This window comes from Xanthomonas sp. NCPPB 901 (genome assembly GCF_056725085.1).
The window spans coordinates 1,549,040-1,606,710 of record NZ_CM161511.1 but is presented as its reverse complement, the minus strand read 5'-3'; the positions used below and the strand labels follow the sequence as shown (position 1 = coordinate 1,606,710).

The following is a 57,671-nucleotide window of genomic DNA, read 5'->3' as shown; positions in this document are numbered from 1 at the left end:
CCGACGTGCTGCCGGAGCCGCTGCTGGCGACGCTGCACGCGCCGCTGATCCTCACCCCGGGCGAGATGCGCTCGGGCTGGCGCCGCGCCCGGGTCAACTCGGCGAGCTACGCACTGGGCTGGCGCGTGTTCGACTACTCCGGCCACCAGGTGATCTTCCATGCCGGCGCGGTACAGGGCTACCGCGGCCTGATCGCGCTGGTGCCGGAACGCGACTTTGCCGTGGCGATTCTGTGGAACGGCGAAAGCGGCCTGCCCTCGGGCCTGCTGCCGACCGTGCTCGACCGCGCGATCGGCCTGCCGGCGCAGCGCTGGCTGGACGTGGACACCGACTTCGGCAGCGACAACCTGATGGCCGAGCGCCCGGACCCGAAGGACAAGAAGGGCGCGTCCTCGTCCAAGTCGGTGGCCTCGCCGCACTGAGCGCGCGCGCCGGCGGCATCCTCGCAGAAGGCGGCGCAAGCCGCCTTTCTGCTGTCTGCGCCGCTGACCTGCGCTGCGCAGCCCCCACCCTGCGCCGTCGCTGGGACGCCGCCCTGTCGCAGTTGCGACAACGCAGCGATACGGCGCGCGATCGCGTCACCCGATGCTGCTGCAACGGCCGACGTCATGCCGCGCCGCGCGATCAGTGATTGCGTCGCCCCGACGACAGCGGCTGTCCGAGCGCCCCGCGTGAAGCACGGCGCTGGCGCGCCGTCGCCTCCACGATCGCGTGCAGGGGCGCCCACCGCGTCCTCTCGGCGGCGTCCACGATCCCGCAACGCTGGGCACGGCACCCCGCGTCGCCGCAGGCGGCCGCCAGCGTGCCGGCAGCCCGGTGCACTGTCGCACGCGTGCGCTGGGCCGCGCGCATGCGCAGATCGCGCCTGCAGGGCACCGCCAATGACGACGAGACGTGTCCCGTAGGAGGGCTTCAGCCGCCACGGGCATTACCGGGAATGTCCGTCGCGGCTGAAGCCACCTGGGCCAGCATCCGCGCCAAATCCCCCTTGGCCAACACCTACGCGCGCCTGCGCGCGGCCGGCAAGCCGGCCAAGGTCGCCATCGTCGCCTGCATGCACAAGTTCCTGCGCTGGCTCAATGCCATCGCGCGCGATCAGGCCCCGTACGCTCCTCCGGTTATCGCTGGGGCATGACAGTTGGCTCCTACGGAAAAGCTGCATCCGGCTCGAGTGTCGCGAAAGCAGGTGGTTGGAGCATCCCCGTGGTCCACGCAATGCGCGGAAAGAGCGATGAGGTGTCGACCGTCCCGGCACGACGCGCTGGCGCGTTGCGCACGCCCCCCCCCTTGGCCGGGTCAACGGATGCCAGGCGCGTCGCGGTTGCCGCAGCGGCCCCGATCCCGGTGATCGGTCGATCCACGTCTGGGTCGGTTCATTGAACGCGATGCGCCGCCCTTGGCTGCCGCCTACCGTCGTGTCGTGACCCAAGTATCGCTGTCGCGTAAGTCATTCGCCGAAGCCGACTGTCGGCTCCTCCCGGTACTCACGTGGCTGCCGAGGCAGCACCTGCATGCCAGGGAGATCCGGTGGACGCGTGGCCCTCCCCGCAGGCGCCGGCCGCGGCACGGAGCTGACGCGGCGAGCCGCGCCCGTTGCCGATGCGATAAGCACAGGCGCGATGTCCACCTCGCGACCTGGCAAGCAGGGCACGGAGGACCATGTGCGTGGATCGAGAAGACGGATGCCGAGGGATCGTCGGGCGGAGGCACTCTCGCGTCGGGACTGAAGTCCCTCCCACAACGCAGGCTGCGAGCGCGCACGGCAGGACGCCGCAAATAAAAAACTCCCTCCCCGCTGGGCACCGGGGAGAGAGTCTAGGAACAGCGATCGGGATGGATCAGATCAGCGGCGCGGGCGTGGCCGGCAGCGCGACCGGAGCGGCCTTCTTCTTGCGAGCGGCCGGCTTCTTCTTCGCCACGGTCTTCTTGGCGGTGGCCTTCTTCGCGGCCGGCTTCTTCGCAGCCGCCTTCTTCACCGTCTTCTTCGCCGCGGTCTTCTTGGTCGCAGCCTTCTTCGCGGTCTTCTTCACCGCCTTCTTGGCGACGGCCTTCTTCGCGGTCTTCTTGGTGGCGGCCTTCTTCGCGGTCTTCTTCACCGCCTTCTTGGCAACGGCCTTCTTGACCGCCTTCTTCACCTTGGCGACCTTCTTGGCCACCTTCTTGGCGACCTTCTTGACCGCCTTCTTTACCGAAACCTTCTTCGCTGCCGGCTTCTTGGCGGCAGTCTTCTTGACCGCCTTCTTAGCGGCCGGCTTTTTCGCAGCTTTTTTCGTGGCCATGGGATGGCTCCTCGTCAGTGAACTATGGATTGAAAATGCCCAGTTAAAGCAACCTCGCGGCGATGCTCCGCCTGCGGGAACCGCCGGCGCGCGCTGCGGGCCGGATCGGATACAGAAACACCCGTACCGGATGTCGATACGGGTGCGATGCCAGGGGAGACGTTGCGTTTCTCGGAGGGAAGCGACTCCAACTCCACCATCTTCGGGTTCCTGGCGGATGTCCAAGTTGTGCTTCGCGTTTTGATGTCGATCCGATTCACTCGCTTGCGCAGCAACGTCTGCTGGGCGAAACCTAATCACGGTTTTTTTTACTGTCAACACTTCCGCGCAATTTTTTTTCGACTGGTGCGCGCCGCGCGACCGCGGCATGCCGCGCCGACCGCCGTGCCGGCAGCGCCGATCGCCGCTGCCGGCGTCGCGGGGAAAACGACGCATGCAAAAAAAGCAGGGAAATTTCCGCGTTTTCTGTAACGACGCGGTGCCGCCCTCGCGCTGCGGACAGGCATCGGCGGCGCGTCGACGGGAACGTCAGGCGTGCGCGCCAGCCTGTCCGCTAGCTGAAAAAAAATTTCGCGGCCGCGTGCGGTTCCGGCATCGCGCAAGTGCAAATGCGCAAAAGTGCGCAAACTTTTTCGCGTCGTGCGGCGGCCACTAGGCGTGCGATGCATCGCGTAGCGCGTCGCCGAGACGCGGCGCATCGCGCCATCGCGACACCACCTGCACATGTGCCGCCGACACAGCGCAACGCGGACGACACCCCTCGCCCGCCTCCACGTCATGCCTTCCTCGACGTGGTCGCGTGGCGCGTCGACCGGCGCAGGTCGCACCGATCGTCGACTGGCGCCGGCACGCACCTCGCCGTCGCGCATCGGCGACGTGCGCGGTGCGCGCCACATCGCCTCTCCCGCTCCTCGCCGACCCGCACCGTGCGTGCATCCCGACCCGCTCCTGCGCCGCGCCAGGAGACAGGCACCGAGCGCTGCGCAGCTCGCGCGCAGCGACCGCCGCAGCGCGTGGCGAACACGTTGCCCCCGCGCTGCTGGCCGGCACCGACCTCACGCGGTCTTCGCATTGGCGTGCGCCGCGACGTCGGCGACGGGTTGCCGGGATGGCGATGCGGAGAATGGCGAGCCGACCCGCCGACGACGCGGCGACCGCGGCGCGCGACGCCCAAAAAGAAACCGGCCGCACTGGGCGGCCGGTTCGGGTGTCGCGACGGGCGGTCGGCTCAGTGGCCGTCCTCCTCGAGCAGTTCGGCGTACTCGTCCGGCGACAGCAGTTCGTTCAACTGCTCGGCGTCGTCCGCTTCCAGCACCAGGATCCAGCCTTCGCCGTAGGCGTCCTCGTTGATCGTCTCCGGCTTGTCGCTCAGCGCGGTGTTGACCTCGACCACCTTGCCGCTCAGCGGGCTGTACACGTCCGAGGCGGCCTTGACCGACTCCACCACCGCCACGCCGTTGCCGGCTTCGACGTGATCGCCGACATTCGGCAGCTCGACGTAGACCAGGTCGCCGAGCAGGCCCTGGGCGTGGTCGGAGATGCCGATGGTCACGCGACCGTTGCCCTCGACGCGGGCCCACTCGTGGGACTTGAGGAATTTGAGGTCGCCAGGGATCTCGCTCATGGGGCTGCTCCGGAAGAAGACGGTATCGAGGATGGGGGTCTAGTGTAGCGAACCGCGAGCTTAGGGAAGAAGTCGCGCGCGGCGGACGGAACTCAGCCGAGCACGCCGGGCTGGACCTGGCCTTCGCGCACGAACGGGAACTTGACCACCCGCACCGGCACTTCCTTGCCGCGGATGTCCACGCGCACCGCGCCCGGCTCGCCGGCCGGCACCCGCGCGAAGGCGATCGCCTTGCCCAGCGTCGGCGAGAAGGTGCCGGACAGGATCTCGCCGTCGCCGTTCGCGGTCAGCACCTTCTGCCCGTGGCGCAGCACGCCCTTCTCGTCCATCACCAGGCCGATCATCTGCCGCGGCGCGCCGCCGGCCTTCTGCGCCTCGAGCACGGCGCGGCCGATGAAGTCGCGGCCCTCGTCGAGGGTCACGGTCCAGGCCAGCGCGGCTTCGTAGGGCGACACGGTGTCGTCCATGTCCTGGCCGTACAGATTCATGCCCGCCTCCAGGCGCAGCGTGTCGCGCGCGCCCAGGCCGGCCGGCTTGACCCCGGCGCCGCTCAACGCCTCCCAGAACGCCGGCGCCTGCTGTTGCGGCAGCACGATCTCGAAGCCGTCCTCGCCGGTGTAGCCGGTGCGCGCGACGAACAGCGGCACGCCGTCGACCGAGGTCGCCTCGAGCGCGGCGAAACGGCCGAGCTTCTGCGCCGCGGCACGGTCCTGCTCGCGCAGCAAGCCGATCGCCTTGGCGCGCGCGTTCGGTCCCTGCACCGCGATCATCGCGTAGTCGTCGCGCTCGCGCACCTGCACCCCGAACGCCTGCGCCTGCTCGCCGATCCAGGCCAGGTCCTTGGCGCGGGTGGCGGCGTTGACCACCAGGCGGAAGAACGCATCGGACATGTAATAGACGATCAGATCGTCGATCACCCCGCCCTGCGGGTTGAGCATGCAGGTGTACAGCGCCTTGCCCGGCACCTTCAGCTTGTCCACCGAATTGGCCAGCAGGTGGCGCAGGAACGCGCGGACCTGCTCGCCGTGCAGGTCGACCACGGTCATGTGGCTGACGTCGAACATGCCGGCGTCGCGGCGCACCTGGTGGTGCTCGTCGATCTGCGAGCCGTAGTGGATCGGCATGTCCCAGCCGCCGAAGTCGACCATCTTGGCGCCGAGGGCGCGGTGGCTGTCGTTGAGGATGGTCTTCTGGGTCATGGCGCGGGTCCGTGAGAAAAGTCCCCTATTATCGCTGGCAGGGAGCCGGGATTGGGGAATCGGGAATGGGGAATCGTAAGACCGGCTGTCCTGGATCCGAAGGACTGGCGCTCGATCGCCGCTACCGTAGGAGCGGCTTCAGCCGCGACCCGCAGAAGGGCCGGGGATTGGGGAATCGGGATTTGGGATTCGCAAGAGCGGCCGTCCTGAGCCGAAGGACTCGCACTTGATCGCCGCTGCTGTAGGAGTCAACTGTCATGCCCCAGCGATAACCGGAGGAGCGTACGGTGCCTGATCGCGCGCGATGGCATTGAGCCAGCGCAGGAACTTGTGCATGCAGGCGACGATGGCGACCTTGGCCGGCTTGCCGGCCGCGCGCAAGCGCGCGTAGGTGTTGGCCAAGGGGGATTTGGCGCGGATGCTGGCCCAGGTGGCCATGTACAGCACGCCTCGCACGTCGGCACGGCCGCCTTTGATGCGACGTTGGCCTTTCCAGCAGCCGCTGTCGTGATTGAACGGGGCCAGCCCGACCAGGGCGGCGAGCTTGCGTGGCGGCAGCGTGCCCAGCTCTGGCAACCGCGCGGCCAGCACTGCGCGCAGGATCGTGCCGAGCCCAGGTACCTTGGGCAAGCTCGAGCAGGTCTTGCCCTGCTGCTCGATCTCCTGCGTCAATGTCTGGATCTGCTGGTTCAGCAGGGCGATCACCTCTCGGCAGCGGTGTTGCACCTTGGCGCTGGTGATGTGTTCCAGGCGCCGCCGATGGGCATCGCGCTGGCCCACCAGGGTGGCACGCAGGTCCAACAGTTCGCGAAGAGACTGCTGGTGCTCGGGCACCACGGTCGTGGGCGTGGTCGGGATGTGCTGGGCGGCGATGGCCAGCAGGCGCGCGTCCAGGGCGTCGGTCTTGGCCTGCAGGCCCAAGGCTTGGGCTAGCTTGCGCGGACGATCGGCGGCCATCCGCACTGCCGGCAGGGCCGCCTCTCGGAGCACCCGCAGCACGGCATGTTCGTAGCCGCCACTGGCTTCCAGCAAGATCCGCTCGCAGCCCAGCTCCACCAGGCGTTGGGCCAGCACACGCTGCCCCTGTGGCGTATTGGGTTGGGTCCAGGCCTGCTCGTCCGGCAGGACATGAATGACCAGTTCGGCCTTGGATACATCGATCCCGACATAGCGCCGCATAGACGTTCTCCGCAGTAGACTCAGGAACGAGAGCACTCCTGCCGATGCCCATGCTTGTGGAGTTCGAGCTCGCGACTCGGGCAACTGTTCGGGCTGATGAGGCAGGAGATACGGGGTGCGGCGGCGCTGACTCCTACTCGTGCTTGCTGGCACTGCGGCTAAACGGCCTGCCGCACTCCGCTCTCACCTACAACGATAGACCCTCATTTGACACAAGCGGCTTCAGCCGCGACCCGCAGAAGGGCCGGGGATTGGGGAATCGGGATTTGGGATTCGCAAGAGCGGCCGTCCTGAGCCGAAGGACTCGCGCTTGATCGCCGCTCCTACGCGCAGGAAGATTGGGAAGGCAGAGGTGCCGCGCACTCGCGGCACCAATCCCGAATCCCCAATCCCGGCTTTCAAGCCGCCTGGACCAGCAGCGTCATGCCGTCCACGCCGACGATGCGCACCGCACTGCCGGCCGGCAGGTCGGGGCCGCCGACGACCCAGAAGGCGTCGTCGACCTTGGCGCGGCCGCGGCCGCCCTGGATCGGCTGGTCCAGGGTCACCACGCGGCCGATCAGTTGCTCGGCACGGCGGTTGAGCAGCGGTTGGTCGCTGGTCCGGCCGCGGTTGCGGAACCAGGTGCGGTACACCTGGATCGAGACGAAGCTCAGTACCACGAACGCGCCGACCTGCAGCAGCAGGGAGATGTCCGGCAGCACCAGCACGGCGAGGAACACCGCCGCGGCGGCGAAGCCCATCCACAGCATGAAGGCGCCCGGCGCCAGCGCTTCGGCCGCGAACAGCAGCAAGGTCAGGGCACCCCAGGCCACTACCTCAACGCGCATGGCTCAGACTCCGGTGCGCGGCGGCACGCGCGGCACTGCCGGCGGGGTGGCCTGCTTGTTCAACGCCTCGCGCGCCAGTTCGGCGATGCCGGCGATCGAGCCGATGATGCCGCTGGACTCCATCGGCATCAGCACGAACTTCTGGTTCGGCGCGGTGGCCAGTTCCTTGAACGCCTCCACGTATTTCTGCGCGATGAAGTAGTTGATGGCCTGCACGTCGCCTTCGGCGATCGCCTTGGACACCATCGCCGTCGCCCGCGCTTCGGCCTCGGCCAGGCGCTCGCGCGCCTCGGCGTCGCGGAACGCGGCCTCCTTGCGGCCTTCGGCCTCCAGCACCGCCGCCTGCTTCTCGCCGTCGGCGCGCAGGATTTCGGACTGCCGCGAGCCCTCCGCCTCGAGGATCTGCGCGCGCTTCTCGCGCTCGGCCTTCATCTGCCGGGCCATCGCATCGACCAGGTCGCGCGGCGGCTGGATGTCGCGGATCTCGATGCGGGTGACCTTGATGCCCCACGGATTGGTGGCATGGTCGACCACGTTCAACAGTTGCGCATTGATGGTCTCGCGCTGGCTCAGCGACTCGTCCAGGTCCATCGAGCCGATCACGGTGCGGATGTTGGTCTGCACCAGGGCGATGGTGGCGATCTCCAGATTCGACACTTCATACGCGGCCTTGGCGGCATCCAGCACCTGGAAGAACACCACCCCGTCCACGCGCACCACCGCGTTGTCCTTGGTGATGACGTCCTGGCTGGGCACGTCCAGCACCTGCTCCATCATGTTGACCTTGCGGCCCACGCCATAGACCCACGGAATCAAAAAGTGCAGGCCCGGCGACAGGGTGTGGGTGTAGCGACCGAAGCGCTCCACCGTCCACTGGAATCCCTGCGGCACCATGCGCACGGTCTTGAACAGCACCACCACGCCGAAGAACAGGATCACCAGCGTGAGAAAGAAGGTGGACGGCATCAGGTTGCTCCATTAACCAGAAAAGGAATCGAATCCGCAGTATAGCGAGCGTTCGCGCAGGCGCCGGTCACCAGCGGATGCGGCCGAGCAGCATGTCCTTGAACATCACCCAGTCGCCGGCGAACGAGTACAGCGGGTGCCTGAAGGTGGCGGGGCGGTTCTTCTCGAACACGAAATGGCCGATCCAGGCGCAGCCGTAGCCGCAGACCGGCGCCGCCCACAGCCAGCGCGGCTGGCCGGTGCACAGCGCCAACAGCAGACTCGCCAGCACGCCGAGACTGCCGACGAAATGCAGCCGCCGCGACAGCGGATGGCGGTGCTCGCTCAGATAGAACGGGTAGAACTCGCGAAAGCTGGCGAAACGGCGCATGCGATGGCCCTCCCGAGGCGACGCAGGCGTCCAGCATACGCCGGGAACGTGGGCGTCCGCTCGCAGCCCGCAGCCATGGCACGCGGGTGCAGACGTTGGGGGTACTCATGCAGGAGAGGGCAGCGCCGCACCAGGCATGTCCGCGATGCAGCAAGCGTCTGCGGGAACGGCCTCAGGCCTGCCGCGGCGCAACGATGACGCGTCTCGCGGCTTCAGGGCACCGCCCATCACGCTGGGACGTGTCCTGTGGGAATCGACCGCCATGCGGCCACGACGCACGACGTGGCGTGCTTCCGATGACGCAATGCGTCGGGACTGAAGTCCCTCCCACAGTGCACAGGCCGAGTTCGCCGCAAGTCCCTATGGGAGCTGCCTCAGCCCTGCCGCGGTGCGAAGAAGACATGTCTCGCGGCCGCAAGGCACCGCCCATCACGCCGGGACGAGTCCTGCGGGGGCTCAACTGTCATGCGGCCACGACGCGCAATGTGGCGCGCTTTCCGATGACGCAATGCGTCGGGACTGAAGTCCCTCCCACAGGACACCCACCGCGTTCGCCGCGAGCGCCTGTGGGAGCGGCCTCAGGCCTGCCGCGGCGCGAACATGATCACGGCCATGCCGGCCAGGCACAGGCCGGCGCCGAGCAGGTCCCAGCGCGTGGGGCGCATGCCCTGCACGGTCCACAGCCACAGCAGCGCAACAGCGACATAGACGCCGCCGTAGGCCGCATAGACGCGGCCGCTGGCGGCCGGGTGCAGGGTCAGCAGCCAGACGAAGGCCGCCAGGCTGCCTGCGGCCGGCAACAGCAGCCAGGCGCTGCGCTGTTCGCGCAGCCAGAGATAAGGAAGGTAGCAACCGACGATTTCCGCGACCGCGGTCAGCGCGAACAGCAGCAGGGTCTTCATCCGGCCGCGGCGCGTTCTTCGTCCTTGGCGCGCTGCCAGTACGCCTCCTGCTGCGCCAGGCCCAGGCCATCCAGCGCGCCACCGTCCTGCTGCGCCAACCGCTCCATCGCGCGGAAGCGGCGCTCGAACTTGTGGTTGGCGTGGCGCAGCGCGGCGCCGACGTCGACCTTGGCGTGCCGCGCCAGGTTGGCGCAGACGAACAGCAGGTCGCCGATCTCGTCCTGCAACCGCGCCGGATCCGCCGCGGCGCCATGCGCCAGTTCCGCGCGCACTTCCTCCAGCTCTTCCTGCACCTTGTCCAGCACCGGCGCCGGGCCGGGCCAGTCGAAGCCGACCCGCGCCGCGCGCGACTGCAGCTTCAGTGCGCGCTGCCATTCCGGCAGGCCGCGCGCGATGCCGGCCAGTGCCGAGCCGTCGCGCTCGCCGGCGGCAGCGCGCTCGGCGCGCTTGATCTCTTCCCACTTCAGCGTCTGCTGCTGGGCATCGGCCACCTGGCTGTCGCCGAACACGTGCGGGTGGCGCCGCACCATCTTGTCGCAGATCGCCGCGACCACGTCGTCGAAGCCGAATGCGCCCTGCTCGCGCGCCATCTGCGCATGGAACACCACCTGCAGCAGCAGATCGCCGAGTTCGTCCTTCAGCCCGGCCAGGTCCTGGCGATCGATCGCATCGGCCACTTCGTAGGCCTCTTCGATCGTGTAGGCGGCGATGCTGGCGAAGTCCTGCTCCAGGTCCCACGGGCAGCCCTGCGCGGGATCGCGCAGGCGCGCCATGATGTCGAGCAGGGCGGGAAGGTCGTAGCGGGCTGGAGTCACGGGCAGGGTCCGATGCGACGGCACCGTCGCCGCCTGCCGCCTAGTGTGGCAGAGCGCGCGCCGTGCGGCGCGCGCTCGCGGCGCGGCTCAGCCCAGCCAGTCGCGCCAGGGCAGCGCCGCATCGCCCAGCGCCACGAAATCGCCGTTGAGCAGCGATTCGCGGCGGTTGTAGCGGAACGGCTTGCCGGTGGCGGCGGCCAGCAGCGCGCCGCCGGCGGCCTGCAGCACGCACTGCCCGGCGGCGGTGTCCCACTCGGAGGTCGGGCCGAAGCGCGGGTACACGTCCAGGTCGCCGTCGGCGATCCGGCAGAACTTCAGCGAGGAGCCCTGTGCGACCAGTTCGATCTCGCCCATGCGCTGCAGCAGCGCATCGGTGCGCGCATCGCGGTGCGAGCGGCTCGCCGCCACCCGCAGCGGCGCGGTGGCCGGCCGCCGCGTGTTCAATGCGGTATCGCGGAAGCCTTCGCGGCGGTACGCCTGCTCGCCGCGCACCGCGTGCCAGACGCGGCCGTCCACCGGCGCCTGGACCACGCCGAACACCGGCGCGCCCTGGTGGATCAGCGCGATGTTCACGCTGAACTCGCCGTTGCGCTTGACGAATTCGCGGGTGCCATCGAGCGGGTCCACCAGCCAGTAGGTGGTCCAGTGCTCGCGCACCTCCCACGGGATCTGCGCCGATTCCTCGGACAGCACCGGCAGGTCCGGGGTCAGCCGTTCCAGGCCCTCGACGATGATCTGGTGCGCGGCCAGATCGGCCTGGGTCAACGGGCTGGTGTCGGCCTTGTGCTCCACCTCGAAGCCGGTGGCGTAGACCGACATGATCGCCGCGGCGGCATCGATGGCGATGGCGATCACGGTTTCGCGCAAATCACTGGTCAGACGGATCATTCGGCGCGACCCAGCCACTCGCGGGCAATGAACAGCGCCGCCAGCGAACGCCCCTCGGAGAAATCCTCACGCAACATCAGTTGATCCAATTCAGCCAGTTTCCAGGGCACCACTTCCAATTCCTCCGGCTCGTCGCCGGCTAGTCGTTCGGGATAAAGATCTTGCGCCAGCACCAGCCACGACTGGTGACTCATGTAGGTCGGCGCCAGGGTCATCGCGCGCAGCACGCGCAGCTGCCGCGCGCCGTAGCCGGCCTCTTCCTTGAGTTCGCGGTCGGCCGCCTGCAGCGGGGTCTCGCCGGCATCGATGCGGCCCTTGACCAGGCCCAACTCGTAGCGGTGCACGCCGGCGGCGTATTCGCGCACCAGCAACACGGTCTGCGCATCCAGCATCGGCACCACCACCACCGCGCCATGGCCCGGTGCCTTGAGCCGGTGGAACACGCGGCGTTCGCCGTTGCTGAACTCCAGGTCCAGCTCCTCGACCCGGCGCTCGGTGGCCGATTCGCTGCGCTCGCGCACCGCATGGATGATCGGTAACGGACGGGTCACGCCGGCACCCTGCGGCGCCGGGCGGCGTCGGTCGATAGAATGCGCGGAGCGAAGAACCTGTTCATGAGCGCGAAATGCTATCAGACCTGACCGCAGCACAGATGGCCGACGCGTGGCGCCAGCGCGACCTGGCCGTGCTTTGGCACCCGTGCACGCAGATGCGCGAGCACCCCGACACCCTGCCCCTGCTGCCGATCGCCCGCGGCGAAGGCGCCTGGCTGATCGACCACGGCGGCCGCCGCTACCTGGATGCGGTCAGCAGTTGGTGGACCAACCTGTTCGGCCACGGCGAGCCGCGCATCGCCGCGGCCATCGCCGCCCAGGCCACCCAGCTGGAACAAGTGATGCTGGCCGGTTTCAGCCACGAACCGGCGGTGCTGCTGGCCGAACAGCTGCTGGCGCTGGCGCCGCGCCAGGAGGGCCGCGCGCCGCTGGCCAAGGTGTTCTATGCCGACAACGGCTCGGCCGGCGTGGAAGTGGCGCTGAAGATGGCCTTCCACTATTTCCAGAACCGCGGCGAGCCGGGACGCACCCGCTTCGTCGCGCTGGAGAACGGCTACCACGGCGAGACCATCGGGGCGCTGGCGGTCGGCGACATCCCGCTGTACCGGCGGGTGTACGCGCCGCTGCTGGCCGAGGCGCTGTTCGCGCCCTCGCCCGATGCCTACCAGGCCGCACCCGGGCAGAGCGCGCGCGAACGCGCCGATGCCGCCGCCGATGCGCTGGCCGACCTGTTCGACCGCCATCCCGGCGAGATCTGCGCGGTGATCCTGGAACCGCGCCTGCAGTGCGCCGGCGGCATGCGCATGCACGACCCGGCCTATCTGCGCCGGGCGCGCGAACTGTGCGACGCCAACGGCGCGTTCCTGATCGCCGACGAGATCGCCACCGGCTTCGGCCGCACCGGCACCCTGTTCGCCTGCGAGCAGGCCGGGGTGATGCCGGACCTGCTGTGCCTGTCCAAGGGCCTGACCGGCGGCTTCCTGCCGCTGTCGGCGGTGCTGGCCACCCAGCACCTGTACGACGCCTTCCTAGACGACAGCCGCGAGCGCGCGTTCCTGCATTCGCACAGCTACACCGGCAACCCGCTGGCCTGCGCGGCGGCGCTGGCATCGCTGCGGATCCTGCAGGAGGACGACGTGATCGCGCGCAACCGCAGCACCGCCGAGACCATGCGCGCGCTGTCGGCGCCGTTCGCCGAGCATCCGCACGTGGCCGACGTGCGCCAGGCCGGCATGGTGGTGGCCTTCGAACTCACCCGCGACGGCGACAAGCGCACGCCCTTCCCCGCCTCCGCGCGCGTCGGCCTGCACGCCTATCGCGCCGCGCTGCAACGCGGGGTGGTGCTGCGCCCGCTCGGCGACGTGCTGTACTGGATGCCGCCGTACTGCGTGGACGCCGCGCAGCTGGCGCTGCTGGCCGAGACCACGCTGGCGGCGATCGACGAGGCGGTGGCATGCGCCTGACCCGCTGCCATGTGGACCTGCCGCTGCACGCCGGCGCCGAGGTGACGCTGCCGGAGGACGTCGCCAACCACCTGCTGCGCGTGCTGCGGCTGCGCGAAGGCGATCCGTGCGTGCTGTTCAACGGCGACGGCTGCGATTACGACGCCGAACTGCTGCAGGCCGGCAAGCGCAACGCCAACGTACGCATCGCCGCGGCGCGACCGACGGACAACGAGTCGCCGCTGGCGATCACCCTGCTGCAGGGCGTGGCGCGCGGGGAGAAGATGGACCTGATCCTGCAGAAGGCCACCGAGCTCGGCGTCGCCGCGATCGTGCCGGTGTGGGCCGAACGCACCGAAGTGAAGCTGGATGCGGCGCGGGTGGACAAGCGCGTGGCGCACTGGCGCAGCGTGGTGATCTCGGCCTGCGAACAGTCCGGCCGCGCGCGCGTGCCGCAACTGAGCGCGCCGCTGGCGCTGGCCGAGGCCGCGGCGGCGGTGGCCGCCACGACGCTGAAACTCACCCTCGATCCGCAGGGCGAACAGCGGCTGCGCACGCTGCAGCTCGACGGCGGCGCAGCGGCCATCGCGATCGGCCCGGAAGGCGGCTGGTCGCCGCGCGACCGCGCCACGCTGCAGGCGGCCGGCTTCGTCGGCCTGCGCCTGGGCCCGCGCATCCTGCGCACCGAAACCGCCGGCCTGGCCGCGATCGCAGCACTGCAGGCGCATCACGGCGACCTGTAGGTCCGCGCACGCGATCAGGGAAACGGCGACGCGATGCCCGAAGCGCCGCGGGCGTTGGCGCGCCACGGGAGGCGACGCGATGCCCCCTGGACATCGGTCGGCGCGCTTCCTACTTATATGTATGTATCGGAACGGATGCAGCTACCCGCTGCGACTGCGCCCCAGCCTGTAGGGCACCTCTAATAACCTGCTTCTGCCACGCATGACGTAGTCGCGTAGGAGCGGCTTCAGCCGCGACAGGCTTACCGGGAACGCCCGTCGCGGCTGAAGCCGCTCCTACAGGGCGCGTCACGGAGTGTTTGGAGGTGCGGTTAAGCCGCGACCCAGGGGCGCGCCTGAAGCCGTCCCCACAGGACAGGTCCCGTCGTATCAGCAGTGCCCTGTAGACGCGCTGGCGGCGACACAGGCGCCGTTGGCATGCCCTAGACACACACAAGCCTGCGCGATGCGCTCGGCGCGCATGCCAGCCGCCGGACGCGCCCGGTGTCGGCGAAGCCGCGCCCGGCGCCTCAGTGGCGCTGCTGCAGGAACCAGTTCGCCGCGCCGATCACCCCGAGCTGGCCATGCTCGACCAGCTTCACCGGGATCTGTTCCAGCGCCGGACGCATCGCACCCTTGTTCAAGTAGCGCTCGACGAACGGACTGGCGGACAGGAAGGCACCGATCTGCGGCAGGAAGCCGCCGGCCAGATAGATGCCGCCCTGCACGCCGTACAGCAGGGCCATGTCGCCGACCACGCTGCCGAGCAGGCCGCAGAACGCGGACAGCGCCTCGTGCGCCAGCGGATCGTTGTCGGCCAGCGCGGCCGCGGTAATGTCGCTCGGTACGGCAAGCGCGGGCGTGGCGCCACGCAGTTCGCACAACACGCGATAGAGATTGAGCAGGCCCGGGCCGGACAGGAAATGCTCCATCGGCACATAGGAACGGTCGCGCAGCAGCCGCTGCGCCAAGGCCATTTCCAGGTCGTTGCCGATCGGTAGCGCGGCGTGGCCGGCCTCGGTGGCCAGCACCACGGCGCCGCCGTGGGTCGGGATCCATACCGCGGCGCCGAGGCCGGTGCCCGGGCCGATCACCAGCGCCGGCCCGCGCTGCGCCGTGCGCGGCCCGGTCAGATGCAGCACTTCGCTGGCGTCCATCGACGCCGCGGCATACGCCACCGCCTCGAAATCGTTGACCAGATGCAGCGCCTTCAGGCCCAGCCGTTCGCGGATCTCCGGCGGCGACAGCGTCCACGGCAGATTGGTGGTGATGACGCGTCCATCCTCGAGCGCATAACCGGCGCTGGCGATCACGCCGCGGGTCGGCTTCGGCCCCTGCACCTGAGCAAGGAACTCGCCGATGATTTCGGCCAGGCCGGGATAGTCGGCACAGCGATACTTGCGATAGTCCAGCACGTCGACCGACGGCGCCGGGCCAGCGCCTGCAGCGCGTGCGACCAGGCCGATCCGGACATGGGTTCCGCCGACATCGGCAGCAATGAAGGGCTCGGCGCGCGGCACGGCCGCTGCCACTGATGAACTGCTTGCGGACACGTCTTCTCCCGTTGCGCCAGAGCAGGCGCACGCCGATTCGGCCTATTGATCGAGTGTCGGACCACCTTGACAACGTTGTCAAGATGAATTTCACCAGTTTGTCGTTTTGTCTTCACCAGGCCGACGTCATGGGGCGGATCGCCTTGCAGCGCGTATGGTCGACCACAAAGACACATTGCATGGGTGAACACCCGTCGCAAAATTTCGCCGCATCGCACAAATTTTTGCCACACGTCGATTAACCCGGCAGCCCTTGCCGCGGCGGGGCCTCCCGACCTCGGCGCGGATCCCGCCACCGCCCCGGGCGATGTTTTCTTTTGTAGACAAGCACCTAGCGCAGGCCTCCGACAGGCCGCGAAAGCCTCCGGAAAGCTACCCCGGCCAGGCTCGATTGCAATCGTCAAAATCGTGTGAAACGGGTGTTGACAACGCTGTCAGCGCTACGACAGACTCGGCTCACACAAGTTTTACAACTTCAAGACATGCCACGTTCAGGGGATTCAGACACAGCGACGCTTCGCCGCTCCTCCCGCGCCAAGTGGCAGGACGCGCGCTGACGCTGCGGCCGGCATCCCCCGAACCGACGAGACCACGCCCGATGCCGGGCACGGGCGCAGCCGCACCCGGATCAGGCAACACGGTGCACTGCTTCATTGCTGGACTTGGTTGTTACCTGCAGGAACACAGGAAGAACCGGCGCCCTCGATGCCGCCGGTTGGCTACTTCCGCGTCAGCGACCGGACGACGCGCATCGAGATGCGATCCGCGCAGCGCCACCAGGCGCGGCGCCATCCACCAGGCCGGGCAGCGGCCAGCACGCCGGAACATCGGTTGGCACCTCATGCCCAAGTACTCACCCAGAGGTTTAGCCAATGAATAGCCGCACCACTACCTTAGCCATCAGCATCATGGCCGCGCTGTACCTGTCCGGTAACGCCGCCGCGCAGGAAGCGCCCGCTTCCGCCAGCGCGGATTCCAAGAACGTCCAGCAGCTCGATGCCATCACCGTCACCGGCTACCGCGCCTCGCTGGAGAAGAGCCAGTCGGTGAAGCGCTCGGCCAACTCCATCGTCGATGCGATCAGCGCCGAGGACATCGGCAAGTTCCCGGACACCAACGCCGCCGAGTCGCTGGCGCACCTGCCGGGCATCAGCGTGGACCGCCAGTTCGGCGAAGGCGAGAAGGTCAGCATCAACGGCACCGACCCGGCGCTGAACCGCGTGCTGCTCAACGGCCAGACCATCGCCTCGGGCGACTGGGGCGGCAACCCGACCGACACCAGCGGCCGCACCTTCAACTACACCCTGCTGTCGCCGGAAATCATCGGCCTGATGGAGGTCTACAAGACCCCGGAAGCGCGCATCGACGAAGGCTCGATCGGCGGCACCGTTATCGTGCACACCCGCAAGCCGCTGGACCTGCCGAAGAACACCATCCGCGGCTCCATCGGCTACAACTACAACGACCGTTCGGAAGAAGGCAATCCGCGCGGCTCGGCGCTGTGGAGCTGGAAGAACGACGACGAGACCTTCGGTGCGTTGATCTCCGCCACCCACGACAAGCAGGACCTGTCGCGCGCCGGCATCGAGTTCTTCGGCTACAACACCGGCGCCGGCATCCCGCCGACCGCGCGCATCTCCGGCGACGGTGGTAACGTCGCCACCGCCAAGATTCCGGTGGGCATCAACAGTGCCTTCTTCCAGCAGACCCGCGAGCGCAACGGCCTGCAGGGCGCGCTGCAGTGGAAGCCGAACGATCAGAACGAGTTCAACCTGACCGGCATCTACATCAAGGGCAAGTACAACAACTTCAGCGAATCGCGCTACGTCTGTCCGGGTTGCGGCGACCAGGACAAGATCACCAGCGCCACGGTGCAGAACGGCTACATCACCCAGGCCACGGTCACCGACGGCGCCGGCAACGGCAAGCAGCCGTACGCGCAGCTGGACACCAACTACCGCGAAAGCACCGTCACCACCAAGAGCCTGAACCTGCGCCACGACTTCTACGGCGACAAGTGGGTGTTCACCACCCAGGCCGGCGCCACCGAGGCCACCGGCGGCAAGAGCCCCGAGTACCTGATGAAGTTCCTGCTGAAGGACGGCGGCTACAACTTCGGTTACGACGGCAGCCACACCGACGTCAACTACGACAACGGCAGCGCCGCCAACTGGGGCCTGGTCGGCTCGCCGGCCGGCCTGGCGCCCGGCTCCACCGCCGCCTCGGCGATGCAGGCCGGCGGCATCTACTACGCCAAGAGCACGGACAAGGAGAAGTACTTCCAGTTCGACGCCGCGCGCGACCTGGACTGGGGTCCGCTGAACAAGCTGCAGCTCGGCTACAAGTACATCAACCACGACAACGGCGTCGACGCCCGCGGCAACCGCATCAACACCACCAACGCGGTGTCGCTGACCGACTTCAGCCCGGGCACCACCCCGAGCGGCCTGTACGACGGCCTGGGCGCCAGCGGCGACCTGACCAACTGGTCGACCGCCAACCTCAACTCGGTGATCAGCTACCTGCGCGGCCAGCCGCAAGGTCCGTACAAGATCGACTACGGCTCCTCGTTCGACGTCAAGGAAATCACCAGCGACCTGTACGCGCAGCTGAACTTCGAGTCCGGCGCGTGGCGCGGCAACCTGGGTGTGCGCTACGTGGACACCAAGGACAAGTCGCTGTACTGGCAGAGCAATGACGGCGGCGCCACCTACAACCAGACCCAGGTGACCAAGCAGTACTACAAGCCGCTGCCGAGCTTCAACCTGGCCTACGATCTGGACACCGACAAGGTGCTGCGCTTCTCCGTGGCCAAGGTGATGGCGCGTCCGCGCTACGGCGACCTGGCCGGCTCGTTCACCATCAACAGCAGCAACGGCAACCTGACCGCCAGCGGCGGCAACCCGGACCTGAAGCCCTACGAGTCGACCAACTACGATCTGGCCGCCGAGTGGTACTTCGCCCCGTCCAGCATGCTGTCGGCGGAACTGTTCTACCGCGACATCAGCTCGTACATCGTCACCACCACCACGCAGCAGCAGCTGACCGATGCGGTGTCCGGGGTGAGCGGCCTGTACACGGTGAGCTCGCCGGTCAATGCCTCCGACGCCAAGGTCAAGGGCGCCTCGCTGAACTACCAGCAGGCGTTCGGCTACGGCTTCGGCCTGCAGGCGAACTACACCTACGCCACCGCCGACGCCAGCACCGGCCTGAACCTGCCGTACCTGTCGAAGAACACCTACAACGTGATCCCCTACTGGGAAAACGGTCCGTGGATGGTGCGCGTGAACTACAGCTACCGCTCCAAGTACTTCACCCAGGTCGGCCGCCTGAACTCGCAGGTGTTCACCGACGAGTACAAGCAGCTGGATCTGACCGCCTCGTACGAGATCAACGACTGGATGAGCGTGAGCTTCAGCGCGACCAACCTGCTCGACTCGACCTACTACTGGTACAACGAGGTCAAGTACGCGCCGATCGGCATGTACAAGAACGGCCGCGGCTACCAGGCGCAGCTGAACTTCAAGTTCTGATGTAACACCGGCGCGCCACCGTCCCTCCACGGTGGCGCGCTGTTTCGTGTCCGGCGCGGCGGCGCCGGCATCGTCTTCCGCAACAAGGAGTGCCGTTCCATGACGACCGAGACCCGCCCCCGTGCGGACCGATCCCGCCACGCCGGAGCCGCACGCCAGACCCTGGCCAGCGCACTGGCCCTCATGCTCGCGCTGACGGCCCTGCCCGCCGGCGCCGCGGACGCGCCGTCGCCGACGGCGCCCACCGCCACCACCCTCAGTCCCGAACAGATCGACCAGCAGTGGCTGCAGGCCACCGCCAAGTACGCGCCCGAACGCGCGCGCCTGGTGCGCGAAGCCAACGACGGCGCGCGCGGCGGACCGTTCCGGCCCGACTGGACCTCGCTCAAGCAGTACCGCTCGCCGTCCTGGTACGACAACGCCAAGTTCGGCATCTTCATCCACTGGGGCGTGTTCTCGGTGCCGGCCTTCGGCAACGAGTGGTACTCGCGCAACATGTACCAGCAGGGCAGCAAGGACTACCTGCATCACCGCGAGACCTACGGCCCGCAGTCGCGCTTCGGCTACAAGGACCTGATCCCGCTGTTCACCGCGCCCAAGTTCGATCCGCAGGCCTGGGCCGCGCTGTTCCGCGACGCCGGCGCCCGCTACGTGGTGCCGGTGGCCGAGCACCATGACGGCTTCGCGATGTACGACTCGCAACTGTCGGACTGGACCGCGACCAAGATGGGCCCGCGCCGCGACGTGATCGGCGAGTTGTCCAAGGCGATCCGCGCGCAGGGCCTGCATTTCGGCCTGTCCTCGCACCGCGCCGAGCACGACTGGTTCTTCGACGGCGGCCGCCAGTTCGACTCCGACGTCAACGACCCGCGTTACGCCGGCCTGTACGGCCCGGCGCAGGTCCGCCTGCCGGGCAAGGACGACGCCGACGTGCACAACGACTGGACTCCGGTCTCGCAGGCCTGGCTGGACGACTGGCTGGCGCGCACCACCGAATTGATCGACCGCTACGACCCGGACCTGATCTATTTCGACTGGTGGATCGCGCACCCGACCTTCCGCGGCACGCTGCCGACCATGCTCTCGTACTACTACAACCACGGCGCGGCCAAGGGCGGCGTGGTGGTGAACTACAAGCTCGGCGCCTTCCCCGAAGGGGCCGGCACGCTGGATATCGAGCGCGGCCAGCTCACCGGCATCCATCCCACCCACTGGCAGACCGACACCTCGGTCAGCAACGCCTCGTGGGGCTATGTCGAGAACGACACCTACAAGACCCCGACCTTCATCATCCACATGCTGGTGGACGTGGTCAGCAAGAACGGCAACCTGATGCTCAACATCGGGCCGCGCGCCGACGGCTCGATCCCGGACACCGAGCGCGCGATCCTGCTGTCGATCGGCAAGTGGCTCAAGACCAACGGCGAGGCGATCTATGACAGCACGCCGTGGCGCAGCTACGGCGAAGGCCCCACCGAAGTGGTCGGCGGCACCTTCCAGGACACCAAGACCAAGCCGTACACGCCCGAGGACTTCCGCTTCACCACCGGCCACGGCGCGCTGTACGCGATCGAGCTGGGCTGGCCGGCCGACGGCAAGGCGGTGATCCGCTCGCTGAAGCCGGCCGACGGCGTGCGCAGCGTCACCCTGCTCGCCGACGGCAAGCCGGTGCCGTTCGAGCAACGCGCCGACGGCCTGCACCTGCGCCTGCCGGCCAAGCCGGTGGGCGAACACGCCTACGTGTTCCGCATCGCCCTGTCTTCCCCCACCCCGCCAACGGATCCCTCCCGATGATGAAGCGTTTCGCAGGGCTGCTGTTCGCCCTCGCCCTGGCCTGCGGGCCGGCCATGGCCAAGAACCCGACCGCGCTGTTCTATCTGATGAACACGCAGAAATCGACCAACTCGTTCCTGGCCCACCTCGACAAGATCGACGTGGTGGTGCCGACCTGGTACGGCGTGGACCAGAGCGGCCTGGTCAACGGCACCCCGAACCTGTACCTGTACGAGATCGCCAAGCAGCACAAGCTGCGGGTGATGCCGATCCTGTCGATGACCACCGGCCGCGAGGGCTTCCACAAGCTGCTGCACGACGAGGACGCCAAGCAACGCATGATCGCGGCGCTGCTGATCCACGGCCGCAAGCACGGCTATGAAGGCTTCCAGTTCGATTTCGAGAACATCGCCTGGACCGACCGCGACGCCTACTCGCTGATGGTCAAGCAGACCGCCGAGGCGCTGCACAAGGCCGGCTTCAAGCTGTCGGTGGCGGTGGTGCCGAACGCGCCGGGCTATGCCGAAGGCGGCGCGTTCTCCAAGTGGATGTGGGAGTACTGGCGCGGCGCCTACGACCTCAAGGCGCTGAGCGCCTCGGCCGACCTGATCAGCCTGATGACCTACGACCAGCACACCCGCTGGACCACGCCCGGCCCGGTGGACGGCATGGTGTGGATGAAGAAGCACCTGGACTACGCGCTGACCCAGGTGCCGAAGGACAAGCTGTCGCTGGGCATCGCCACCTACGGCTACCGCTGGTACACCGGCAATCCGGTCAAGCCCGACGGCACCGAGGCGTCGAACATCGCCGCCGACTACATCGACGCCGACGAGTCGTTCCCGCTGGCGGTGGAGCAGAACGCCACCGTGCAATGGGACCCGGTGGAACAGGAGTCGTGGTTCTATTTCTACCGCGACGACATGCGCGAATGGGTGTTCCGCCCGGACGCGCGCAGCTTCCGCGCCCGCTACGACCTGGTCAAGCAGTACGGCCTGGAAGGCTTCAGCTGCTGGGTGCTGGGCGCCGAGGATCCCAAGGTCTGGGACGAACTGCCGACCGCGGCGCGCTGACCGGCCGTCGCACGCGCGATGCGGACGGATGCATGCGGCGCGCGGCGAACGCGCCGCGCTCACCTCAGGCTACCCCACAGCCTCTACGATATGCATCTCGATCGCTTGAGGTAGACCGATGACTGCAGTGGGTGCACACCCCCGATTGCCGCACCGCCCGATGCCCGCCGCCGCGCGCATCGCGGCGGCTTCCCGCAACGCCTGGCTGGGGTTGTCCCTGCTCGCCTGTGGCAGTTTGCTCGGCGGCTGCGACCGCGCGCCGCCGCCCGCTCCGACAGCGGCGGCCAAGCCCGCCGCAGCGCCGCCGCCGGCCCCGAAACACGATGACGACGACGACAAGACGCCGCTGCCGCTGATCCCGGCGCCGGCCAAGGCCGAGCGCGACGGCGGCACCCTGACCATCGGCACCGGCGCCGTGCTGTCGGTGCCGACCGACGACCCCGGCGCGCAGCGCGTGGCCCAGCAACTGTCGCAACTGCTGAGCAAGACCCGCGGACTGTCGCTGGAGGTGCGCGCGGAGACCATCCCCGCCGACGGCAGCATCCGCCTGCAGCTCAATCCCAATACCGAGGTGGCGCAGGCCGAGGGCTACACGCTGGACGTGGACCCGCGCACCATGCTGATCCAGGCGCGCGAGGAGCGCGGCCTGTTCTACGGCGCGATCAGCGCCTGGCAGTTGATGACGCCCGATGCCGGCAAGGGCGAGGTCGACGTGCCGCAGGTGCATATCCGCGACTGGCCGCGCTTCGGCTGGCGCGGCGTGCTGCTCGACGTGGCGCGGCACTTCCATGGCCCGGACACGGTCAAGCGCCTGCTCGACGCGATGGCCCAGCACAAGCTCAACGTGCTGCACCTGCACCTGACCGACGACCAGGGCTGGCGCATCGAGATCAAGCGCTATCCCAAGCTCACCGAGATCGGCGCCTGGCGCACCCCGCCCGGCGCCGGCACCCACGGCCTGCCCGATCGCTACGGCGGCTTCTACACCCAGGACCAGATCCGCGACCTGGTGGCCTATGCCGCCGAACGCCACATCACCATCGTGCCGGAGCTGGACATGCCCGGCCACGCGCAGGCGGCGGTGGCGGCGTATCCGGAACTGGTCGGGGTGACCCGGCAGCGGCCCAAGGTGTCGGTGGACTGGGGCGTCAATCCGTACCTGTTCAACACCAACGACAAGAGCATGACCTTCATCCGCGGCGTGCTGGACGAAGTGCTGCAACTGTTCCCCTCGCCGTACATCCACATCGGTGGCGACGAAGCGGTCAAGGACCAGTGGGAACACTCGCCGGCGGTGCGCGCGCAGATGCGCAAGCTCGGCATCAAGGATGCGCATGCGTTGCAGGGCTGGTTCAACCAGCAACTGGCCGACTACCTGACCCAGCACCAGCGGCGCCTGATCGGCTGGGACGAGATCCTGGAAGGCGGCCTGCCGGCCAGCGCCTCGGTGATGTCCTGGCGCGGCGTGGACGGCGCCGTGGCCGCCGCCAAGCAGGGCCACGACGTGGTGCTGGCGCCGGCCGGCTGGATGTACCTGGACAACCTGCAGAGCGCACGCAACGACGAGCCCAACGGCCGCCTGGCGACGCTGCCGCTGCAGAAGGTCTACGGCTTCGATCCGGTGCCGGCCGCGCTCAACGCCGAGGAGAGCAAGCACGTGCTCGGCGTGCAGGCGGCGCTGTGGAGCGAGTACATCCCCTCCGCCTGGCATATCGACCATGCGCTGTTCCCGCGGCTGAGCGCGGTGGCCGAAGCCGGCTGGTCGCCGATGGCCGCGCGCGACTGGAACGGCTTCCTGCAGCGCCTGCCGGCGCAGCTGGACCGCTACCGCCTGCAGGGCATCGCCTACGGCGACGGCGCCTTCGCCCCGGACATCGCCGTGCAGGGCGGCGACAACGCCGCGCTGGACAGCGGCAAGGCCACCGTGGTGCTGGACAACCAAGCCAAGTTCGGCAGCTTCCGCTACACCACCGACGGCAGCGAGCCCAAGGCCGATTCGCCGCGCTATACCGCGCCGTTCGCGGTAACCCTGCCGGTGACCGTGCGCGCGGCCACCTACGCCGACGACGGCCGCCTGCTGGCCGCGCCGCGCAGCCGCATCCTCGACCGCGCCAACCTGCTCAGCCGCGACACCCAGGGCCTGGGCTCGTGCGCCGGCGGCGAGCTGGGCCTGCGCGTGCCGTTGCTGCCGGACCTGGCCGACCAGGACACGCCGGTGTTCAACATCGACCTGTTCACCAGCTGCTGGCGCTACGCCGACGCGCGCCTGGACGGCATCGACCGCATCCGCATCGACGCCGCGCGCCTGGCGCGCAATTACGGGCTGGCGCACGACCAGGCCAAGGTCAAGCGCTACCCGGCGCACAGCCCGCGCGGCGAGTTCGAAGTGCGCCTGGGCGACTGCAAGGGCAAGCTGCTGGCGCGGCTGCCGCTGCCGCGCGGCAAGACCCTGGGCGACCAGTTCGCGCTGGAAGCGCGGCTGCCCAAGCAGACCGGCGTGCACGACCTGTGCCTGCGCTCCACCGCGCCCATCGCCGGGCCGTACTACGCCATCGGCGCCGTCCATTTGATCGACACCGCTGCGCAGGCGCCCCCCGACGCCGCGCACTGACCACGGAGACCCTCGCATGACCCAGCCGCCCCGCCGCCCCCGTTCCGCACTGCGTACGCCCCTTCCTGCCCGCCTCGGGCTGCTGCTGGCGCTGGCCTTGCCGGCGCTGGGACAGGCGGCGGCGCCGGCGACGCTGTCGCTGCAACAGGGCTGGCAGGTGCGGCTGGCGCCGGGCGATGCCAACGCCAAGGCGCACCCGAAGGCGGCGCAATGGCTGCCGGCGCAGGTGCCGGGCACGGTGCAGACCGACCTGATCGCCGCCGGGGTGGTGCCCGATCCGTTCTACCGCGACAACGAAGCGCAGATCCAGTGGGCCGGACTGAGCGACTGGCAGTACCAGACCCACTTCCGGGCGGACGCGGCGCTGCTGGCGCGCACCCACGTGGAACTGGTGTTCGACGGTCTGGACACCTTCGCCGAGGTCTACCTCAACGGCAAGAAGCTGCTCGCCGCCGACAACATGTTCCGGCAGTGGCGGGTGGACGCCAAGCCGCTGCTCAAGCGCGGCGACAATCTGCTGGAAGTGCGCATCGCCTCGCCGATCAAGAAGATCCAGCCGTGGCTGTCCAGGCAGCCGTATGCGCTGCCCGGTGCCTACGACTCGGCGTTCGGCGACGAGCCGGTGGCGCGGCACAGCTCCACCTACGTGCGCAAGGCGCCGTACAACTTCGGCTGGGACTGGGGCCCGCGCATCGTCACCGCCGGCATCTGGCAGGGCGTGCGCCTGGAGGCCTGGGACGACCTGCGCGTGGACGGCCTGCGCATCGCCCAGCAGCGCGTCGACGCCGACGCGGCGCAGCTGCTGGCGCAACTGCAGGTGCAGGCCAGCCGCAGCGGCGACGTGCAGTTGGACCTCGAGGTCCTCGGCCCCGATGGCCAGCGCGTCGGCCAGTTCACCCAGCGCACGGTCGTCGACCCCGGCGCCAACACCCTGACCGTGCCGGTACGCATCGCCAAGCCGCAGCGCTGGTTCCCGGCCGGCTACGGCCGCCAGGACCTGTACACGTTCAAGGCGCAGCTGCGCGATGCCGCCGGCGAACGCCTGGACGCGCAGCGCGTCACCGGCCTGCGCAGCGTCGAACTGCGCCGCGAGAAGGACCAATGGGGCAAGAGTTTCGCCCTGGTGGTCAACGGCATCCCGGTGTTCGCCAAGGGCGCCAACCTGATCCCGTTCGACAGCTTCCCCACCCACGTCGATGCCGCGCGCATGCGCGGCTTCCTGCAGTCCGCACGCGACGCCAACATGAACATGCTGCGCATGTGGGGCGGCGGCCATTACCAGCCGGACAGCTTCTACGAGGACGCCGACCGTCTGGGCATCATGATCTGGCAGGACTTCATGTTCGGCGGCGCCATCCCGCCCTACGACGTGGCCTTCCGCGAGAACACCCGTGCCGAGGCCGAGGAACAGGTCAGGCGCCTGGGCGACCATCCCAGCATCGTCCTCTGGTGCGGCAACAACGAAGTGCAGACCGGTTGGGAGAACTGGGGCGATCGCATCACCTTCAAGCAGTCGATCGATCCGGAAGAGCGCGAGCGCATCGTGCGCGGCATGACCACGCTGTTCGGCACGGTGTTGCGCGAAGCGGTGCAGAAGTACGACAGCGACACCCCGTACTGGGCAACCTCGCCGGGCACCGATTTCGACGGCGCCGCCGACCAGCCCGACGACGGCGACATGCACTACTGGAAGGTCTGGGGCGGCCCGGCGCTGCCGGTCACCGAGTACCTCAACGTGACCCCGCGCTTCATGTCCGAGTACGGCCTGCAGTCGTTCCCGGAGATGCGCACCATCCGCGCCTTCGCCGAACCCGGCGACCTGCGCCCGGAATCGCCGGTGATGCGCGCGCACCAGAAGTTCGACAAGGGCAACGGCAACCAGCGCCTGCTGCTGTACATCCGCCGCGCCTTCGGCGAGCCCAAGGATTTCCCCAGCTTCGTCTACCTGAGCCAGATCATGCAGGCCGAGGGCATCGCCCTGGCCGCCGAGCACCTGCGCGCGTCGCGGCCGCAAGCGATGGGCTCGCTGTACTGGCAGCTCAACGACGTCTGGCCCGGCGCCTCGTGGTCGAGCCTGGACTACTTCGGCCGCTGGAAGGCGCTGCAGTACCACGCGCGCCGCTTCTATGCGCCGGAACTGATCGCCGCGTTGCGCAACGACCAGGGCCAGACCACGGTGTCGCTGGTCTCCGACCGCACCACGCCGCTGGCCGCGCGCTGGCGCATGCGGGTCATGGACCTGTCCGGCAAGGTGCTGAGCAAGACCGAGAAGCCGGTGACCCTGGCGCCGCTGTCCAGCGTGCGCGTGGCCAGCTTCAGCGATGCGCAGTTGCTGCGCCGCGCCGATCCGCGCCGCAGCGTGGCGGTGTTCGAATTGCTCGACGGCGAGCGCGTGCTGTCGCGCAACCTGGTGTACTTCGACGCGGCCAAGCGCCTGCAATGGCCGCAGGCCGACATCCGCACCGAGTTGCGCGCCGACGGCGACGGCTACGCACTGACCCTGAGCAGCGCCACGCTCGCCGCGCAGGTATGGCTGGACTTCGGCGACCTCGACGTGACCCTGTCCGACAACGCCTTCGACCTGCTGCCGGGCGAACCGCTGACCGTGCGCGTGCACAGCAACGCCAGGCTGGAGCACCTGCGCGCGGCGCTGCAGGTGCGCGACCTGGGCGGCACCCTGGCCGGCGCTCCGGCCGAACCGGTGGAGGCGAAGTGATGGGCAGGGAGATGTCGCGTGCGGGCGTCACCTTGTGGGAGGGACTTCAGTCCCGACGTGGCATTACCGGTAAAGCGTCGGGACTGAAGTCCCTCCCACAAAGGCGCATCTACCTGGCGCTGTGCGCGATCGGCCTGCTCGCCGCCCCGCTCGCCCACGCCGACGAGGCCGAGGACCGCGCCGCCGCGCTGGTGGCGAAGATGACCCGCGCCGAGAAGATCGCGCAGGCGATGAACGACGCGCCGGCGATTCCGCGCCTGGGCGTGCCGGCCTACGAGTGGTGGAGCGAGGGCCTGCACGGCATCGCCCGCAACGGCGAGGCCACGGTGTTCCCGCAGGCGATCGGCCTGGCCGCGACCTGGAACCCCGAGCTGCTGCACGACGTCGGCACCGTCACCTCCACCGAGGCGCGGGCCAAGTTCAACCTCGCCGGCGGCCCCGGCAAGGACCATCCGCGCTACGCCGGGCTGACCATCTGGTCGCCCAACATCAACATCTTCCGCGATCCGCGCTGGGGCCGCGGCATGGAGACCTACGGCGAGGATCCCTACCTCACCGGGCGGCTGGCGGTCGGCTTCATCCGCGGCCTGCAGGGCGACGATCCGGCGCACCCGCGCACCATCGCCACGCCCAAGCACCTGGCCGTGCACAGCGGGCCGGAACCGGGCCGCCACGGCTTCGACGTGGACGTGTCGCCGCACGATTTCGAGGCCACCTACTCACCGGCGTTCCGCGCCGCCATCGTCGACGGCCAGGCCGGCTCGGTGATGTGCGCGTACAACGCCCTGCACGGCACGCCCGCCTGCGCCGCCGACTGGCTGATCAACGGCCGCGTGCGCGGCGACTGGGGCTTCAAGGGTTTCGTCGTATCCGATTGCGATGCGATCGACGACATGACCCAGTTCCATTACTACCGCGCCGACAACGCCGGGTCTTCCGCGGCCGCGCTCAAGGCCGGGCACGACCTGAACTGCGGCTTCGCCTACCGCGACCTCGGCCTGGCCTTCGACCGCGGCGAGGCCGACGAGGCCCTGCTCGACCGCTCGCTGGTGCGCCTGTTCGCCGCGCGCTACCGGCTCGGCGAACTGCAGCCGCCGCGCCACGATCCGTATGCGCGGCTGGGCGCCAAGGACATCGACAACGCCGCGCACCGCGCGCTGGCGCTGCAGGCCGCGCAGCAGTCACTGGTGCTGCTGAAGAACGCCGACGCCACCCTGCCGCTGCGCCCGGGCCTGCGCCTGGCCGTGCTCGGCCCCAATGCCGACGCGCTGGCCGCGCTGGAAGCCAACTACCAGGGCACCTCGGTGCAGCCGGTGACGCCGCTGCAGGGCCTGCGCACGCGCTTCGGCGCCGCCCAGGTCGCCTATGCGCAGGGCGCGCCACTGGCCGCGGGCGTGCCCGGCATGATCCCCGAGACCGCGCTGCGCAGCGACGGCAAGCCCGGGCTGCGGGGCGAATACTTCGACAACCCGGACCTGGCCGGGAGGCCGCGCGTGCAGCGCCAGGACCGTGTGGTCGGCTTCAACTGGGACCACGTGGCGCCGGCCAAGGGCGTGGACAAGGACCGCTACTCGGTGCGCTGGAGCGGCGAACTGCTGCCGCCCGGCCCGGGCGACTACACCCTGGCGGTGCGGGTGGCGCGCTGCTTCGACTGCGCCGGCCACGACCCGGTGCGCCTGTACGTCGACGACCAGCTGGTGATCGCCGGCAACGCCGAAGACAAGCACCTGCCGGCCGGCATGCACAACGCCGATGGCCGCAACGTCGAGGCCGTGCTGCACTTCGACGACGCGCGACCGCGCCGCATCCGCCTGGAACTGGAGCATCGCGGCCAGGACCAGGGCCTGCGCCTGGAGTGGCTGGCGCCGCCGGCGCTGCAACTGGCCGAAGCCGAACGCGCGGTGGCGCAGGCCGACGCGGTGGTGGCCTTCGTCGGCCTCTCGCCGGACGTGGAAGGCGAGGAACTGCGCATCGACGTGCCCGGCTTCGATGGCGGCGACCGCAACGACCTGGCCCTGCCGGCGGCGCAGCAGGCCTTGCTGGAGCGGGCCAAGGCCAGCGGCAAGCCGCTGGTCGTGGTGCTGATGAGCGGCAGCGCAGTGGCGTTGAACTGGGCCAAGCAGCACGCCGACGCGATCATCGCCGCCTGGTATCCGGGCCAGTCCGGCGGCACCGCGATCGCCCAGGCGCTGGCCGGCGACATCAATCCCGGCGGGCGCCTGCCGGTGACCTTCTACCGCTCGACCAAGGACCTGCCGCCCTACGTCAGCTACGACATGAAGGGCCGCACCTACCGCTACTTCAAGGGCGAGCCGCTGTTCCCGTTCGGCTACGGCCTCAGCTACACCCGGTTCGCCTACGACGCGCCGCGGCTGTCGGCCGCGACGCTGCAGGCCGGCCAGCCGCTGCAGGTGAGCACCACCGTGCGCAATACCGGCGCACGCGCCGGCGACGAGGTGGTGCAGGTGTACCTGCAGTACCCGCAGCGCGCGCAGTCGCCGCTGCGCAGCCTGGTCGGCTTCCAGCGGGTGCATCTGCAGCCGGGCGAGGCGCGCACGCTGCGCTTCGCGCTGGAGGCGCGCCAGCTCAGCGACGTCGACCGCAGCGGCCAGCGCGCGGTCGAGGCCGGCGACTACCGGCTGTTCGTCGGCGGCGGCCAGCCCGGCACCGGTGCCGCCGGCGAAGACGTCGCCTTCTCGATCAGCGGGCGCATGGCCCTGCCGAAGTGAGCGACAGGGCCGCCTGCGGCCCTCTGTCTACGAAATGCGCCAGCGTCTGCGGCGGTGCAGCGTAACTGCCCGCCGCCCTCCCGTTGCCGCGCCCCCTCGCGCCCGCATCGCGGCGCCGTCTGAATTTATTTTTCACAACCTCTTGACAGTCTTCCGGGACAGCGGTATCGATAACACGTCGGTGCCACGCATCGACGATGCCAGACGCGCCGAACGCCGCAGCAACTGTGGCGTTTTCCAGGGCAGTTCCAGGGGTGATGTGCCATGTCATGCAGTCGTCGCAGCCAGGATCGATGCCTCGCCGGAGTTCCGGCGCCCTGCCTGTCGTCCGCGCGCCGCGCGGGCACGCACGGGGGCCGCTGCGCATGACACGTCGCTACAAGCTGAGCGCGCTGCGTTCGCGCTCCAAGTGCATCGCCGGCTACTCGCCGCCACGCCACTGATCGCCGTTTAACGGTCCGCCCAGCCGGCAGACGCCACGCGTCGGTCGCCGTTCGCTTGTCTTGTCCTGTTCGCACGCCGCCCGGCGTGCGGTCCGAGCGCGCGCGCCTTCCGTCCACCGTGTCTGCCTTCCAGGAACGCAGCGGCGCGTCGCCTTCGGCGCGTGCCCGCATCGATCACGATCAGCGAGGTGACACGTGGCAACCCATCCGTATTGCAAGCGCAAGGCGCTGTGCGCCGCCATTCTGGCCATCACCGGCCTCGCCGCCACCGCACCTGCGCTGGCCGGCACCGTGCTGGGCGAACTCAAGGAGCGCAGCAGCGGCAAGCCCGCCGCGCACGCCAAGGTCGCCATCGCCGGCACCGCGCTCAGCGCCGTCACCGACGCGCAGGGCCGCTTCGTCATCGCCGACGTGCCGGCCGGGCAGTACGCGCTGCAACTGGACTATCCCGGCTTCAGCGCCCCGGAAACCACCGTGCAGGTCGCCGACAGCGGCGCCGCCACGGTGTCGATCGCGCTGGACGAGGCCAAGCAGTTGCAGACGATCAGCGTGGCGGTCAACCGCTACGACGCCAGCACGTTGAAGATGAACGCGTCGAACACGGTGGACGTGCTGTCGGCCAACGATCTCGAGCACACCGCCGTGCACAATGTCGCCGAGGCGCTGGGTTTGATCGCCGGCATCAACATCACCTACAGCGGCTCGGGCTACTTCGGCGGCGTCGACGGCGCCGCCCGCGGCGAAGGCATGTTCGCCTCGGTGCGCGGCCTGCCCTCCGAATACAACGTCAACCTGATCGACGGCGTCACCGTCGCCCAGGGCATGCCGTACAGCCGCAGCGTGCAGTTGAGCCTGCTGCCGCCGTCGGGCCTGCAGACCATCGTCGCCAACAAGACCTCCACCGCCGACATGGACGGCGACGCGATCGGCGGCACCCTGGATTTCCGCACGCCCACCGCCTACGACTTCAAGGACGCCAGCAGCGGCAGCATCACCGCCAGCGGCCGCGTCGAAAGCCGCGCCCGCGACTACGGCGGCGACGGCCTCGGCGGTGGCCTGGCCGGCGATTTCCAGCGCAAGTTCGGCGACGAGCAGCAGTTCGGCTTCTACGCCAGCGCCTACTACGACTACCGCACCTCGACCAACAGCGAGGTCGCCGCCGCCACCAGCGCGCTCAACGACGGCTCCTGGCGCTTCCTGCACGCCAATGCCGACGGCAGCAACGCCGCCGGCTACGCGCCGCAGGACAACCTGACCAGCACCGGCATGAACGTCGGCGTGGTCGCCGGCTGGGAGCGCCGCTACGGCGGCAACGCCGCCTTCGACTGGAACGTGGACGAGACCCTGTCGGTGTATGCGCGCGCCACCTATGCCTACGCCAAGACCGACCAGGGCACCACCTTCGTGCAGTTGCTGCCGCAGGACGTCAGCTTCGTGCCGAGCGCCACGCCGGGCGTGTATTCGCCCAACATCAACCGCATCGCCGCACGCTTCTGGTACGAGACCAACCCGGAAATCGCCGACCTGGCCACCTTCCAGGTGGGCGCGCGCAAGACCGCCGGCAACTGGACGCTGTCGCCGAACCTGTTCTACAGCTTCGGCGACAACGACCGCCCCGACCACATCGAGATCGACGGGCGCGAGGACAAGTTCAGCCAGGCCAACTTCGCCTACTCCGGCAGCAGCCTGATGCGCTACGGCAGCGGCGCCTTCCCCTACCCGCAGCTGACCCCGGCGCTGCTGGCGCAGGTCAACAACATCCCCTCGCTGTACGCCAGCAGCTACGGCGAATCGACCAAGATCTACTCCGGGCAGAAGAAGGGCGGCGCCAAGTTCGACGCGCGCTACGACTTCGCCGACGGCGCGCTGACCGCGCTGCAGTTCGGCGTGAAGTACAGCAAGAGCAGCCGCCACTACAGCAACCGCGACTGGTGGACCGGGCCGGTGCCCGACGCCAGCACGCTGGGCGACCTGGGCATCTTCAACGGCGGCTACGCGGCGATCTTCCCCGGCAAGTACCACTGGGCCACGCCGCGGGTCAGCGAAGGCGCGGTGGCGCAGGTCATCGCCAACCACCTCACCGACGACGACCTGGACACCTGCGGCAGCGCGTTCTACGTCAACAACTGGAACTGCAACACGATGCGCGGCACCGAGGCGGTCAGCGCCGCCTACGCGATGGCGACCTTCTCCTTCGGCAGCCTGGAAGTGGTGCCCGGGGTGCGCTTCGAGCACACCAGCATCCACAACACCTTCTGGACCACGCCCACCGACAGCGACGGCAACCAGCAGGTCGGCTACTTCGCCGCCAACAGCACGCACTACGACCAGCCGCTGCCGAGCGTGTTCCTGACCTGGCGCCCGGACAGCGCCACCACCTACCGCGCGGCGCTGTGGACCAGCTATACGCGGCCGGCATTCGTGCAGTTGGGCGGCGGCAGCCAGATCAGCGTCTCCAACGCCGTGCCGCCGATCACCACCATCACCCAGGGCAATCCGGACCTGAAGGCGATCACCTCGACCAACCTGGACCTCTCCGGCGAGTGGGCGACCGACCATGGCGGGTTCTTCTCCGTGGCCGGCTTCTACAAGCGTCTGCACCACTACATCTACGACGCCGGCTCCGGCCAGGCCAATTCGGGCACCAGCGGCAGCGGCACGGTGTTCTACCAGATGCCGACCAACGGCGGCGACGGCCGCGTTTACGGCGTGGAGGTCAGCGCGCGGCAGCGCTTCCAGGACCTGCCGGCGCCGTTCGACGGGCTGGGCGTCAGTGCCAACGCCACGCGCCAGCATGCGCATGCCGATCTGGGCATGGTCGGCTTCGAAGACGAGCAGATGCAGTCGGCGCCGAATGCGATGGCCAATCTGGAGCTGTTCTACGAGCATTCGAAGTTCTCGGTGAACCTGAGCTACCACTTCAGCAGTTCCTATCTGCTGAACTACGACTTCCTGCACCAGAACGCGCCGTGGGACGACCTGTGGGCGCGGCCGACGCGGCGGGTGGACCTGCACGCGGGCTATCGGTTCGACAACGGGGTGAATGTGGATCTGTCGATCTCCAATCTCACCAAGGAATACAGCTACTGGGGACATGTGGGCCGGCACAATCTGGCGGTGTCGGACATCGTCGACGCCGGCATGATGACGTTGTTGACCGTCAAGTACGCGTTCTAGGGCGCGGCGGCGTGCGCACTGGGATGCCATCGCGGAGAGGTGCCAGGATCTCTGTGGGAGCTTCTTCGGTCCCGACAGGCCTTGCCGACTCCGCGTGGATCAGGCCTTTTGTGGGAGGGACTTCAGTCCCGACGGGCTTTACCGATGCTGCCTGGATCAGGTTGCATCGGCAGCCCACCCGATCAACGCACGTAGCGGCTGTCGTAGGAGCGGCTTCAGCCGCGACAGGCTCTACCGACAAAGCCTGGACTATGGCTCTTGTAGGAGGAACTTCAGTCCCGACGGGCTTTACCGGTGCTGCCTGCATCAGGCTGCATCGGCGGCCCACTCGAGCAATGCGCGCCTTGGCTGTTGTAGGAGCGGCTTCAGCCGCGACAGGCCTTACCGACTTCGACTGCACCACGCTTTTTGTGGGAGGGACTTCAGTCCCGACGGGCTTTACCGGTGTCACCTGGGTTAGCCATCAAAAGCAACAGCTTTCGCCTGGCGGCGAGTCACTTTTCTTTGCTTGTGCAAAGAAAAGTAACCAAAAGAAGCCGCTTCACAGCAGCCGAATGGCTGATCAAGCACACCCCGCCTTCGCGCCCGCTGCGCGGGTTCGTTCCGCTGGCGGGATTTTCGGACGGGGCTTGTCTGCTTCGCAGCCAAGTCCGGGGCAGTCGCCTCACGGCGCCAGCCCGCCCGCCGGGGCGAAGCAGTGCTTCGCCTTTTCCCGGCGAGCCCTGCCCCGGCCGAAAACGGCGCACATCCTTGTGCGCCGCCCCCCTGCGGGGGGTTTTACCCGCCAGCTCCGCCGCTGCGGAGGGGGCCCGGGAAAGGCAACAGCTGAAGAGCAACAGCAACAGCAACAGCAACCACAGCAACAGCCACGTCCCAGTTGGAGCAAGCAATGAAGCGCCGCGCGTTCTGCCGGTTCGGTTTGCTGGCGCCGCTCGGATTGGCAGCGATGCCGATATTGCGCGCAGCTACGCCAAGGCTAGCTCCCATCCCTGATGGCAAACCCCATACGTTCGGCTTCGCGCAGGGGCGTTTCACGCTGGACGGGCAACCGTGGCAGATCCGGAGTGGGGAGCTGCATCCGCTGCGGATCGCAAAGGCGGATTGGCTGCATCGCATCCGCATGGCCAAGGCGATGGGGCTGAATACCATCGCGCTGTACCTGATGTGGAATGCGCTGGAAACGGCACCCGGGCAGTTCGACCTGGACAGCGGCGAGCGCGATTTCGTCGGGTTCATCCGGCTATGCCAGCAAGAGGGACTGTGGGTGTATCTGCGGCCGGGGCCGTACGTGTGCGCGGAGTGGACGCTGGGCGGGTTGCCGCCATATCTGCTGCGCACGCCGGACATCCGCCTGCGCGATCGCCACGATGCGCGCTACATGGCCGCGGTGGAACGCTACATCGGGGCGATCGCGCCGCGTATCGCGCCGTTGATGGCCAGCGCCGGCGGGCCGGTGCTGATGCTGCAGATCGAAAACGAATACTCGATGCACGGCAGCGACGTCGGCTATCTGCAGGCGCTGGCCGCGCTGTGGCGGGCACATGGCATCGACGGGCCGTTCTCGCTGGCCGAAGGGCTCAAGGATCTGCGTCGACGCCAGGCCATGCTGCCCGGCGCGGCGCTGGGACTGGATGGTCCCGACCTGCTCGATCTGCAGGCGGCCACGGCCTTCGCCGGGCAGGCGCCGGTGTGGGTGTCCGAGGGCTACCCGGGCTGGCTGACGCATTGGGGCGAGCCGCAGTTCGCGCGCCGCGACTACGCGCCGCTGCTGCGCCGCATCGCCGCCGCCGGCTATTCGTTCAACCTGTACGTGGTGCACGGCGGTACCAATTTCGGCCTCAGCGCCGGTGCCAATGCCGAAGACGACGGCTCGCAATTCCAGCCGGCGCTGACCAGCTACGACTACGGCGCGCCGATCGACGAGGCCGGCCGCGCCACGCCGGCGTACTTCGCGCTGCGCAAGATCATCGCTGCGCAGGCGGAAACGCCACCGCCGCCGCCACCGGCCGCACCGCGCCGCGCGCACTTCGACGCGGTGCAGGCCGAGCCCGTGGCCGCACTGTGGGACAACCTCGGTCCCGCGCTGCAGACCGAGACCCCCAGCGACAACCAGCGCCTGCTCGGCCAGGACCAGGGACTGGTGCTGTATCGGCGGCGGATCGCGCCGGGCCGGACGCTGCACCTCGGGCAGGTCCACGACTACGCGGTGGTGCATCTGGACGGGCGCGAGCTGGGCCATGTGTCGCGGATGCGGCATCCGCGCCTGCACAGCGCGCCGCACCTGCGCCTGTCCGATGCGCAGAAGCAAACGCGCGAGCTGGACGTGCTGGTCGACAGCTTCGGCCACATCAACTTCGGCCCGGCGCTGGGCGATCGCAAGGGGCTGCTCGGTCCGGTGCGGCTCGATGGCCAGGACCTGCACGGCTGGGAGGTACGCGGGCTGGCGCTGGACACGGACCCGACGCCGTCGCTGCGCAAGCTGCAGACGCCGCCGCAGCGCCCGGGCCTGTTCTTCGCCACCGCGTTCACCCTGGACCGGCCCGGCGACGTGCACCTGGACATGCGCGACTGGCGCAAGGGCTATCTGTGGGTCAACGGGCGCCTGCTCGGCCGCTATTGGGACATCGGCCCGCAGCAGTGCCTGTACTGCCCGGGCGCCTGGCTGCGCGCCGGCGCCAACCAAGTGCTGGTGCTCGATCTGCACCGCCTGCAGCCGGGCCTGGTGCGCTGCGCCGACGGCCTGGTGCCCGCGCCTGCAACGCAGGCCTTCGTTCCCCCTCCCTCCCCGCAGGATCGTGCATGCACATGACGTCGCTCGCCGCCCCCGTCGCGCCCTCCCCGTCCGCCACGGACCAGGGCGCGCCGCCGCGCACGCTGGGGTTCTGGAGCGCGCTGTCGGCCAACCTGCTCAACATGATCGGGATCGGCCCGTTCATCACCATCCCGCTGGCGCTGTCGGCGCTGGCCGGGCCGGCGGTGCTGCTAGGCTGGGTGGTCGGCGCGCTGCTGTGCCTGTGCGACGGCCTGGTGTGGGCCGAACTGGGCGCGGCGATTCCGCGTTCGGGCGGGCCGTACCACTACCTGCGCGAGGCCTACGGCCGCGACCGCGCCGGGCGCCTGTTCGGCTTCCTGTACCTGTGGCAGACGCTGCTGACCGCACCGCTGTCGGTGGCCGCGGCGGCGGTCGGCTGCGCGCAATACCTGGCCTACCTGATGCCGGGGCTGAGCCACACCGCGCTCACCGGCATCGCCATGGCGCTGTGCCTGTTCAACACCGCGCTGCTGTACCGGCAGGTGCGCTCGGTGCAGTTGCTGTCGCTGCTGGTCAGCGCGGTGGTGATCGCCGCCTGCGTGTGGATCGTGCTTAGCGGCGCGCTGCATTTCGACATGGCGCTGGCGCGCGAGTTCCTGCAGGCGCGGCCGGCCTCGCCGCACGGCTTCTGGCTGGGCTTCGGTGCGGTGGCGCTGATCGCGGTGTACGACTACGGCGGCTACAACAACGTGTGCATGCTCGGCGGCGAGATCCGCAAGCCGCGCCGCACGATTCCGCGTGCGGTGCTGTGGTCGATTCCGATCGTGGCGGTGCTGTACCTGGGCTTGAACGTGACCGTGCTGGGCGTGCTGCCGTGGCGGCAGGCGGCGCAGTCCAAGGCGGTGGTGGCCGACTTCATGCAGGTCATCTACGGCCCCGCCGGCAGCACCGTGGCGGTGGCGCTGATCGTGCTCGCCAGTTGGGGCTCGGCGCTGGTGGTGCTGCTGGGCTATTCGCGGGTGCCGTATGCGGCGGCGGCGGCCGGCCAGTTCTTCGGCGTGTTCGCGCGGCTGCACCCGCGCGGGCGCTTCCCCACCGTGTCGCTGCTGTTCGTCGGCATCACCTCGGCGCTGGCCTGCCCGCTATCGCTGGACGACCTGATCGCCACGCTGATGATCATCCAGATCCTGTTCCAGTTCCTGGCGCAATGCCTGGCGGTGGTGCTGCTGCGGCGGCGGCCGCGGCGTCGCGCCAGCTTCGCCATGCCGCTGTATCCGTGGCCGCTGCTGATCAGCGTCTGCGGCTGGCTGGCGCTGCTGGCCACCAGCCCGCTGCCGCGGCTGCTGGCGGCGGTGCTGGCGCTGTGCGCGGGCACCGCGCTCTATCTCATCCAGGCCAAACGCGAGGCAGCATGGCCCTTCCAGCAATGAAAACACACGACGTCGCGGTGGTCGGCGAGGTCTATCTCGACCACATCTTCAGCGGCTTCACCACCTGGCCCGGGCCGGGCGAGGAAGCGATGGCGCGGCACTACCACCGCGATCTCGGCGGCGGCACCGTCAACACCGCCTGCGGCCTGGCCCGGCTCGGGCGCAAGGTCACGCTGATCGGCGCGATCGGCGCCGGCGACCGCGCCTGGTTCGCGCAGCGCCTGGGCGATTTCGGCGTCGGCACCGAGGGCCTGGTCGACCATCCCGCCGGGACCGGCGTCACCGCCAGCGTGTCGCTGCGCGAGGACCGTTCGTTCTTCACCTACCCCGGCGCCAATGCCGAGCTGGAACCGCTGCTGCGCAGCGCCGCCGCGCTGGAGGCGATGCGCGCCGCGCGCCACGTGCACTTCGCCCTGCCGCTGCCGGCGGCGCTGGCGCGCACGCTGCTGCCGGCATTGCGCGCGGCCGGTTGCAGCACCTCGCTGGACGTGGGCTTCAACCCGGCGTGGCTGGGCGATCCGGACAACCACGCCACCTGCCGCGCGGTCGATCATTTCCTGCCCAACCAGAAGGAGGCGGCACTGGCCGGCTGCACGGGCGACGACACCGCGTCCTGCGCCGCCTGGGCGCAGGCGCTGGGCCTGGCGCAGGTGACGATCAAGCTCGGCGGCGCCGGCGCCTGCGTGGTGGATGCGGCCGGCGCGCGGCTGGTCGCCGCGCCCGTGGTCGCCGTGCAGGACACCACCGGCGCCGGCGACGCCTTCGATGCCGGCTTCATCGACGCGCTGCTCGACCACGCTTCCCTCGATGCCTGCGCGCAGCGCGGCTGCCTGTGCGGCGCCGCCTGCTGCACCGCGCTCGGCGCGCTCGACGGCCTTCCCGATCCCCCACGTCTCAGGAGTCTCCATGAGCAGTTCTTTCCCCAACCGTAAAATCGCCTTGATCGGCGGCGGCGGCGTGCGCGCGCCGCTGGTGGTGTACGGCGTCAACGATGCCGCCGAAGCGCTCGGCGCGCGCGAGATCGTGCTCTACGATCCGGACCAGGATCGGCTGGCGTTGATGGTCGCGCTGGGCCGCGCGGTGGTCGCCGAGTTCGGCGGCGAGCTGCAGGTCAACGCGGCCAGCTCGGCGGAAGCGGCGATCGACGGCGCGCACTTCGTGCTCAACAGCATCCGCATCGGCGGCATCCATCAGCGCGCCACCGACGAGCACACCATCATCCGCCACGGCTACGCCGGGCAGGAAACCACCGGCCCCGGCGGCGTCGCCAAGGCGCTGCGCACGGTGCCGGTGGCGATCGAGCAGGCGCGGATGGTGGAGCGGCTCAGCCCCGACGCCTGGCTGGTCAGCTTCACCAACCCGGCCGGGCTGATCACCCAGGCCATCAGCCGCCACACCCGCGCGCGCGTGGTCGGCATCTGCGACACGCCGGTGGAACTGTTCCACAACATCGCCCGCGCGATCGGCGAGCCGCTCGCGGACGTGGACTGCGAGTACGTCGGCCTCAACCACCTGGGCTGGATCCGCGCGGTGCGCGTGCGCGGCGAGGACGTGCTCGACCGCATCCTGGCCGACGATGCGATCCTGCGCCAGTTGTACCTGGCGCCGCTGTTCGACTTCGACATGCTGCGCACGCTGCGGCTGATTCCCACCGAGTACCTGTACTTCTACTACGAGCGTAGTCGTGCCCTGGAGAACCAGCGCGCCAGCGGCGCCAGCCGCGGCAGCGAGATCGAACAGCTCAACCACACCCTGATCGCCGACCTGCGCAGCCGCCTCAACGCCGGCGACGGCAGCGGCGCGGTGCAGACCTACGCCGCCTACCTGCAGCAGCGCTCCGGCTCGTACATGCGGCTGGAGGCCGAGGCCGGCTCGGCCTTCGCCGACGACCTCGCGCCGCAGCCGGACCCGTTCCGCGCCAGCACCGGCTACCACCGCATCGCCGTGGACGTGATGAGCGCGCTGACCGGCGCGCTGCCGGGGCGGCATGTGGTCAACGTGCGCAACCAGGGCTGCATGCCGGAACTGGCCGACGACGACATCGTCGAGATCTCCTCCACCATCGAGCGCGACCGCATCACCCCGCTGCCGGCACGGCCGATGCCCGAGGCGATCCAGGGCCTGGTGCGCACGGTCAAGGCCTACGAGCACGCCGCCATCGACGCCGCGCTCAGCGGCAGCCACCTGGAGGCCTGCAAGGCGATGCTGATCCACCCGGCCATCGGCGAATGGAGCCCGTCGCGGCGGCTGCTGGAGGCCCTGTTCGGCCATGCCGGCAACGGCGACGACGACAGCGAGTGCGTGTGCTCGGGACCGATGCACTGGCACGGCGCGCACCACCCCCACTGAGCCGGGCGGTTGTGCGGTCGCAGGATGCATCGGACGGCCACACGTTGTAAGGTCGTCGCAAATTGGTCCGTTATAGGTACCATCAGCCTATCCTCCCGGCCACGGCCGGCGCCTCCGGGTGCCGGCCCTGCGCGGGGAGCGTTCGTCGATTCCACGGAGCGTTCCAGGCCATGCCCACCCGCCGCGACATCCTCCACTTCCTCGGCGCCAGCGCCGGCGCCGCGCTGCTGAGCGGGGCATTGCCGGCCGCCGCCGCGGCATCGGCCTCCGCCGCCCTGCCCAGCAAGCGGCCGCCGCCGGGCAAGCGCCGCTTCGTCAGCACCGCGGTCGAGCGCCAGTTGCGCACGGTCAAGGCCGGCATCGGCGACCCGCGCCTGGCCTGGCTGTTCGAGAACTGCTACCCCAACACCCTCGACACCACGGTCGAGACCGGCACCCGCAACGGCAAGCCGGATACCTTCGTCATCACCGGCGACATCGAGGCGATGTGGCTGCGCGACTCCTCCGCGCAGGTGCACCCCTATGTGCCGCTGGCCAAGCGCGACCCGGCGCTGCGGCGCATGTTCCATGGGCTGATCCAGCGCCAGGCCGCCTGCATCCGCCTGGATCCCTACGCCAACGCCTTCCTGCCCGACGGCACCAGCCAGCGCCTGAAGTGGTCGGTGGCCGACATCACCGAGATGAAGCTCGGCGTCGGCGAGCGCAAGTGGGAAGTGGATTCGCTGTGCTATCCGATCCGCCTGGCGCACGAGTACTGGCGCGCCAGCGGCGATGCCGCGCCGTTCGACGACGACTGGCGCGAGGCCATGCACGTGGTGGTGCGCACCTTCCGCGAACAGCAGCGCCTGCATGGCCGCGGCCCGTACAGTTTCCAGCGGCCCTCGCCGCTGGCCACCGAGACCCTGGTGCTGGACGGCTACGGGCAACCGACCCGGCCCAACGGCATGATCCACTCGATGTTCCGCCCGTCCGACGATGCCTGCCTGTATCCGCTGTTCGTCCCCGCCAACCTGTTCGCGGTGACCTCGCTGCGGCAACTGGCGACGATGAGCGAGGCACTGCACCACGACGCCGCCTTCGCCGGCGAGTGCCGCGCTCTGGCCGACCAGGTCGAGACCGCCACCCGTCAGTTCGGGCAGATGCGCGACGCCGACGGCCAACCGTTCTGGGCCTATGAAGTGGACGGCTACGGCAACCAGTTGTTCATCGACGACGCCAACGCCCCCGGCCTGCTGAGCCTGGCCTACCTGGGCTGCTGCGATCGCCGCGATCCGCTGTTCCTGCGCACCCGGCAACTGGCCTGGAGCGAGCGCAACCCGTACTTCTATCGCGGCCGCGCCGCCGAAGGCGTGGGCAGCCCGCACAGCGGCCTGGGCACGATCTGGCCGATGTCGCTGATGCAGTACGCCCTGGCCAGCGACGACGACGCGCAGATCCGCCAATGCCTGCAGTGGTTGAAGACCACCGACGCCGGCACCGGCTTCATGCACGAAGCCTTCGACAAGGACAACCCGAGCACCTTCACCCGCGACTGGTTCGCCTGGGCCAACACCTTGTTCGGCGAGCTGATCATCGATCTGCATCAGCGCAAGCCGCAGTTGCTGAAGGCCTGACGCCATCACTGTATTTGTGGGAGGGACGTCAGTCCCGACGCTTCTTCGGTAAGGCCCGTCGGGACTGAAGTCCCTCCCACAACAGCAAACACCCCCCACCGCACCGCCGCACACCCCGAGGACAGCACCATGGCCACACGACGCGGTTTCCTGCAGGGCGCCATCGCCCTGGCCCTGTTCGGCAGCAGCGGCATCGCGCGCCTGGCGCAGGCACGCGCCGGCAACTACGCGCTGCCGGCCGATGCGCGCGCCAAGGCCGACCTCACCCGCAACGTCGACGTGTTCATCGGCACCGGCGGCCATGGCCACACCTTCCCCGGCGCCACGCTGCCGTTCGGCATGGTGCAACTGAGCCCGGATACCTACAACGCCGACTGGGACGCGTGCTCCGGCTACCACGCCGACGACGGCTCGATCATGGGCTTCTCGCACACCCACCTGTCCGGCACCGGCGTCGGCGACATGCTCGATTTCCTGGTGGTGCCGGCCGTGGGCGAGGTGAAGCTGCAGCCCGGCACGCGCGAGAACCCCGACGCCGGCTACCGCTCGCGCTACGACCACGCCGACGAAGCCGCCTCGCCCGGCTACTACCGCGTGCGCCTGAAGGACAGCGGCGTGCATGCCGAGCTGACCGCCACCGCGCGCGCCGGCCTGCACCGCTACCACTTCCCCAAGGGCAAGCCGGCGCACCTGCTGCTGGACCTGTGCCACGGCATGCAGGACAAGCCCGACATCCCCACCCGCGTCGAGGACGCCAGCCTGCGCCTGGTCGATGCGCAGACCGTCACCGGCGGCCGCCGCGTCTACCAGTGGGCCAAGGGCCGCTACATCTACTTCGCGATGCGCCTGTCGCGGCCCTTCGCCAGCGCGCAGCTGTACACCGACGACCAGCCGCTGGCCGCGGGCGCGCGCAGCGCCGACGGCAACCGGCTGAAACTGGCCCTGCACTACCCCGATGCCGCGCAGGCGCCGCTGCTGGTCAAGGTCGGCATTTCCGCGGTCAGCGCCGAGAACGCCCTGGCCAACCTCGACGCGGAACTGCCCGACTTCGACTTCGCGCGCGTGCATGCCGCCGCCGTGGCCGAATGGGAGAAGGAACTGGGGCGGGTGCGCATCGACAGCGACGACGACGCGCAGCGCCGCATCTTCTATTCCGCGCTGTACCACAGCCTGATCGCGCCGACCCTGTTCAGCGACACCGATGGCCGCTACCGCGGCATGGACCTGCAGGTGCACCAGGCGCCGGCCGGCTACCACAACTACAGCACCTACTCGCTGTGGGACACCTACCGCGCCCTGCATCCCTTGCTGACCCTGGTGCAGCCCGAGCGCGTGCCCGACCTGGTGCAATGTCTGGTGCGCGGCGCCCACGAATCGCCGCAAGGCGTCGCGATCTGGCCGCTGCAGGGCGTGGAAACCGACTGCATGATCGGCTACCACTCCGCCGTGGTGCTGGCCGAAGCGCATGCCAAGGGCTTCACCGGCATCGACTGGAAGGCGGCGTACCCGGCCTGGCGGAAGCGCGCGATGGACGACGACGTGCACGGCCTGGGGTTGTACCGGTCGATGGGCTACATCCCCTGCGACAAGGTCGACGAATCAGTCAGCCGCACCCTGGAATTCGCCTACGACGACTGGGCGGTGGCGCACTTGGCGCAGGCGGTGGGCGCCGACGACGATGCCAAGCGCCTGCGCGAACGCTCGCGGCAGTACCGCAACGTGTTCAACCGCCAGAGCCGTTTCGTGCAGCCGCGGCTGAGCGACGGCCAGTGGGCCACCCCGTTCGATCCGCGCGCGATGGGCCACAGCGCGCAGTGGCGCGACTTCACCGAATCCAACGCCTGGCAGGCCACCTTCCTCAACCAGCACGACCTGTACGGCTACATGGAGCTGTTCGGCGGACGCGACAATTTCGTCGCCAAGCTCGACGAACTGTTCACCACCAGCTCCGAGCTGCCGGCGGACGCACCGCCGGACATCGACGGCATGGTCGGCCAGTACGCGCACGGCAACGAACCCAGCCACCACGTCGCCTACCTCTACGCCTACGCCGGGCAGCCGTACAAGACCCAGGCGATGGTGCGGCGGCTGCTGCGCGAGCAATACCACGACGCACCCAACGGCCTGTCCGGCAACGAGGACTGCGGGCAGATGAGCGCCTGGTTCGTGCTCAGCGCACTGGGCCTGTACGCGGTCGACCCGGTCAGCGCCAACTACGTGCTGGGCAGCCCGCTGTTCAAGCGCGCCGAACTGGACGTGGGCCACGGCCGCACCCTGCGCATCGTCGCCCACGGCAACAGCCCGGCCAACGTCTACATCCAACGCGTCCGCTGGAACGGCAAGCCCTACACCCGAAGCTGGCTGCGCCATGCCGATCTGGCCGCCGGCGGCACGCTGGAGCTGGAGATGGGGCCCAAGCCCAACACCGCGTTCGGTGCGGGCAAGGACGATTTGCCGCCCTCGTTTGTTTGAAGGCCGGGAATGGGGATTGGGGAATCGGGATTGGTTGAGTCCCCACATCCGCGTTTGTGCGTGACCCGATGCAATACGGCGCGCGCTCCTGTTGTCCTACTGTCGCAATCGCACCGTTTTTTTCGAGAATCCCCCATGCCGCGTACGACCCTCGCCGCTCTCGCCCTCGCCCTGGCGTTCGCCCTGCCCGCCACCCACGTGCGCGCTGCCGACAGCAGCGCCGCCTGGCCCGCCTTCGCCACCCAGGGCGATCACTTCATCCGCGACGGCAAGCCGTACCAGGTCATTTCCGGCGCCATCCACTTCCAGCGCATCCCCCGCGCCTACTGGAAGGACCGCCTGCAGAAAGCGCGCGCGATGGGCCTGAACACGGTGGAGACCTACGTGTTCTGGAACCTGGTGGAACCGCGGCCGGGCCAGTTCGACTTCAGCGGCAACAACGACATCGCCGCCTTCGTCGACGAAGCCGCCGCGCAAGGCCTCAACGTGATCCTACGGCCCGGCCCGTACGTGTGCGCCGAGTGGGAAGCCGGCGGCTATCCGGCGTGGCTGTTCGCCGAACCTGGCATGCGCGTACGCAGCCAGGACCCGCGCTTCCTTGCCGCCAGCCAAGCCTACCTGGACGCACTCGCCGCCCAGGTCAAACCGCAACTCAACGGCAACGGCGGCCCCATCGTCGCCGTGCAGGTGGAGAACGAATACGGCTCCTACGGCGACGACCACGCCTACATGCGCCTCAACCGCGACATGTTCGTCCACGCCGGCTTCGACAAAGCACTGCTGTTCACCGCCGACGGCCCCGACGTGCTCGCCAACGGCACCCTGCCCGACACCCTGGCCGTGGTGAACTTCGCTCCCGGCGACGCCAAGAACGCCTTCGAGACCCTGGCCAAGTTCCGCCCCGGGCAACCGCAGATGGTCGGCGAATACTGGGCCGGCTGGTTCGACCAGTGGGGCAGCAAGCACGCCGTGACCGACGGCGCCAAGCAGGCCAGCGAATTCGAATGGATCCTGCGTCAGGGCCATTCCGCCAACATCTACATGTTCGTCGGCGGCACCAGCTTCGGCTTCATGAATGGCGCCAACTTCCAGAAGAACCCCAGCGACCACTACGCCCCGCAGACCACCAGCTACGACTACGACGCCGTGCTCGACGAAGCCGGCCGCCCCACCCCCAAGTTCACCCTGTTCCGCGACGCCATCCAGCGCGTCACCGGTACGACGCCGCCGGCCCTGCCCAAGCCGATCCCCTTCGCCGAACTGCCGGCCACGCCGCTGCGCGAATCCGCGTCGCTCTGGGACAACCTGCCCGCCCCGGCCGCCACCACCGACACCCCGCAGCCGATGGAGCGCTACGGCCAGGCCTACGGCTACATCCTCTACCGCACCACCGTCACCGGTCCACGCAAGGGCAGCCTGTACCTGGGCGAGGTACGCGACTACGCCCGCGTCTACGTCGACCGCACACTGGCCGGCAGCGCCGAGCGCCGCCTGCAGCAAGTGGCGGTGGACGTGGACATCCCCGCCGGGACCCACACCCTCGACGTCCTGGTGGAGAACACCGGCCGCATCAACTACGGTGCCCACCTGCCCGACGGCCACGCCGGCCTGGTCGACCCCGTACTGCTCGACGGCAAGCCCCTCACCGGCTGGCAGACCTTCCCCCTGCCGATGGACGACCCGAGCAAGCTCACCGGCTGGACCACGGCCAAGATCGATGGCCCCGCCTTCCACCGCGGCACGGTAAAGATCGGCACGCCTGCCGATACGTTCCTGGACATGCGCGCGTTCGGCAAAGGCTTCGCCTGGGCCAACGGCCACAATTTGGGCCGGCACTGGAATATCGGACCGCAGCGGGCGTTGTATTTTCCGGCGCCGTGGCAGCGGAAGGGGGATAACAGTGTGATTGTGTTTGATTTGGATAGTTCGGCGGATGCGAGCGTGCGTGGGATTAAGGGGCAGGTTTGGAGTACCCCCAGTAACTGACCTAACCGCGGAGCGTGCCGTCCGGTAAATCCGGATGGCGTGGGGTCAAACAACTTGTCTACAAATTAAGGCCGCCGGCGGTTACGCCGAGCGGCCTTTAACTTGTGACGACCGTCAAAAAGTAGTAGCGTTTGCCTTGTGAGGGATGCACTGGGGAATGGCTGTGGGGTTAGACGCAAAATTAGGCGACAACTAACCTGGCAAAAGACTGGATTTGGGACACCATGCTGCTTCGAAAGGTAGCAATATGGGCGCGCTACACACCTGTTTTTTTACACACAACTTTGTCGCCAAATAGTAGTTAGGCACCATGACACATAGCTTCGACTTCGTGGGACTTGATGAGAAGCTTTTCCTTCTTCGGCACATTATTGCTGGGAACAAGGAGTTCTCACGCAGGGAGCAGCAATATCAAGGAACACAGACAACTCCTTCTAGTGACTGGGATGGATACGCCACTAGAATGCGCTATCTCATCAGCAATGACCTCATTGAGATAGCTGCGAAATTCCGTGTAATGCAAGACACCGCAACACAGCTGGTGTCCCGCGAGTATCTGCATGATCTTGATCGTGCCTGCATTGGAAGCAAGGGCATTGGGAGTGTACTTGGCGGCGAGGTTAACCTCTCTCTACGTGAATCATGTAACAAGATCATCCATGCGAAGAACTTCTCTCTTGTATTTCAAAATGCCAGAAGCACAGTTCCGCGCTACTTGTACTCCTATTGGAATGGGATCTGCCAACTGTCCGGCGCTCAAGGCAAGAACGACTGGAGAGTCGCGCTTGACGTCTATAGATGGTCGGACGCCATGGGCAGTTTCCTTCAAGACCTTTCCGGCAACATGGACTGGTAAGCAGAATGGCGCCTAACAAGTCTTCAAGCCGACGCCGTTTCGCGGCGCGGCTTAATTCAGGCGTGACCTCACTCAAGTATCCAGTAGAAATCTACGACTATGAACTCGGGTATCGAATTTTCATTGGGACGAAGCTACGAAAGGTTCCACAAGAAGTGGGGCTTGCCGAGCAGTAAGGCACTTTGGATCAACATTTGGGCACGGCACCTTTCAGATTGCACTCCAGATGAGATCACCGCCGTAACCGATTACTGTGAGTCCGAGATGAGCCGCGCCCCTGTGCTGCCCGAGTTCTTCCAACTTGTAGAGCGCCTTAGAAACAATCAATCTCTTTCAGAACCACTTGTCTCGCTTGTCGAGAGGATGGCATTTCTAATTCTCACGTCTGACGAATTCTGTGACGCTAATGATTCTGATATATCAGACGCGTGTCTAATAGCTGGCGCAGCAGCGCACTTGAGATCGTACCGCGGCATTAGCGCGAGCTCCGAAGGGATTATTGAAGAGCTTTCTGGTCGAGCCAAAATGTTCGGCACTGAAGCCAGTATCTGGCAAAAGGACGCCGCGCGTGACAAAGGATACTGGCGCTTCTACTTCGGCGGACCGTCGGGTGAAGACTAACAGTCCATTCAAGCCGACGCCGCCTCGCGGCAAGGATTAATTCAGGTTAGGCTTCTTATGGAGCATCAATGAACGTAGAACTTGTTGTCTACGATCCCAACGAGGATCGTGAGATCTCCTTCGGAGCATACCAGTTCACGCACACCGGCTGCGCACGCATGATCGAAAAGTATGTCCAGCCAGCCGATGAGTACTTACTTCGCTGCCCCTGCGGACTAGAGATTCACTTTCCAAGATTTGGCCCCGCCGTCGACGCGATTATGGCAACCGTCATAGAGGAGCAACCCAGAGACTTGGAGCCGGATTCGTTCAACTCAAATCTAGCTAAGACTATCCACGTCCGTATCCGTAGCGCGGGCTAACCATTCATTCAATCGAACTTACTTCATTAAGGCAACACATAGCATAAAAATCCCGCTGTATTTTCGTCCTCACTGCACAATTCGGCTTAGTTCAGGCCTTATACCTCAATCGGAGCGTCACCCTTGAAATTTCTGCAGTTCGACCTAGGAAATCGTAAGAGCGGCGAAATCGTCGAAGTAACTCTGACAAATGGCGCAAATGTGCGTCTGATGAGCAGCTCCGATTTCTCCAGCTACAAGAATGGTAGAGCCCATCGCTTTATCGGCGGTCTCGCGAAGCAATCCCCCATCCGGCTTCAGATTCCAACATCCGGGCACTGGTACGTCGCGGTGGATATGCAAGGACTTCGTGGCAGCACTCGCGCCTCAGTCAAGATCTTACCAGGCCCACTTCCGGAAATCAGAGAAGCACCTCTTGCATCTGTTCCGAGCCTAATTAGAGACCTTCCGCCGCAAGTTGCGGCAAGCGCTGAGGTTTATGACGTCTTCATTTCCCACGCATCTGAAGACAAAGACTCTATCGTCAGATCGCTAGCCAGCGCTCTTATCGGCAAAGGACTGAAAGTCTGGTACGACGAGTTCACTCTTAGGATCGGCGACAGCCTCAGGCAAAAAATCGACAAGGGTTTGGCCAGTAGCCGCGTCGGCCTTGTTGTTCTCTCACCATCCTTCATTTCAAAGGGCTGGACCAACTACGAGCTAGATGGAATCGTCACTCGTACCATATCTGGCGAACAAATACTTCTTCCAATTTGGCACGACATTACCAAGCAACAGGTTATTGACTTCAGCCCTTCACTGGCGGACAAGCTTGCTCGAAGTACTGCCACTCACACTGTGGAAGAAATCGCTACTGAGATCGCCGAGCTTCTAGAGAGCAAGAGCAATTGAGGCATAACAATTCATTCAAGCCGATACCGCTTTGCGGCGCGACTTAGTTCAAGCGCCATCTCCCGGATAGTTCAGGCGGCCATATTCACTTAAAAACTCATCTATCTTGTTACGGAAAACAGGGGGTCAGAGTACACTTCCCTCCAAGATGCTGCGCCAAAAACGAGGTTAGGTTGACCTCTTAAGTAAACCTAATCAGTTACGCGCTCCAAGCTAAGGTCAAGTACTTCGCAGGCATCATGCCCGCGTGCCGCCCGCGTAAAGCATCCGCTCAAAGATAAGTGAACCTGACCCCGCCAGTCACACACGATCTTATCGCCGAATAGTAGTTAGGTCGCTTTTTATTGCTTCACTTCACACGGAGAGTAGAGCATGAGCAATAGTACGTATAACCTTATCCGAAACGCTATCGCAAATAAGCAAATCGTAGTGGCCACATACCAGGGCCACGTCCGAGAAATGTGCCCTCATGTGATCGGACGTAAGAACGGGAGAGAGCAAGCCCTGTTCTATCAATTCGGCGGTACGAGCAGCAGCGGCCCAATCATCCCAGACGCACCTAAGAATTGGCGCTGCATCCCCATAGAAGGCTTGTCTGCTATCACTATCAAAGATGGGCCGTGGATAACGGCAGCCAATCATTCCCGCCCTCAAACGTGCGTGGACGAGATTGACCTAGAAGTTGACCTCTAGTCAGCGGCCTAACAATTCATTCAAGCCGACGCCGCTTCGCGGCGCGGCTTAATTCAGGTGTTAGGTATCATGGACCCACTCAGCGCAGCCACAGCTTTCGCGAGCAATGGGGGCAGGTCAACTTTTAAGTGAACCCGACCGGAAAACAGGGGTCAGAGTGCACTTCCATCTTCAGTGCACTTCCATCTTCTTGTACTACCGATCTGACCTTCGGTGGCCGCCCGATTCGTGCAGGGCCGGCTCGACGGCCAAGCTGGCGTTCAGTTGCCTCGCGGAAATGGTCGTTGCCCAGCGCATGTTGACGCTTCAAGTTGAGGCGGATGGCCACCGTCTCGTCCGGGTCGATCGCATCCAGCACGAAGCGGCGATAGTGGTCTGCGCGCTAGTCAGCTTCGTGCGTTCGAACAACCGTTCCCAGCGGGCAACGTCCAGACTCTCCGCAGGGAAAGTGCACCCTGACCCTGGTTTTCTTGGCCCTCCACCCAACCCTGACCTCTGCAATGTCCCTCGTCTTGCCGTCCTACTGTGGCATCCTCTTTGGCTTAATCACTTCTCGCCCGGATGAGGTCAGAGACTATATTTCCAAAAAAGGAGGCGGGGCCGATGGCTAACAGCTCATTAAGCCAAGGCCGCTTAGCGACGCCGCCTAGTTTAAGCGTTAAACTCTTGGAGCCGTCATGGAAGGCCATAGACTGAACCGCAGCGCCCCAGCAACGGACGGGTTGCTCAAGGCAAGACTGTCTCTTGGGCATATAATAAGTGACACTGATCCGCTTTCAGCTCAAGATTATGAACTGATTGGAACGTTTATTCAGACCTACTGCATCGCAGATCTTGAATCGCGACGCGTGGTCAATTGCCTCACCCACATTAGACTCGGCGAACCCACAGCCTTTGCTTTAAAACTCATCGAAAAGGACGTACTAGATCATCTTGTAGCTAGCGCTGACAGTTGCACTTGGAATATTGATCTAGCAAAAGGAATTTTGAAAGCCGCAGAGATCTTCGTACAGCATCGCCAAATTCGTCATATCTTCGCTCACTGGGCAGGCCGCAGGGTTCCTGGCCATGACGCTTTTATCTTCTTCACCGCAAGCCTGGACAAGCAAAAGACACCGGTAGACGCGACATTTTTTGAGAAGAGCGATGATGCGAACATAAAGTACGCCTTGATGCCAATATCCAACCTTGTCGAAGAGCAGAACAAACTCAAGGGACATGCTCAGTATCTGGCAACAATAGCTGCGGAGCTAGAGAGCAAGGCCCCACAGATTGCTGAACAATTTGCTCAAGATATCGCGACCGGAAAGCTTCAGCTTAGACCTTATAGAGTTTCTGGCGGCCGCACCTAGAAATTTTTCAAGCAGAGGCGTTTGCATAGCCGGAGTCAATTCACTTTAGAAAACTTCACTCGCCGAAAGCAGTTGACATCCTCAAAAACCAGTAGCACCATCCTCTCCAAGGAGCGTAGAAACTCCTCACGTAGCGGCACCCACCTCCGTCAAACCGGTGGGTTTTTTGTGCCTGTTCGCAGGCACACTCCGAGGCGCTCTCTGCGTCGGGAGGGCGGCGAATACAACACCCTTCGGGGAAATAAGCCCGCCGGCTACGTGCGGTTTCTAACCTCCCGACATCCCGTCGCCGTTCGGCGCGGGTTTCTGTCTGCCAAGGAGGCTGTGCCATGCGTCAACCGTCACCCCGCCCCGCCGCTCCCTGCAAGCGCAAGTCGCACAAGCATCGCCATTGCCCGCAGTGGACGATCGTCGAGTCGTCGCTCATCCCCATGCTGACACCCGAACAGGTCGCCGCCGCCAACGCCGCCGATCTTGCCCGCGCCTCGCGACCTCCCCGCCGCCCACGCCCGCCACAGCAGTGCACCGTCGGCTGCGGCCACTCCGCCAACGGCAAGCGCACGCCCGCACTGCGCCTGGGCGGCCGCTGGATGGAAGAACTGGGCTTCACCATTGGCAGTACGCTGCGCGTGCAGGTGCGCGACGGCGAACTGGTGGTGAGCGTGGCCAGCAAGGGCTGATACGGCCGTTGCCAACGGAAAACTGGGGCAGCGTGCACTTCCCTCTTCTGCTTCTACTGCCGCTCTGACCTTCCGCGGCCGCCCCCTACGTGCAGGGCCAGTTCGACGGCCAAGCTAGCCTTCAACCGCCTCTCGAAAACGGTCTTTTTCGAGTGCGCGTTTGCCGCTGCAAATTGAGGCGAATGGCTGCAGTCTCGTCCGGGTCGATCGCATCCAGCACGAAGCGGCGATAGTAGTCTGCGCGCTGGCCGGCCGGCGACGGCAGGGTTCAGGCTGGACTTCCCTCTGTAAACTTGTCGACAGCCCGGCCATTCACGTGACCGCCCTAGGGCCGTCGCCCTAACGCACCACACTCACATGGCAGCCACCGCATGATCGCGCTCCTGCTCCCCCTGATGGTGCTCGCCGCCCTCGGCTTCGTCCTCAGCCTCATCGTCCACGTGATGGCGCTTGCCGGCTATGTGCCGCCAGGCGGCGAGGCCGTCTTCGCCATGCATTTCGGCGTCTTCATCGTCTGGTTGCCGACCGTGCTGCTTTCCCTGCGGCTCAAGCACACCCTGAAATCCCGCCATAGCTGGAAGCGCTCGCTGGCGGGATCTCCCCGCTGGATGCGCTACGCCACCTACGGCCTGTTCGCCTACGCCATCGTGAACTTCTTGATCGTCGCGCACCTGACGAGCGACCAACCGAAAGTGCAAGGCGTGACACCCACCCTGCTGCGCGGATTCTCTGGGCACTGGATGTTCTTCTATGGCATGGCTTTCTCGATGCTGTACTCCCTCTACCGCAAGCCTTGGCTGCTCAGCGTTGCCAAGTGCCCGTCGGGTCACCACGTGGACCACGCGGATCGTTTCTGCTCGTCCTGCGGCGCCGCACTTCCGCAGCGCGATGCAGGCGTTTGATTACGCGCCCGGGCCAGCAGCCTCCAAGCGATGACACCAGGGAATCGCACCGCGTACCGTCGCGCACCTGATCTCGCCAGCCCCTAGACTTCGACCAGCACATCTGCATCCGGACAGGACATCCATGCACCTCACACCCCAACAGTTGAACAAACTCTATCCCTACCTCTTCGGGTTCTGGACCGCGATCGGGCTTTTGGCGCTGGCGTTCTTCAACTTCAACAAGAATGCGCCGCTAAAGCGGCGCGTACTCATTGTTGGCAGCATCGCGACGAATGTACTGATGCTGGTCTTCTTCTGGGCGACCGGCGCCCCGCCCCTGTTTCTCGTCTTTGCGGCCGCCGTCGTGGGCTACGGACTCTGGCAGAGCATTCACTTGACGCGCTTCTGCGACGCCTGTGCTGCGCTCAACGCGCCACAAGGCCATCGGCAGGCGCGCACGGAATGCCGGAAGTGCGGCGCTGCGCTCGCGAAACCATGACGACACACCGTGCGACTCCAATGACGATCCTGAAAGCCGCCATCTGTGTCGCCCTGCTGTCGCCGATCGCCGCTCTGGCCAGTGCGCCGAATCCCAAGCTCCCGAAGAACGCGAGCGCGGCCATCGCTGCCGTCCACCGGGCAGCGGCGCACCGCGATCTGCAGGCGCTTCGCAGGCTGATGGTGCAGGAGTTCGTCCGGAGCTTCGATGGGGACGGCGATGCCGACCAGGCCATCCAGAGCTGGCGCACGTCGCCATCCGAGTTGCGCACGCTTGCCCGGCTCACGGCGCACGCATGCGGGTATGTCGACAAGAACCTGATTCAATGCCCGACGCACGCCGGTATCGATTACCGCGAAGGCTTCTCCAAGACGGATCAGGGCTGGCGCATGGTCTACTTCGTGGCGGGCGACTAGCCCGTCAGGCCGAGCCGGCGCGGTTCCGTGGCGGGACTTACGCAACCACCAGGTACGCACGATGCCGCCATCCCCACTTTGCGAAGGCGAAACCCCATCAATTGGATGGCACGGTCATTTCCGACCAAGCAGAGAATCTATGCGCGCTATATTTCTATCCAAGCGCTCACCCTCTCCATTGGGCAACAGGTCTCTGCGAACCAACTGCTCGTAGTTCGAGGCGCAGGCACCATTCAAGCAAGACCCTTCAATGACCGCCGATCCAGCACCACACTCCGCACCCATCCGACACGCGACGATTCCCCAGGCATATGCGGATGTCTCATCCCCAGCAACGGCCTCAAAGGGACCCAGTTCTGCCTCGGACGACTGATTCGACAGCAGATCCGCAAGTTCGAACATCGCTTCGGAATCTCGCCTCTCGACCGCCGCCTGCACCAGATCGGCAACACTCTCCCTTGCCTCGCCCGCATATCTCACATGAAGTCTTATTTTTGCAGCCAGATTCCCTGAAGCCGCAGATGCCTTCAACCATTCCTTTTGCGCATCCAGCGGAATGGGAGAACCACCTTCAACCAACGCGCAGTCGTCTGCAATGCGCCTGGCAGTTGCCTTCATGGCGGCTGCAGCCTTGCCCGCCTGAAGTGCCATGGCATCCACACCGGAGAGATACTGCTGCCGAGACATGCTGACGGAGAAGCAGCGATCGTACATCCGGGATAGCTCCAATTGAGCCGCTGCATCCCCACGCAACGCCTTATCCTTTACTGCTTCAAACCTGGACAGATATTCCGCCGATCGCGATCTGGCGACACCAGATTCGACATGGATACTGTCGCTTGGCGTTTCCCTGGGTTCGACTGCAGAGGGAATTGACACCTCATCGCCGCTGAGATCGCCAACCCGTTTCTCGCCTCCGACAACGCCAAGCACCATCAGCCCTGCGATGAGGGCGACAATGACCAGAGAAACGGGAAGGTACTTTTTCACGCCACCCCCAGATATAGCGCGTAACGGCAGGAAAACTGAGGATGGCGCTAAGCGCTGCCGTCACCAGACATCCGTGACGCATGAGCCCCGTTGCGCGTGAAGCCTACCACCACGAGCAGCGTTCCATGCTGCTCGTCGACCAAGGTACCGCCATCGAAGATCGCCAGGGCCGCGCAACGGCGTTGGCAACCTCTTGCCTCGGCCCTGTCTTCTTTCGTCCGCGCGATTCAGATGGACAAGCACAACTTCCCAAAATGCTTCCCCGCCGCCTGATGCGCAAACGCATCGGCGATGTCTTCCAGCGCGAACGTCTGGTCGATCACCGGCTTGATGCCGGTTGCATTGATCGCGCGGACCATGTCGCGCTGTTGGCTGCGGCTGCCGACGATCAATCCCTGCAGGGTCTGGTGGCGTTGCATCAGCGCCACCGTCGGCACCTGGCCGGCGATGCCGGTCAGCACGCCGATCAGGGCGATATGGCCACCGATGCGGCAGGCCTGGATGGATTGACCCAGCGTGTCGGGCCCACCTACTTCGATCACGTTGTCGACGCCACGGCCGTTCGTGTAGTCGAGCACCTTGGCCGCCCAGTCGGTGTCGCGGCGGTAGTTGATGGTGAAATCGGCGCCGAGCGCCTGCGCGCGCGCCAGTTTCTCGTCGGAGGACGACGTCGCGATCACGGTGGCGCCCATCTGCTTGGCGAACTGCAGCGCAAAGATCGACACGCCGCCGGTGCCGAGCACAAGCACGGTATCGCCGGCCTTGAGATGTGCGTCCACCACCAGCGCGCGCCATGCGGTGAGTCCCGCCGTGGTCAGCGTCGCCGCTTCGGCGTGGCTGTAGCCGTGCGGCGCGTGCGTGAACCACTGCGCGGGGCGCACCACGGACTCGCGTGCATAGCCGTCGACGCCGTCGCCGGGCACGGTCGCGAAATCGGCGAGAGTCGGTCCGCCATCCAGCCAGGTCGGGAAGAACGTCGAGACGACCGCATCGCCCACGGCGAACTCGTCCACGCCCTCGCCCACCGCCTCTACCACGCCGGCGCCGTCGGACATCGGGATGCGGCCGTCGGCGCTGGGCATGCGGCCGGTCACCACGCCCAGGTCGTGGAAGTTGAGCGAGCTCGCATGCACGCGCACGCGGATCTCGCCGGGGCCCGGCTGGCCGGGATCGGGCAGATCGACGAGGCGGAGATTCTCGAGGCCAGCGGGCTGGCGCAGGGTGATGGCTTTCATGAGGACGACATCCTTAGCGGAACAGTGGCGAGGGGCGGCGCCGCATCAGTTGCAGCGAGACCGCGTTGCAGGCATTGTCGGGATGCACTTCCTGCATCGCAAGAACGTACAATTTTCGCAGGTACTATCAATTCTGTAGGTACAAACACCATGCGTCTGAAACGTCTGGATGGCAAGAGCGGCTGCGCGGTCGAGGTCACGCTTTCGGTGATCGGCGGGGTGTGGAAGCCGGTGATCCTGTTCCACCTGCTCTCCGGCAAGAAGCGCTTCATGGAACTGACGCGCCTGATTCCCAATGCCACGCAACGCATGCTGACCTTGCAATTGCGCGAACTCGAGGAGGACGGGGTCATCGTGCGGCACGTCTATCCACAGGTGCCACCCAAGGTCGAATATGCGCTGACGCCGCTCGGCGAATCCCTGGCGCCGGTGCTGATCAGCCTGCGCGAATGGGGCGAGTCGTATCGCAGCAGCGAGATGGCGCGCGCGTCGGCCGCGACCCCGGAATGCGTGCATGGGGAGGCAATGGCGAGGTGACATCGTGCGGCGCCTCCAAGACGCAGGCGCGCATCCGCGTCGCTGCCTCTTGCATGTCGAGGCCCACCGCCGCCGCTATCAAGGCGCACTGCTGACCAGGGTGCTTAGCTTCTGACACGAGCGCGCCAGCCACCACATCGCGTGGCATGGACAGGGTGTTCGATACCTTGGGATCGAGTGCGATGGACAATCGATCCGCGCTTGATAGCTCACCTCACTCGGCGCGCCGATCCGCCCACGGCAGGCTGACAGCACGCACAGGCCTCTCCCCATCCTCGCTCGCCGGCATAGCGACCAGCCCCTGCAGGTTGGCCTTGGCATACAGCGCGCCGAGGTCGTGGATGCGCAGCAGCTGGCGACGGCGACTGACCAGGCCGCTGCGCACCCAGCGCTGCAACTGCGCATTGAGTTTGGAGCGGCTGATGTTGAGCATCGCGGCCAGGATGCTCTGGTTCGGCGGCAGGGCGATGGTGCAGTCGCTCCCATGGGGCGTGGCCTGCAGCTCGAGTTGGCGCAACACGTAGCGCGCCAGGCGCACTTCCAGTCGGTGCAGGCAGATGCTTTCCAGGCTGTCCAGAGTCTGCCGCAGGCGCAGACGCAGCAATGCGTGGATGCGTAGCTGCAGCAGCGGCGGATCCAGCAGGACGTTGAAGTGGCGCCGCGGCAGCTTCAGCACCACGCTGGCGCCAAAGGCAATGGCGGTGAAGCTGCGTCCGTGCGGTTCCAGCAGCGCGGCCTCGTCCACCAGCCCGCCGGGCTCGACCGCGCCGACGATCAGTTCCTGCCCATCCGGGCCGTACAGCACCTTGTACACACGGCCGCGCACGACCACACCGACGAAGCTACTGGGATCGTGCTTGAAGAACAGGACGCTGCCCGCATCCAGCGCGCATTCGCTGACATGGGCGAGCAGGTCGTCCAGTACCAAGTCCGGCAAACCCTGGAACAACGGCGCGCGTTCCAGCAGGCGGCGATGCTCTTGGCCGGCGATGTCCGTGCATGCGTCGCCGTCGTCGTGGCCAGGCACGCTGCGCTCGATCGTCTCCAGATGGACGTTGGCTGGAACCTCCATACTTCCTCTTCTCGGACGCAGGACGTACGACGCCAGGCGTCGAACGCGCCAGGCACGGGTGGGTAACGGCATAGGCGAGGCGCGCTGGGCAAGCGGCCTGCGGGGGGAAACAGTCGACGGCGTCGACAGCTGCAGCGAGGAACGGCGAGACCTGACGGGTTCGCCGTTCCGGACCGACGTGCGGACTCAGAGGCCGGCCGGCTTGCCGCCCTGAAACGCCTGCAACACGGTCAGCAGGCTGGTCAGGTTGTCCGATACGCCGGTCTGGGCGATCTTCTCCGATGCGCCGGCGGCCGCGGTGGTGTCCAGGGAGTACACCTGCATGACGCCCATGTTGTTCGCCGCCTGCGCCAGCGTGTTCTGCTGCTGCTGCGCGGCGACCGCGTTCTCGTACAGGATACCGCTGGAGTGCGCCAGGCTCTGGTAGATCGAGCCCATCGCGAAGGCTGGTGCTTCGCCGATGACCTTGACGTTGGACTGGGTGACGGCGTCGGTGATCTGGTTGTTGACTGCGGTGGGATAGGCCATGGAACGGTCCTCGTTAGGAAGGAAATTGCATGGCTAGCGCCGCCTCGCGGCGGCGTTAGCGCGCGTTGCTTACGA

General features: G+C 67.0%; 45 protein-coding genes (2 of these 45 running past the window's edge). 28 read left to right on the top strand and 17 right to left on the bottom strand.

From position 1 onward, the window contains the following. Together AC1PME_RS06540 and AC1PME_RS06535 are read left to right on the top strand one after the other, a co-directional pair. A protein-coding gene (locus tag AC1PME_RS06540; RefSeq protein ID WP_481097671.1) for a serine hydrolase domain-containing protein crosses the window boundary here: on the top strand, window positions 1-422 show its 3' portion. 967 nt of this gene lie to the left of the window's left edge; 422 of the gene's 1,389 nt are visible here — the last part of the coding sequence; its start codon lies beyond the left edge, outside the window; the stop codon is at window positions 420-422. Window positions 423-937: 515 nt separating this feature from the next. Further along, window positions 938-1,135, top strand: a complete 198-nt coding sequence (locus tag AC1PME_RS06535; protein WP_481097670.1) for a hypothetical protein — start codon at window positions 938-940, stop codon at window positions 1,133-1,135. 703 nt (window positions 1,136-1,838) lie between these two features. Here the strand turns inward: AC1PME_RS06535 and AC1PME_RS06530 are convergent. Further along, window positions 1,839-2,279 carry a hypothetical protein gene (locus tag AC1PME_RS06530; protein ID WP_254460830.1) on the bottom strand — a complete coding sequence of 147 codons (441 nt, stop codon included), beginning with the start codon at window positions 2,277-2,279 and terminating at the stop codon, window positions 1,839-1,841. Between the two features lie 264 nt (window positions 2,280-2,543). Here AC1PME_RS06530 and AC1PME_RS06525 point away from each other — a divergent pair, with 264 nt between their 5' ends. After that, window positions 2,544-2,750, top strand: a complete 207-nt coding sequence (locus AC1PME_RS06525; protein WP_481097669.1) for a hypothetical protein — start codon at window positions 2,544-2,546, stop codon at window positions 2,748-2,750. A gap of 757 nt (window positions 2,751-3,507) precedes the next feature. Here AC1PME_RS06525 and gcvH read toward each other — a convergent pair. From gcvH to nudE, 10 genes are all read right to left on the bottom strand, one after another. After that, the gene (gcvH, locus tag AC1PME_RS06520) at window positions 3,508-3,903 is read right to left on the bottom strand and encodes a glycine cleavage system protein GcvH (RefSeq protein ID WP_010344201.1); all 396 of its coding nucleotides are present in this window, start codon (window positions 3,901-3,903) and stop codon (window positions 3,508-3,510) included. Window positions 3,904-3,995: 92 nt separating this feature from the next. Then, window positions 3,996-5,102: a glycine cleavage system aminomethyltransferase GcvT gene (gene gcvT / locus AC1PME_RS06515; protein ID WP_481097668.1), complete on the bottom strand. Its 1,107-nt coding sequence runs from the start codon at window positions 5,100-5,102 to the stop codon at window positions 3,996-3,998. A 255-nt stretch (window positions 5,103-5,357) separates the two neighbouring features. After that, on the bottom strand, window positions 5,358-6,281 hold the full coding sequence (locus AC1PME_RS06510; RefSeq protein ID WP_254460678.1) for an IS110 family transposase: 924 nt from the start codon (window positions 6,279-6,281) through the stop codon (window positions 5,358-5,360). Between the two features lie 398 nt (window positions 6,282-6,679). Next, window positions 6,680-7,111, bottom strand: coding sequence for an NfeD family protein (locus tag AC1PME_RS06505; RefSeq protein ID WP_481097667.1), 432 nt, complete (start codon window positions 7,109-7,111; stop codon window positions 6,680-6,682). A 3-nt stretch (window positions 7,112-7,114) separates the two neighbouring features. Next, a complete protein-coding gene (locus tag AC1PME_RS06500; protein ID WP_254460826.1) occupies window positions 7,115-8,077 on the bottom strand; it encodes an SPFH domain-containing protein in 963 nt (320 codons plus the stop codon). A 67-nt stretch (window positions 8,078-8,144) separates the two neighbouring features. Further along, window positions 8,145-8,447, bottom strand: a complete 303-nt coding sequence (locus tag AC1PME_RS06495) for an Mpo1-like protein (protein WP_307549349.1) — start codon at window positions 8,445-8,447, stop codon at window positions 8,145-8,147. Window positions 8,448-9,025: 578 nt separating this feature from the next. Continuing rightward, window positions 9,026-9,349, bottom strand: a complete 324-nt coding sequence (locus tag AC1PME_RS06490; RefSeq protein WP_254460824.1) for a YnfA family protein — start codon at window positions 9,347-9,349, stop codon at window positions 9,026-9,028. Further along, window positions 9,346-10,122, bottom strand: a complete 777-nt coding sequence (gene mazG, locus AC1PME_RS06485) for a nucleoside triphosphate pyrophosphohydrolase (RefSeq protein ID WP_254461364.1) — start codon at window positions 10,120-10,122, stop codon at window positions 9,346-9,348. The genes AC1PME_RS06490 and mazG overlap by 4 nt, the downstream gene beginning before the upstream one ends. A gap of 129 nt (window positions 10,123-10,251) precedes the next feature. Next, window positions 10,252-11,052 (bottom strand): 3'(2'),5'-bisphosphate nucleotidase CysQ, encoded by an 801-nt coding sequence (cysQ, locus tag AC1PME_RS06480; RefSeq protein WP_017912917.1) that lies wholly within the window; start codon window positions 11,050-11,052, stop codon window positions 10,252-10,254. Further along, a complete protein-coding gene (gene nudE / locus AC1PME_RS06475) occupies window positions 11,049-11,603 on the bottom strand; it encodes an ADP compounds hydrolase NudE (protein WP_254460823.1) in 555 nt (184 codons plus the stop codon). Before nudE ends, cysQ begins: the two co-directional genes overlap by 4 nt. Window positions 11,604-11,677: 74 nt before the next feature. On the opposite strand from nudE, the gene bioA reads away from it, so the two are divergent. Then, complete coding sequence (gene bioA, locus AC1PME_RS06470) at window positions 11,678-13,069, top strand: adenosylmethionine--8-amino-7-oxononanoate transaminase (protein WP_307549342.1); 1,392 nt, start codon at window positions 11,678-11,680, stop codon at window positions 13,067-13,069. After that, window positions 13,060-13,791: a 16S rRNA (uracil(1498)-N(3))-methyltransferase gene (locus tag AC1PME_RS06465; protein WP_481097666.1), complete on the top strand. Its 732-nt coding sequence runs from the start codon at window positions 13,060-13,062 to the stop codon at window positions 13,789-13,791. Before bioA ends, AC1PME_RS06465 begins: the two co-directional genes overlap by 10 nt. Before the next feature lie 509 nt (window positions 13,792-14,300). On the opposite strand, the gene AC1PME_RS06460 is transcribed toward AC1PME_RS06465, so the two are convergent. Next, window positions 14,301-15,323, bottom strand: a complete 1,023-nt coding sequence (locus AC1PME_RS06460) for a glucokinase family protein (protein ID WP_481097665.1) — start codon at window positions 15,321-15,323, stop codon at window positions 14,301-14,303. Between the two features lie 872 nt (window positions 15,324-16,195). Between AC1PME_RS06460 and AC1PME_RS06455 the strand changes: the two genes are divergently transcribed. The 22 genes from AC1PME_RS06455 to AC1PME_RS06350 all read left to right on the top strand — a co-directional run bounded on the left by AC1PME_RS06455 (window position 16,196) and on the right by AC1PME_RS06350 (window position 53,234). Beyond that, the gene (locus AC1PME_RS06455) at window positions 16,196-18,856 is read left to right on the top strand and encodes a TonB-dependent receptor (protein WP_481097664.1); all 2,661 of its coding nucleotides are present in this window, start codon (window positions 16,196-16,198) and stop codon (window positions 18,854-18,856) included. Window positions 18,857-18,955: 99 nt separating this feature from the next. Continuing rightward, window positions 18,956-20,650: an alpha-L-fucosidase gene (locus tag AC1PME_RS06450; protein WP_481097663.1), complete on the top strand. Its 1,695-nt coding sequence runs from the start codon at window positions 18,956-18,958 to the stop codon at window positions 20,648-20,650. After that, window positions 20,647-21,702: a glycosyl hydrolase family 18 protein gene (locus AC1PME_RS06445; protein WP_481097662.1), complete on the top strand. Its 1,056-nt coding sequence runs from the start codon at window positions 20,647-20,649 to the stop codon at window positions 21,700-21,702. The genes AC1PME_RS06450 and AC1PME_RS06445 overlap by 4 nt, the downstream gene beginning before the upstream one ends. 118 nt (window positions 21,703-21,820) lie before the next feature. Further along, window positions 21,821-24,313 carry a family 20 glycosylhydrolase gene (locus tag AC1PME_RS06440; RefSeq protein WP_481097661.1) on the top strand — a complete coding sequence of 831 codons (2,493 nt, stop codon included), beginning with the start codon at window positions 21,821-21,823 and terminating at the stop codon, window positions 24,311-24,313. A gap of 16 nt (window positions 24,314-24,329) precedes the next feature. Further along, window positions 24,330-27,029, top strand: coding sequence for a beta-mannosidase (locus AC1PME_RS06435; protein ID WP_481097660.1), 2,700 nt, complete (start codon window positions 24,330-24,332; stop codon window positions 27,027-27,029). Continuing rightward, window positions 27,029-29,758 carry a glycoside hydrolase family 3 C-terminal domain-containing protein gene (locus tag AC1PME_RS06430; RefSeq protein WP_481097659.1) on the top strand — a complete coding sequence of 910 codons (2,730 nt, stop codon included), beginning with the start codon at window positions 27,029-27,031 and terminating at the stop codon, window positions 29,756-29,758. The genes AC1PME_RS06435 and AC1PME_RS06430 overlap by 1 nt, the downstream gene beginning before the upstream one ends. 638 nt (window positions 29,759-30,396) lie before the next feature. After that, complete coding sequence (locus tag AC1PME_RS06425) at window positions 30,397-33,378, top strand: TonB-dependent receptor (protein ID WP_481097658.1); 2,982 nt, start codon at window positions 30,397-30,399, stop codon at window positions 33,376-33,378. Window positions 33,379-34,267: 889 nt separating this feature from the next. Continuing rightward, window positions 34,268-36,187 (top strand): beta-galactosidase, encoded by a 1,920-nt coding sequence (locus tag AC1PME_RS06420; protein ID WP_481097657.1) that lies wholly within the window; start codon window positions 34,268-34,270, stop codon window positions 36,185-36,187. Then, complete coding sequence (locus AC1PME_RS06415) at window positions 36,184-37,560, top strand: APC family permease (protein WP_481097656.1); 1,377 nt, start codon at window positions 36,184-36,186, stop codon at window positions 37,558-37,560. Before AC1PME_RS06420 ends, AC1PME_RS06415 begins: the two co-directional genes overlap by 4 nt. Then, window positions 37,557-38,492: a carbohydrate kinase family protein gene (locus AC1PME_RS06410; protein WP_481097655.1), complete on the top strand. Its 936-nt coding sequence runs from the start codon at window positions 37,557-37,559 to the stop codon at window positions 38,490-38,492. Before AC1PME_RS06415 ends, AC1PME_RS06410 begins: the two co-directional genes overlap by 4 nt. Continuing rightward, on the top strand, window positions 38,467-39,909 hold the full coding sequence (locus AC1PME_RS06405) for a family 4 glycosyl hydrolase (RefSeq protein ID WP_481097654.1): 1,443 nt from the start codon (window positions 38,467-38,469) through the stop codon (window positions 39,907-39,909). The genes AC1PME_RS06410 and AC1PME_RS06405 overlap by 26 nt, the downstream gene beginning before the upstream one ends. Before the next feature lie 170 nt (window positions 39,910-40,079). Continuing rightward, window positions 40,080-41,522, top strand: a complete 1,443-nt coding sequence (locus AC1PME_RS06400; protein WP_481097653.1) for a glycoside hydrolase family 125 protein — start codon at window positions 40,080-40,082, stop codon at window positions 41,520-41,522. A 129-nt stretch (window positions 41,523-41,651) separates the two neighbouring features. Beyond that, window positions 41,652-43,994, top strand: coding sequence for a GH92 family glycosyl hydrolase (locus AC1PME_RS06395; protein WP_481097652.1), 2,343 nt, complete (start codon window positions 41,652-41,654; stop codon window positions 43,992-43,994). Between the two features lie 135 nt (window positions 43,995-44,129). Beyond that, on the top strand, window positions 44,130-45,980 hold the full coding sequence (locus AC1PME_RS06390) for a glycoside hydrolase family 35 protein (protein WP_481097651.1): 1,851 nt from the start codon (window positions 44,130-44,132) through the stop codon (window positions 45,978-45,980). A 310-nt stretch (window positions 45,981-46,290) separates the two neighbouring features. Next, a complete protein-coding gene (locus AC1PME_RS06385; protein ID WP_481097650.1) occupies window positions 46,291-46,836 on the top strand; it encodes a hypothetical protein in 546 nt (181 codons plus the stop codon). Between the two features lie 99 nt (window positions 46,837-46,935). Beyond that, window positions 46,936-47,457, top strand: coding sequence for a hypothetical protein (locus tag AC1PME_RS06380; RefSeq protein WP_481097649.1), 522 nt, complete (start codon window positions 46,936-46,938; stop codon window positions 47,455-47,457). A 485-nt stretch (window positions 47,458-47,942) separates the two neighbouring features. Beyond that, on the top strand, window positions 47,943-48,710 hold the full coding sequence (locus AC1PME_RS06375; protein WP_481097648.1) for a DUF1883 domain-containing protein: 768 nt from the start codon (window positions 47,943-47,945) through the stop codon (window positions 48,708-48,710). Window positions 48,711-50,080: 1,370 nt separating this feature from the next. After that, on the top strand, window positions 50,081-50,755 hold the full coding sequence (locus AC1PME_RS06370; RefSeq protein ID WP_481097647.1) for a hypothetical protein: 675 nt from the start codon (window positions 50,081-50,083) through the stop codon (window positions 50,753-50,755). A gap of 431 nt (window positions 50,756-51,186) precedes the next feature. Next, window positions 51,187-51,435, top strand: a complete 249-nt coding sequence (locus AC1PME_RS06365; protein ID WP_152245103.1) for a SymE family type I addiction module toxin — start codon at window positions 51,187-51,189, stop codon at window positions 51,433-51,435. Window positions 51,436-51,806: 371 nt separating this feature from the next. Then, on the top strand, window positions 51,807-52,337 hold the full coding sequence (locus tag AC1PME_RS06360; RefSeq protein ID WP_481097646.1) for a hypothetical protein: 531 nt from the start codon (window positions 51,807-51,809) through the stop codon (window positions 52,335-52,337). 124 nt (window positions 52,338-52,461) lie between these two features. Continuing rightward, a complete protein-coding gene (locus tag AC1PME_RS06355) occupies window positions 52,462-52,818 on the top strand; it encodes a hypothetical protein (RefSeq protein WP_481097645.1) in 357 nt (118 codons plus the stop codon). A 20-nt stretch (window positions 52,819-52,838) separates the two neighbouring features. After that, entirely contained in the window at window positions 52,839-53,234 is a 396-nt protein-coding gene (locus AC1PME_RS06350) for a hypothetical protein (RefSeq protein WP_481097644.1), read from the top strand. A gap of 114 nt (window positions 53,235-53,348) precedes the next feature. Here the strand turns inward: AC1PME_RS06350 and AC1PME_RS06345 are convergent, their stop codons facing one another. After that, window positions 53,349-54,224, bottom strand: coding sequence for a hypothetical protein (locus tag AC1PME_RS06345; RefSeq protein ID WP_481097643.1), 876 nt, complete (start codon window positions 54,222-54,224; stop codon window positions 53,349-53,351). Between the two features lie 227 nt (window positions 54,225-54,451). Then, window positions 54,452-55,459: a zinc-dependent alcohol dehydrogenase family protein gene (locus AC1PME_RS06340; RefSeq protein ID WP_481097642.1), complete on the bottom strand. Its 1,008-nt coding sequence runs from the start codon at window positions 55,457-55,459 to the stop codon at window positions 54,452-54,454. 150 nt (window positions 55,460-55,609) lie between these two features. Here AC1PME_RS06340 and AC1PME_RS06335 point away from each other — a divergent pair, with 150 nt between their 5' ends. Beyond that, entirely contained in the window at window positions 55,610-55,996 is a 387-nt protein-coding gene (locus tag AC1PME_RS06335; protein WP_481097641.1) for a winged helix-turn-helix transcriptional regulator, read from the top strand. Between the two features lie 214 nt (window positions 55,997-56,210). Here AC1PME_RS06335 and AC1PME_RS06330 read toward each other — a convergent pair whose 3' ends face one another. From AC1PME_RS06330 to AC1PME_RS06320, 3 genes are all read right to left on the bottom strand, one after another. Next, window positions 56,211-57,140, bottom strand: coding sequence for a Crp/Fnr family transcriptional regulator (locus AC1PME_RS06330; RefSeq protein ID WP_481097640.1), 930 nt, complete (start codon window positions 57,138-57,140; stop codon window positions 56,211-56,213). A gap of 114 nt (window positions 57,141-57,254) precedes the next feature. Beyond that, window positions 57,255-57,596, bottom strand: coding sequence for a RebB family R body protein (locus tag AC1PME_RS06325; protein WP_254460800.1), 342 nt, complete (start codon window positions 57,594-57,596; stop codon window positions 57,255-57,257). Between the two features lie 69 nt (window positions 57,597-57,665). Further along, window positions 57,666-57,671 carry the final stretch of a RebB family R body protein gene (locus AC1PME_RS06320; protein ID WP_043091830.1) on the bottom strand. It continues 321 nt past the right edge of the window, so the window shows 6 of its 327 coding nt (coding positions 322-327); its start codon lies beyond the right edge, outside the window; the stop codon is at window positions 57,666-57,668.

Bases quoted from the DNA above. Each gene is read 5' to 3' on its own strand.
- AC1PME_RS06420 (WP_481097657.1), top strand. From the start codon at position 34,268: ATGAAGCGCCGCGCGTTCTGCCGGTTCGGTTTGCTGGCGCCGCTCGGA.
- AC1PME_RS06390 (WP_481097651.1), top strand. From the start codon at position 44,130: ATGCCGCGTACGACCCTCGCCGCTCTCGCCCTCGCCCTGGCGTTCGCC.
- cysQ (WP_017912917.1), bottom strand. From the start codon at position 11,052: ATGATCCGTCTGACCAGTGATTTGCGCGAAACCGTGATCGCCATCGCC.
- AC1PME_RS06370 (WP_481097647.1), top strand. From the start codon at position 50,081: ATGGAAGGCCATAGACTGAACCGCAGCGCCCCAGCAACGGACGGGTTG.
- AC1PME_RS06505 (WP_481097667.1), bottom strand. From the start codon at position 7,111: ATGCGCGTTGAGGTAGTGGCCTGGGGTGCCCTGACCTTGCTGCTGTTC.
- AC1PME_RS06450 (WP_481097663.1), top strand. From the start codon at position 18,956: ATGACGACCGAGACCCGCCCCCGTGCGGACCGATCCCGCCACGCCGGA.
- AC1PME_RS06380 (WP_481097649.1), top strand. From the start codon at position 46,936: ATGAACTCGGGTATCGAATTTTCATTGGGACGAAGCTACGAAAGGTTC.
- AC1PME_RS06455 (WP_481097664.1), top strand. From the start codon at position 16,196: ATGAATAGCCGCACCACTACCTTAGCCATCAGCATCATGGCCGCGCTG.
- AC1PME_RS06340 (WP_481097642.1), bottom strand. From the start codon at position 55,459: ATGAAAGCCATCACCCTGCGCCAGCCCGCTGGCCTCGAGAATCTCCGC.
- gcvT (WP_481097668.1), bottom strand. From the start codon at position 5,102: ATGACCCAGAAGACCATCCTCAACGACAGCCACCGCGCCCTCGGCGCC.
- AC1PME_RS06435 (WP_481097660.1), top strand. From the start codon at position 24,330: ATGACCCAGCCGCCCCGCCGCCCCCGTTCCGCACTGCGTACGCCCCTT.
- bioA (WP_307549342.1), top strand. From the start codon at position 11,678: ATGCTATCAGACCTGACCGCAGCACAGATGGCCGACGCGTGGCGCCAG.
- AC1PME_RS06465 (WP_481097666.1), top strand. From the start codon at position 13,060: ATGCGCCTGACCCGCTGCCATGTGGACCTGCCGCTGCACGCCGGCGCC.
- AC1PME_RS06510 (WP_254460678.1), bottom strand. From the start codon at position 6,281: ATGCGGCGCTATGTCGGGATCGATGTATCCAAGGCCGAACTGGTCATT.
- AC1PME_RS06330 (WP_481097640.1), bottom strand. From the start codon at position 57,140: ATGCCGTTACCCACCCGTGCCTGGCGCGTTCGACGCCTGGCGTCGTAC.
- AC1PME_RS06360 (WP_481097646.1), top strand. From the start codon at position 51,807: ATGATCGCGCTCCTGCTCCCCCTGATGGTGCTCGCCGCCCTCGGCTTC.
- AC1PME_RS06445 (WP_481097662.1), top strand. From the start codon at position 20,647: ATGATGAAGCGTTTCGCAGGGCTGCTGTTCGCCCTCGCCCTGGCCTGC.
- AC1PME_RS06405 (WP_481097654.1), top strand. From the start codon at position 38,467: ATGAGCAGTTCTTTCCCCAACCGTAAAATCGCCTTGATCGGCGGCGGC.
- AC1PME_RS06410 (WP_481097655.1), top strand. From the start codon at position 37,557: ATGAAAACACACGACGTCGCGGTGGTCGGCGAGGTCTATCTCGACCAC.
- AC1PME_RS06430 (WP_481097659.1), top strand. From the start codon at position 27,029: ATGGGCAGGGAGATGTCGCGTGCGGGCGTCACCTTGTGGGAGGGACTT.
- AC1PME_RS06365 (WP_152245103.1), top strand. From the start codon at position 51,187: ATGCTGACACCCGAACAGGTCGCCGCCGCCAACGCCGCCGATCTTGCC.
- AC1PME_RS06385 (WP_481097650.1), top strand. From the start codon at position 46,291: ATGACACATAGCTTCGACTTCGTGGGACTTGATGAGAAGCTTTTCCTT.
- gcvH (WP_010344201.1), bottom strand. From the start codon at position 3,903: ATGAGCGAGATCCCTGGCGACCTCAAATTCCTCAAGTCCCACGAGTGG.
- AC1PME_RS06355 (WP_481097645.1), top strand. From the start codon at position 52,462: ATGCACCTCACACCCCAACAGTTGAACAAACTCTATCCCTACCTCTTC.
- AC1PME_RS06350 (WP_481097644.1), top strand. From the start codon at position 52,839: ATGACGATCCTGAAAGCCGCCATCTGTGTCGCCCTGCTGTCGCCGATC.
- mazG (WP_254461364.1), bottom strand. From the start codon at position 10,122: ATGGCGCGCCTGCGCGATCCCGCGCAGGGCTGCCCGTGGGACCTGGAG.
- AC1PME_RS06400 (WP_481097653.1), top strand. From the start codon at position 40,080: ATGCCCACCCGCCGCGACATCCTCCACTTCCTCGGCGCCAGCGCCGGC.
- AC1PME_RS06535 (WP_481097670.1), top strand. From the start codon at position 938: ATGTCCGTCGCGGCTGAAGCCACCTGGGCCAGCATCCGCGCCAAATCC.
- AC1PME_RS06440 (WP_481097661.1), top strand. From the start codon at position 21,821: ATGACTGCAGTGGGTGCACACCCCCGATTGCCGCACCGCCCGATGCCC.
- AC1PME_RS06495 (WP_307549349.1), bottom strand. From the start codon at position 8,447: ATGCGCCGTTTCGCCAGCTTTCGCGAGTTCTACCCGTTCTATCTGAGC.
- AC1PME_RS06335 (WP_481097641.1), top strand. From the start codon at position 55,610: ATGCGTCTGAAACGTCTGGATGGCAAGAGCGGCTGCGCGGTCGAGGTC.
- AC1PME_RS06415 (WP_481097656.1), top strand. From the start codon at position 36,184: ATGACGTCGCTCGCCGCCCCCGTCGCGCCCTCCCCGTCCGCCACGGAC.
- AC1PME_RS06325 (WP_254460800.1), bottom strand. From the start codon at position 57,596: ATGGCCTATCCCACCGCAGTCAACAACCAGATCACCGACGCCGTCACC.
- AC1PME_RS06395 (WP_481097652.1), top strand. From the start codon at position 41,652: ATGGCCACACGACGCGGTTTCCTGCAGGGCGCCATCGCCCTGGCCCTG.
- AC1PME_RS06530 (WP_254460830.1), bottom strand. From the start codon at position 2,279: ATGGCCACGAAAAAAGCTGCGAAAAAGCCGGCCGCTAAGAAGGCGGTC.
- AC1PME_RS06490 (WP_254460824.1), bottom strand. From the start codon at position 9,349: ATGAAGACCCTGCTGCTGTTCGCGCTGACCGCGGTCGCGGAAATCGTC.
- AC1PME_RS06500 (WP_254460826.1), bottom strand. From the start codon at position 8,077: ATGCCGTCCACCTTCTTTCTCACGCTGGTGATCCTGTTCTTCGGCGTG.